54 protein-coding genes (2 of these 54 only partly in view) are annotated in these 56,076 nt (G+C 71.1%); 33 read left to right on the forward strand and 21 right to left on the reverse strand.

Features of this window, described 5'->3' with window-relative positions; genetic code table 11:
* From ACFVT1_RS06865 to ACFVT1_RS06885, 5 genes are all read left to right on the forward strand, one after another.
* Positions 1-1,293: the 3' portion of an aldehyde dehydrogenase family protein gene (locus ACFVT1_RS06865; RefSeq protein WP_389793199.1), read on the forward strand. It extends 165 nt beyond the left edge of the window; 1,293 of the gene's 1,458 nt are visible here — the last part of the coding sequence; its start codon lies beyond the left edge, outside the window; the stop codon is at positions 1,291-1,293.
* A 166-nt stretch (positions 1,294-1,459) separates the two neighbouring features.
* Positions 1,460-2,020, forward strand: coding sequence for a DinB family protein (locus ACFVT1_RS06870; protein WP_389793201.1), 561 nt, complete (start codon positions 1,460-1,462; stop codon positions 2,018-2,020).
* 18 nt (positions 2,021-2,038) lie between these two features.
* Positions 2,039-2,680 carry a PadR family transcriptional regulator gene (locus tag ACFVT1_RS06875; protein WP_389793203.1) on the forward strand — a complete coding sequence of 214 codons (642 nt, stop codon included), beginning with the start codon at positions 2,039-2,041 and terminating at the stop codon, positions 2,678-2,680.
* A gap of 78 nt (positions 2,681-2,758) precedes the next feature.
* Positions 2,759-3,706, forward strand: coding sequence for an ATP-binding cassette domain-containing protein (locus ACFVT1_RS06880; protein WP_389793369.1), 948 nt, complete (start codon positions 2,759-2,761; stop codon positions 3,704-3,706).
* A complete protein-coding gene (locus ACFVT1_RS06885; protein WP_389793205.1) occupies positions 3,703-4,488 on the forward strand; it encodes an ABC transporter permease in 786 nt (261 codons plus the stop codon). Before ACFVT1_RS06880 ends, ACFVT1_RS06885 begins: the two co-directional genes overlap by 4 nt.
* A gap of 16 nt (positions 4,489-4,504) precedes the next feature.
* Here the strand turns inward: ACFVT1_RS06885 and ACFVT1_RS06890 are convergent, their stop codons facing one another.
* From ACFVT1_RS06890 to ACFVT1_RS06900, 3 genes are all read right to left on the reverse strand, one after another.
* Positions 4,505-5,929 (reverse strand): glutamate decarboxylase, encoded by a 1,425-nt coding sequence (locus tag ACFVT1_RS06890; protein WP_389793207.1) that lies wholly within the window; start codon positions 5,927-5,929, stop codon positions 4,505-4,507.
* A 69-nt stretch (positions 5,930-5,998) separates the two neighbouring features.
* Positions 5,999-6,622, reverse strand: a complete 624-nt coding sequence (wrbA, locus tag ACFVT1_RS06895) for an NAD(P)H:quinone oxidoreductase (protein WP_389793209.1) — start codon at positions 6,620-6,622, stop codon at positions 5,999-6,001.
* 135 nt (positions 6,623-6,757) lie between these two features.
* Positions 6,758-7,066 carry a hypothetical protein gene (locus tag ACFVT1_RS06900; protein WP_389793211.1) on the reverse strand — a complete coding sequence of 103 codons (309 nt, stop codon included), beginning with the start codon at positions 7,064-7,066 and terminating at the stop codon, positions 6,758-6,760.
* 136 nt (positions 7,067-7,202) lie between these two features.
* On the opposite strand from ACFVT1_RS06900, the gene ACFVT1_RS06905 reads away from it, so the two are divergent.
* Positions 7,203-7,961 carry a MerR family transcriptional regulator gene (locus ACFVT1_RS06905; RefSeq protein WP_389793213.1) on the forward strand — a complete coding sequence of 253 codons (759 nt, stop codon included), beginning with the start codon at positions 7,203-7,205 and terminating at the stop codon, positions 7,959-7,961.
* Between the two features lie 48 nt (positions 7,962-8,009).
* Here ACFVT1_RS06905 and ACFVT1_RS06910 read toward each other — a convergent pair whose 3' ends face one another.
* The gene (locus ACFVT1_RS06910; protein WP_389793215.1) at positions 8,010-8,375 is read right to left on the reverse strand and encodes a YbjQ family protein; all 366 of its coding nucleotides are present in this window, start codon (positions 8,373-8,375) and stop codon (positions 8,010-8,012) included.
* 146 nt (positions 8,376-8,521) lie between these two features.
* On the opposite strand from ACFVT1_RS06910, the gene ACFVT1_RS06915 reads away from it, so the two are divergent.
* Positions 8,522-9,235, forward strand: a complete 714-nt coding sequence (locus ACFVT1_RS06915; RefSeq protein WP_389793217.1) for a DedA family protein — start codon at positions 8,522-8,524, stop codon at positions 9,233-9,235.
* Between the two features lie 154 nt (positions 9,236-9,389).
* Here ACFVT1_RS06915 and ACFVT1_RS06920 read toward each other — a convergent pair whose 3' ends face one another.
* Together ACFVT1_RS06920 and ACFVT1_RS06925 are read right to left on the reverse strand one after the other, a co-directional pair.
* Positions 9,390-11,105 carry a threonine/serine exporter ThrE family protein gene (locus ACFVT1_RS06920; protein ID WP_389793219.1) on the reverse strand — a complete coding sequence of 572 codons (1,716 nt, stop codon included), beginning with the start codon at positions 11,103-11,105 and terminating at the stop codon, positions 9,390-9,392.
* 357 nt (positions 11,106-11,462) lie between these two features.
* On the reverse strand, positions 11,463-11,957 hold the full coding sequence (locus ACFVT1_RS06925; protein WP_362193503.1) for an inorganic diphosphatase: 495 nt from the start codon (positions 11,955-11,957) through the stop codon (positions 11,463-11,465).
* 86 nt (positions 11,958-12,043) lie between these two features.
* On the opposite strand from ACFVT1_RS06925, the gene dacB reads away from it, so the two are divergent.
* From dacB to folE, 6 genes are all read left to right on the forward strand, one after another.
* Entirely contained in the window at positions 12,044-13,549 is a 1,506-nt protein-coding gene (gene dacB / locus ACFVT1_RS06930) for a D-alanyl-D-alanine carboxypeptidase/D-alanyl-D-alanine-endopeptidase (RefSeq protein WP_389793221.1), read from the forward strand.
* 49 nt (positions 13,550-13,598) lie between these two features.
* Positions 13,599-14,732: a zinc-dependent metalloprotease gene (locus tag ACFVT1_RS06935; RefSeq protein WP_389793223.1), complete on the forward strand. Its 1,134-nt coding sequence runs from the start codon at positions 13,599-13,601 to the stop codon at positions 14,730-14,732.
* A 200-nt stretch (positions 14,733-14,932) separates the two neighbouring features.
* Entirely contained in the window at positions 14,933-16,015 is a 1,083-nt protein-coding gene (gene tilS, locus ACFVT1_RS06940; RefSeq protein WP_389793225.1) for a tRNA lysidine(34) synthetase TilS, read from the forward strand.
* 100 nt (positions 16,016-16,115) lie between these two features.
* Positions 16,116-16,655 carry a hypoxanthine phosphoribosyltransferase gene (gene hpt / locus ACFVT1_RS06945; protein ID WP_072487175.1) on the forward strand — a complete coding sequence of 180 codons (540 nt, stop codon included), beginning with the start codon at positions 16,116-16,118 and terminating at the stop codon, positions 16,653-16,655.
* 222 nt (positions 16,656-16,877) lie between these two features.
* Positions 16,878-18,911: an ATP-dependent zinc metalloprotease FtsH gene (gene ftsH, locus ACFVT1_RS06950; RefSeq protein ID WP_389793227.1), complete on the forward strand. Its 2,034-nt coding sequence runs from the start codon at positions 16,878-16,880 to the stop codon at positions 18,909-18,911.
* Positions 18,912-19,066: 155 nt separating this feature from the next.
* Positions 19,067-19,672 carry a GTP cyclohydrolase I FolE gene (gene folE, locus ACFVT1_RS06955; protein WP_362193516.1) on the forward strand — a complete coding sequence of 202 codons (606 nt, stop codon included), beginning with the start codon at positions 19,067-19,069 and terminating at the stop codon, positions 19,670-19,672.
* Between the two features lie 40 nt (positions 19,673-19,712).
* Here the strand turns inward: folE and ACFVT1_RS06960 are convergent, their stop codons facing one another.
* The 6 genes from ACFVT1_RS06960 to ACFVT1_RS06985 all read right to left on the reverse strand — a co-directional run bounded on the left by ACFVT1_RS06960 (position 19,713) and on the right by ACFVT1_RS06985 (position 24,829).
* Entirely contained in the window at positions 19,713-20,195 is a 483-nt protein-coding gene (locus ACFVT1_RS06960) for a DUF3180 domain-containing protein (RefSeq protein WP_389793229.1), read from the reverse strand.
* 133 nt (positions 20,196-20,328) lie between these two features.
* Entirely contained in the window at positions 20,329-20,940 is a 612-nt protein-coding gene (folK, locus tag ACFVT1_RS06965; RefSeq protein WP_389793231.1) for a 2-amino-4-hydroxy-6-hydroxymethyldihydropteridine diphosphokinase, read from the reverse strand.
* A complete protein-coding gene (gene folB / locus ACFVT1_RS06970) occupies positions 20,937-21,296 on the reverse strand; it encodes a dihydroneopterin aldolase (protein ID WP_389793233.1) in 360 nt (119 codons plus the stop codon). The genes folK and folB overlap by 4 nt, the downstream gene beginning before the upstream one ends.
* Before the next feature lie 324 nt (positions 21,297-21,620).
* Positions 21,621-22,100, reverse strand: a complete 480-nt coding sequence (locus ACFVT1_RS06975) for a nuclear transport factor 2 family protein (RefSeq protein WP_389793235.1) — start codon at positions 22,098-22,100, stop codon at positions 21,621-21,623.
* Positions 22,097-22,894, reverse strand: coding sequence for a dihydropteroate synthase (folP, locus tag ACFVT1_RS06980; RefSeq protein ID WP_389793370.1), 798 nt, complete (start codon positions 22,892-22,894; stop codon positions 22,097-22,099). The genes ACFVT1_RS06975 and folP overlap by 4 nt, the downstream gene beginning before the upstream one ends.
* Before the next feature lie 93 nt (positions 22,895-22,987).
* Complete coding sequence (locus ACFVT1_RS06985) at positions 22,988-24,829, reverse strand: phosphatidylglycerol lysyltransferase domain-containing protein (protein WP_389793237.1); 1,842 nt, start codon at positions 24,827-24,829, stop codon at positions 22,988-22,990.
* A gap of 140 nt (positions 24,830-24,969) precedes the next feature.
* Between ACFVT1_RS06985 and ACFVT1_RS06990 the strand changes: the two genes are divergently transcribed.
* Entirely contained in the window at positions 24,970-26,091 is a 1,122-nt protein-coding gene (locus tag ACFVT1_RS06990; protein WP_389793238.1) for an alpha/beta hydrolase, read from the forward strand.
* A gap of 70 nt (positions 26,092-26,161) precedes the next feature.
* Here the strand turns inward: ACFVT1_RS06990 and ACFVT1_RS06995 are convergent, their stop codons facing one another.
* A complete protein-coding gene (locus ACFVT1_RS06995; RefSeq protein WP_389793241.1) occupies positions 26,162-27,355 on the reverse strand; it encodes an ABC transporter ATP-binding protein in 1,194 nt (397 codons plus the stop codon).
* Between the two features lie 129 nt (positions 27,356-27,484).
* On the opposite strand from ACFVT1_RS06995, the gene ACFVT1_RS07000 reads away from it, so the two are divergent.
* The 4 genes from ACFVT1_RS07000 to ACFVT1_RS07015 all read left to right on the forward strand — a co-directional run bounded on the left by ACFVT1_RS07000 (position 27,485) and on the right by ACFVT1_RS07015 (position 31,128).
* Complete coding sequence (locus ACFVT1_RS07000; RefSeq protein WP_389793243.1) at positions 27,485-28,219, forward strand: ABC transporter permease; 735 nt, start codon at positions 27,485-27,487, stop codon at positions 28,217-28,219.
* A gap of 3 nt (positions 28,220-28,222) precedes the next feature.
* Positions 28,223-28,897, forward strand: a complete 675-nt coding sequence (locus tag ACFVT1_RS07005) for an ABC transporter permease (RefSeq protein WP_389793245.1) — start codon at positions 28,223-28,225, stop codon at positions 28,895-28,897.
* 148 nt (positions 28,898-29,045) lie between these two features.
* Positions 29,046-30,023, forward strand: coding sequence for an ABC transporter substrate-binding protein (locus ACFVT1_RS07010; protein ID WP_389793247.1), 978 nt, complete (start codon positions 29,046-29,048; stop codon positions 30,021-30,023).
* A gap of 94 nt (positions 30,024-30,117) precedes the next feature.
* Positions 30,118-31,128 carry a hypothetical protein gene (locus ACFVT1_RS07015; protein ID WP_389793249.1) on the forward strand — a complete coding sequence of 337 codons (1,011 nt, stop codon included), beginning with the start codon at positions 30,118-30,120 and terminating at the stop codon, positions 31,126-31,128.
* A gap of 49 nt (positions 31,129-31,177) precedes the next feature.
* Here ACFVT1_RS07015 and ACFVT1_RS07020 read toward each other — a convergent pair whose 3' ends face one another.
* Together ACFVT1_RS07020 and ACFVT1_RS07025 are read right to left on the reverse strand one after the other, a co-directional pair.
* Positions 31,178-32,320, reverse strand: coding sequence for an NADH-quinone oxidoreductase subunit D (locus ACFVT1_RS07020; protein ID WP_389793251.1), 1,143 nt, complete (start codon positions 32,318-32,320; stop codon positions 31,178-31,180).
* Positions 32,321-32,393: 73 nt separating this feature from the next.
* Positions 32,394-33,362, reverse strand: coding sequence for an SAM-dependent methyltransferase (locus tag ACFVT1_RS07025; RefSeq protein WP_389793253.1), 969 nt, complete (start codon positions 33,360-33,362; stop codon positions 32,394-32,396).
* Positions 33,363-33,458: 96 nt separating this feature from the next.
* Between ACFVT1_RS07025 and ACFVT1_RS07030 the strand changes: the two genes are divergently transcribed.
* Together ACFVT1_RS07030 and ACFVT1_RS07035 are read left to right on the forward strand one after the other, a co-directional pair.
* Entirely contained in the window at positions 33,459-34,661 is a 1,203-nt protein-coding gene (locus ACFVT1_RS07030) for a sensor histidine kinase (protein WP_389793255.1), read from the forward strand.
* Positions 34,662-34,736: 75 nt separating this feature from the next.
* Positions 34,737-35,414 (forward strand): response regulator, encoded by a 678-nt coding sequence (locus ACFVT1_RS07035; protein WP_389793257.1) that lies wholly within the window; start codon positions 34,737-34,739, stop codon positions 35,412-35,414.
* Positions 35,415-35,637: 223 nt separating this feature from the next.
* Here the strand turns inward: ACFVT1_RS07035 and ACFVT1_RS07040 are convergent, their stop codons facing one another.
* Together ACFVT1_RS07040 and ACFVT1_RS07045 are read right to left on the reverse strand one after the other, a co-directional pair.
* Entirely contained in the window at positions 35,638-36,753 is a 1,116-nt protein-coding gene (locus ACFVT1_RS07040; RefSeq protein WP_389793371.1) for a DUF5937 family protein, read from the reverse strand.
* A gap of 268 nt (positions 36,754-37,021) precedes the next feature.
* On the reverse strand, positions 37,022-38,296 hold the full coding sequence (locus tag ACFVT1_RS07045; RefSeq protein ID WP_389793260.1) for a threonine aldolase family protein: 1,275 nt from the start codon (positions 38,294-38,296) through the stop codon (positions 37,022-37,024).
* Between the two features lie 190 nt (positions 38,297-38,486).
* Here ACFVT1_RS07045 and ACFVT1_RS07050 point away from each other — a divergent pair, with 190 nt between their 5' ends.
* From ACFVT1_RS07050 to ACFVT1_RS07095, 10 genes are all read left to right on the forward strand, one after another.
* Complete coding sequence (locus tag ACFVT1_RS07050) at positions 38,487-39,437, forward strand: Rossmann-like and DUF2520 domain-containing protein (protein WP_389793262.1); 951 nt, start codon at positions 38,487-38,489, stop codon at positions 39,435-39,437.
* Entirely contained in the window at positions 39,434-40,540 is a 1,107-nt protein-coding gene (gene panC, locus ACFVT1_RS07055; RefSeq protein ID WP_389793264.1) for a pantoate--beta-alanine ligase, read from the forward strand. The genes ACFVT1_RS07050 and panC overlap by 4 nt, the downstream gene beginning before the upstream one ends.
* Positions 40,537-42,282 (forward strand): L-aspartate oxidase, encoded by a 1,746-nt coding sequence (locus tag ACFVT1_RS07060; RefSeq protein WP_389793266.1) that lies wholly within the window; start codon positions 40,537-40,539, stop codon positions 42,280-42,282. The genes panC and ACFVT1_RS07060 overlap by 4 nt, the downstream gene beginning before the upstream one ends.
* A gap of 2 nt (positions 42,283-42,284) precedes the next feature.
* Positions 42,285-43,328 (forward strand): carboxylating nicotinate-nucleotide diphosphorylase, encoded by a 1,044-nt coding sequence (nadC, locus tag ACFVT1_RS07065; protein ID WP_389793268.1) that lies wholly within the window; start codon positions 42,285-42,287, stop codon positions 43,326-43,328.
* Positions 43,328-44,125: a type III pantothenate kinase gene (locus tag ACFVT1_RS07070; RefSeq protein ID WP_389793270.1), complete on the forward strand. Its 798-nt coding sequence runs from the start codon at positions 43,328-43,330 to the stop codon at positions 44,123-44,125. The genes nadC and ACFVT1_RS07070 overlap by 1 nt, the downstream gene beginning before the upstream one ends.
* 140 nt (positions 44,126-44,265) lie before the next feature.
* A complete protein-coding gene (locus ACFVT1_RS07075; protein WP_389793372.1) occupies positions 44,266-44,850 on the forward strand; it encodes a hypothetical protein in 585 nt (194 codons plus the stop codon).
* Between the two features lie 60 nt (positions 44,851-44,910).
* The gene (locus ACFVT1_RS07080; RefSeq protein ID WP_389793272.1) at positions 44,911-45,090 is read left to right on the forward strand and encodes a hypothetical protein; all 180 of its coding nucleotides are present in this window, start codon (positions 44,911-44,913) and stop codon (positions 45,088-45,090) included.
* A 110-nt stretch (positions 45,091-45,200) separates the two neighbouring features.
* Positions 45,201-45,701 carry a BlaI/MecI/CopY family transcriptional regulator gene (locus tag ACFVT1_RS07085; RefSeq protein WP_389793274.1) on the forward strand — a complete coding sequence of 167 codons (501 nt, stop codon included), beginning with the start codon at positions 45,201-45,203 and terminating at the stop codon, positions 45,699-45,701.
* A 9-nt stretch (positions 45,702-45,710) separates the two neighbouring features.
* A complete protein-coding gene (locus ACFVT1_RS07090; protein WP_389793276.1) occupies positions 45,711-46,268 on the forward strand; it encodes an amino-acid N-acetyltransferase in 558 nt (185 codons plus the stop codon).
* Between the two features lie 144 nt (positions 46,269-46,412).
* Entirely contained in the window at positions 46,413-46,748 is a 336-nt protein-coding gene (locus tag ACFVT1_RS07095) for an Lsr2 family protein (RefSeq protein ID WP_362193591.1), read from the forward strand.
* Here ACFVT1_RS07095 and ACFVT1_RS07100 read toward each other — a convergent pair.
* Positions 46,727-47,335, reverse strand: coding sequence for an SCO3374 family protein (locus ACFVT1_RS07100; protein WP_389793278.1), 609 nt, complete (start codon positions 47,333-47,335; stop codon positions 46,727-46,729). The two genes, ACFVT1_RS07095 and ACFVT1_RS07100, sit on opposite strands and share 22 nt — an antisense overlap.
* A gap of 428 nt (positions 47,336-47,763) precedes the next feature.
* Here ACFVT1_RS07100 and ACFVT1_RS07105 point away from each other — a divergent pair, with 428 nt between their 5' ends.
* A complete protein-coding gene (locus ACFVT1_RS07105) occupies positions 47,764-50,292 on the forward strand; it encodes an ATP-dependent Clp protease ATP-binding subunit (RefSeq protein ID WP_351787469.1) in 2,529 nt (842 codons plus the stop codon).
* 191 nt (positions 50,293-50,483) lie between these two features.
* Here ACFVT1_RS07105 and ACFVT1_RS07110 read toward each other — a convergent pair whose 3' ends face one another.
* Positions 50,484-53,750 carry an NACHT domain-containing protein gene (locus tag ACFVT1_RS07110; protein WP_389793280.1) on the reverse strand — a complete coding sequence of 1,089 codons (3,267 nt, stop codon included), beginning with the start codon at positions 53,748-53,750 and terminating at the stop codon, positions 50,484-50,486.
* Positions 53,747-54,109, reverse strand: a complete 363-nt coding sequence (locus ACFVT1_RS07115) for a trypco2 family protein (RefSeq protein ID WP_389793282.1) — start codon at positions 54,107-54,109, stop codon at positions 53,747-53,749. Before ACFVT1_RS07115 ends, ACFVT1_RS07110 begins: the two co-directional genes overlap by 4 nt.
* Positions 54,110-54,569: 460 nt before the next feature.
* Here ACFVT1_RS07115 and ACFVT1_RS07120 point away from each other — a divergent pair, with 460 nt between their 5' ends.
* On the forward strand, positions 54,570-55,259 hold the full coding sequence (locus ACFVT1_RS07120) for a M23 family metallopeptidase (protein ID WP_389793284.1): 690 nt from the start codon (positions 54,570-54,572) through the stop codon (positions 55,257-55,259).
* A 24-nt stretch (positions 55,260-55,283) separates the two neighbouring features.
* Here ACFVT1_RS07120 and ACFVT1_RS07125 read toward each other — a convergent pair whose 3' ends face one another.
* Complete coding sequence (locus ACFVT1_RS07125; RefSeq protein WP_389793286.1) at positions 55,284-55,868, reverse strand: TetR/AcrR family transcriptional regulator; 585 nt, start codon at positions 55,866-55,868, stop codon at positions 55,284-55,286.
* A gap of 123 nt (positions 55,869-55,991) precedes the next feature.
* On the opposite strand from ACFVT1_RS07125, the gene ACFVT1_RS07130 reads away from it, so the two are divergent.
* Positions 55,992-56,076, forward strand: the 5' end (the start) of a protein-coding gene (locus ACFVT1_RS07130) for an MDR family MFS transporter (protein WP_389793288.1). It continues 1,526 nt past the right edge of the window; the window shows 85 of its 1,611 coding nt (coding positions 1-85); its start codon is at positions 55,992-55,994; the stop codon falls past the right edge of the window.

Raw genomic sequence — 56,076 nt, forward strand, 5'->3', positions numbered from 1 at the left:
CGCGCCCAGCGGTCCTGGGCCACCACCGGCCCGTACGAGCGCCGCGGTGTTCTGGAGCGCGCCCTGCGCATCACCGAGGAACTGCACGACGACATCGTCGAGGCGATCGTCGACGAGCTGGGCGGCACCCGCCTCAAGGCGGAGTACGAGGTCCGTGTCGGCCAGGAGTTCCTGCGCGACGCGATCCATCAGGCGCTGCGCCCCGGGGCGCGCATCCTGCCCTCCTCGGTGGACGGCAAGGAGAACCGCCTCTACCGGCAGCCCGTCGGCGTCATAGGGGTGATCAGCCCCTTCAACTTCCCCTTCCTGGTGACGATGAAGTCCGTCGCCCCGGCCCTCGCGCTCGGCAACGCGGTCGTCGTCAAGCCCAATCAGAACGCCCCGGTCGTCGGCGGCGGGCTCGTCGCGAAGATCTTCGAGGACGCCGGACTGCCCGCCGGGCTGCTCAACGTCGTGATCACCGATGTCGCCGAGATAGGGGACGCGTTCATCGAGCACCCCGTACCGAAGGTGATCTCCTTCGCGGGCACGGACCGGGTCGGCCGCCACGTCGGCGCGACGGCGGCGGGGCACTTCAAGCGGACGGTCCTCGAACTCAGCGGCAACAGCGCCCTGGTGGTGCTGGAGGACGCCGACATCGACTACGCGGTCGACGCGGCCGTCTTCAGCCGCTTCGTGTACCAGGGGCAGGTCTGCATGGCCGCCAACCGCATCCTGGTGGACCGCGGCGTCGAGCGTGAGTTCACCGAGAAGTTCACCGCCAGGGTGGCCGCGCTGAGGACCGGGGACCCGCGTGACCCGGAGGTCCAGATCGGCCCGGTCATCAACACCTTCCAGGCCGACGCCCTGACCGCCCTGGTCGACCAGGCGCTCGCCGAGGGGGCCACCGCGCTCCTGCGGGGCCGGACCCGTGGCAACCTCGTGGAGCCGACCGTGCTCACCGGGCTCCCCGCGGGCTCCCCGCTGCTGTCCCAGGAGATATTCGGCCCGGTGGCGCTGCTGGTGCCGTTCGACGGCGAGGACGAAGCCGTACGGATCGCCAACGACACCCCGTACGGGCTGAGCGGCGCCGTGCACACCCGCAGCGCCGAACGCGGGGTGCGGTTCGCGCGGCGCGTCGTCAGCGGGATGTTCCACGTCAACGACTCCACCGTCCAGGACGATCCGCTGGTGGCCTTCGGCGGTGAGAAGTCCTCCGGGATCGGCCGGCTGAACGGTGAGGCGACCGTGGACGCCTTCACCACGCAGAAGTGGATCTCCATCCAGTACGGCCGGAGCGCGTTCCCCTTCTAGCCCGTTCCCCTTCCGGCGCGGTTGCCGACGTCTCTGCGGTTGCCGACGTCGCTGCCGACGTCTCCGCCGCCGGTCCGCCCGGAGTCGAGGACAGGAACTGACCGCAAGGGTCCGTAGTTTGGGCGGTGTCAGGAAGAAACCGGCACAGCCACCGAGGACGGACACCATGGTTACTCACGTTCCCGCGGAAGCCCACGGCGACGAGCGCGGCGCGCTCCTCTCCTTCGTCGAAGCGCAGCGCGGCGCGATCCGGCGCTCGCTGATCGGCCTGACGGAGGAGCAGGCGGCGAGCCGGCCCAGTGCCAGTGAACTCTCCCTCTCCGGGCTGCTCAAGCACGTGGCCCAGGCCGAGCAGCACTGGCTGCGGATGGCTCAGCAGCGTCAGCAGCGTACGGGCGACACCTCGCAGATCCAGGAGGCCTGGGCGGACACCTTCCGGCTCATCGGTGACGAGACCGTGGAACAGATGCTGGAGTTCTGGGACGGCGTCGCGGCCGAGGTCGAGAAGTTCATCCGCTCGGTGCCCAGCCTGGACGACACCTTCCCGCTGCCCGACGCGCCCTGGTTCCCGAAGGACGGGCGGGTCTCGATGCGCTGGATGCTGGTCCATCTCGTCGAGGAGCACGCCCGGCACGCCGGGCACGCCGACATCATCCGGGAGTCCCTGGACGGCCGTACCGCGTTCGAGCTGGTCGCCGAGGCCGGGGGCTACGCTGATCAAAGTTGAATAGAAAGGGTGCGTGACATGTCCGCGATTCGGCTGCTGGTCCTCTGCGCCGTGCGTCAGCACGGCCGGGCGCACGGCTATCAGGTCCGCAACGACCTGGAGTACTGGGGTGCCCACGAGTGGTCCAACGCCAAGCCGGGGTCGATCTACCACGCACTGAAGCAGATGGCGAAGCAGGGGCTGCTGGTCGCCCACGAGACGGCCCCGAGCACGGCGGGCGGCCCGCCCCGTACCGAGTACGAGATCACCGAGTCCGGCAACGAGGAGTACCTTGCGCTGCTGCGCGCGGCGCTCACCTCGTACGACCAGAAGCTGGACGTGCTGTCGGCGGGGCTCGGCGGGATGGTCGACCTGGAGCGGTCCGAGGTGATCGGGCTGCTCCAGGAGCGGGTCGCCGGTCTCGCGGCCTGGCGGGCCTCGGTCACCGGGTACTACACGCCGGAGGCCGGGCCCGAGTCCCTCGGGCACATCGGCGAGATCATGAACATGTGGGTCCACTCGGCGGACGCCGGGGCGGAGTGGACGCGCGAGCTGATCGCGCGCATCGAGGGTGGGGCGTACAGCTTCGCGGGGGAGGGTGAACCCTTCGTCGGCGTGCTCGCCGAGGGGCAGGAGAACCCTTATGCGACGGGTGTCCGCGATCCCGGCGACGACGAGTAATCAAGTTTGACGAATGAAGGTGCCGGGGTTACCTTCGATCCTGCTAGTCAAATTTGACTATGGGAGGGCGTGGCGATTTTGGCGGACGCGATCGTTGTCGAAGGTGTGCACAAGCGGTACGGGGAGAAGCGCGCGCTGGGCGGCCTGGACCTCACGGTCGCCCGCTCCACCGTCCATGCCGTGCTCGGCCCCAACGGGGCGGGCAAGACCACAGCGGTACGCATCCTGTCGACGCTGCTGCGGCACGACGAGGGGCGGGTCGAGGTGGCGGGGTTCGACGTACGGGACCGGGCGCGCGAGGTCCGGCGCCGCATCGGGCTGCTCGGGCAGTACGCGGCGGTCGACGAGGAGCTCGGGGGCCGGCAGAACCTGGAGATGTTCGGCCGCCTGTACCACCTGGGCGCGCGCCGGGCGGGTGTCCGGGCGGACGAACTGCTGGCCCGCTTCGGGCTCGCGGACACCGGCCGGAAACCGGTCAAGGAGTACAGCGGCGGCATGCGGCGGCGGCTCGATCTGGCCGCCTCGCTGATCACCGACCCGGAGGTGCTCTTCCTGGACGAGCCCACCACCGGGCTCGACCCGCGCGGCCGGGCCGAGGTGTGGGCGGCGGTGCGCTCACTGGTGGGTGGCGGTACGACCGTACTGCTGACCACGCAGTACCTGGAGGAGGCCGATCAGCTCGCCGACCGGATCTCGGTGATCGACGCGGGACGCGTGGCCGCCGAGGGGACGGCCGACGAGCTGAAGGCGATGGTGGCCGGGGACCGCATCGATGTCGTCGTCCGGGACGGGGCCCAACTGGCCGCCGCAGCCCGGCTGCTGGGCGGTGGAGCGGTGGTCGACCCGGACCGGCGGCTGATCGGGGCACCGGCGCCGGACCGGATGGCGACCCTGACCCGGACCGTGCGGGCGCTGGAGGAGGCGGGCATCGAGGCGGAGGACATCGCGGTGCGGCGCCCGACGCTGGACGAGGTCTTCCTCACGCTGACCGACCGGAGGCCGGAGACCGCGGAGGTGCCGGCATGAGCGCGATGAGCTGGGCGGTTTCCGACTCCTGGACGATGACGCGGCGCGAACTGGCGCACTGGGCGCGGCAGCCGGTGCGGATCGTCGTCGGCCTGGTCTTCCCCGTGATGCTGCTGCTGATGTTCACCTACCTGGTCGGCGGCGGGCAGGGCGTCGACGGCGACCACACCGAGTTCCTGGTGCCCGGCATGCTCGCGCTCACGATGGCCTTCGGCCTGGAGTCGACCATGCTCGCGGTCACCCAGGACCTGAACAAGGGGGTCGTCGACCGGTTCCGTGCCATGCCGATGGTCTCCGGTTCGGTGCTGGTCGGCCGGAGCGCCGCGGACATGCTCCAGTCGGCGGTCGCGCTCGCCGTGATGACCGGCGCCGGATACGCGGTCGGCTGGCGCTGGCACCACGGGCCGGCCGCGGCCCTGGGGGCGGTGGGGCTTCTGCTGCTGCTGCGGTTCGCGATGCTGTGGATCGGCATCCACCTGGCGCTGGTGGCCGGGAAGCCGGAGCTGGTGCAGGCGGTGCAGATCCTGGTCTGGCCGGTCGGCTTCCTCTCCAATGCCTTCGCCGCCCCGGAGTCGATGCCGGGATGGCTGGGCGCGGTCGTCGAATGGAACCCGATGTCGGCCACGGCCACGGCGGTGCGCCGGCTGTTCGGCAACCCGGGCGGGGCCGGCGGCTCCTGGGCGTCCGACCACGCCGAACTGCTCGCGGTGGCCTGCCCGTTGGCGCTGATCGCGGTGTTCTTCCCGTTGGCGGTACGGAGGTTCGCCCGGATCGACCGCTGAGCGTTCGCACCGGCCCTCAGTGGTGGAAGGACGTCGCCGCCTGCTTGTCCTGGCTCAGCGGGTGCGGCTGTCGGCGCAGGCCGGGGAGGACCAGCCGGAGGTCCTCCAGGAGCAGTTCGGCGAGGTCCGACGAGAAGCCGTTGCGGCACACCACGCGCAGCACCGACAGGTCCTGCCGGTTGGCGGGGAAGGTGTACGCGGGCACCCGCCAGCCCTGCTCACGCAGCCGCCTGGACACGTCGAAGACGTCGTACGCGTCCACATCCGGCGCGGTCGTCAGCGCGAACACGGGCAGCTGGTCGCCCCGGGTGAGGAGCCGGAAGTCCCCGAGCTCCTCGATCCGTCCGGCCAGCCCCCGGGCCACGTCCCGGGACGCCTGCTGGACGGCCCGGTAGCCGTCCCGGCCCAGCCGCAGGAAGGTGTAGTACTGCGCCACCACCTGTGCGCCGGGCCGGGAGAAGTTCAGCGCGAAGGTCGGCATGTCGCCGCCCAGGTAGTTGACCCGGAAGACCAGTTCCTCGGGCAGCTGGGCGGGCGAGCGCCACAGGGCCCAGCCGACGCCCGGGTAGACGAGGCCGTACTTGTGCCCGGAGGTGTTGATGGAGGAGACCCGGGGCAGCCGGAAGTCCCACACCAGGTCCTCGTCCAGGAACGGGGCCACCATCGCGCCCGACGCCCCGTCCACATGGACGGGGATGTCGAGGCCGGTGCGTTCCTGGAGGGCGTCCAGCGCCGCGCAGAGCTCCGCGATCGGCTCGTAGGAACCGTCGAAGGTGGAGCCGAGGATGCCGACGACGCCGATGGTGTTCTCGTCGCAGAGGTCGGCCGCGGCCTGCGGGTCGAGGTGGAAGCGGTCGCCCTCCATCGGGACCAGCCGCGGTTCGACCTCCCAGAAGGTGCAGAACTTGTCCCAGCAGACCTGCACATTGATGCCCATGACCAGGTTGGGCCGGGCGGCCGCCGGGTAGCGGTCGGCGTTCCTGGCCGCCCAACGCCGTTTCAGCGCCAGCCCCGAGAGCATGCACGCCTCGCTGGAGCCGGTCGTCGAACACCCCACGGTGGCCGCGGGATCGGGGGCGTTCCAGAGATCGGCGAGCATCGCCACACAGCGCCGCTCCAGCTCGGCGGTGCGCGGGTACTCGTCCTTGTCGATCATGTTCTTGTCGCGGCACTCGCCCATCAGCACCCCGGCCTGGGGCTCCATCCAGGTGGTGACGAAGGTGGCGAGGTTGAGCCGCGCATTGCCGTCGAGCATCAGCTCGTCATGGACCAGGCCGTACGCGGTCGAAGGCGGCATCGGCCCGTCGGGCAGCCGGTGCCGGGGCGGTGCCGATTCCATGCCGGCGGTCGGGTCGGCCTCCCCGAAGAACGGGTTGAGGGCGAGCCTGCGGCGTTTCTCGGACGGTTCCGTACCCTGGGGTGAACCCTGGTGGAGAGGCATCGGCGGACAGCCCTTCTCGGCTCTCGGCGGTCGTGGTGACCCGCGACGGTCCTGTCGGCGTGCGGTGGTTCAGTTCTCGGCGGCGAGGCCGTCCTTGACGGCCCGGGTGAACTTCACGACCCGTTCGGCCTGGACCCGGGCGGCGGTCAGGGTCTGCACACCGACCGGGATGTCGCCCTGACCCGCCACGTGCGAAGTGCCGTACGGATTGCCGTCGACGAACTTCGAGGGGTCCGTGTAGCCGGGCGCCACGAGGATGCCGCCGAAGTGGTGGACCGTGTGGTAGAGCGCGAGCAGGGTGGATTCCTGGCCGCCGTGCGCGGTGCTGGTGGAGGTGAAGCCGCTGTAGACCTTGTCGGCGAGACGGCCCGCCTGCCAGAGGCCGCCGAGGGTGTCGATGAACTGCTTGAGCTGGGCGGCGACATTGCCGAACCGGGTCGGCGTACCGAAGATCACGGCGTCCGCCCAGATCATGTCGTCCTTCGACGCCTCGGCGATGTCCACGGTCGCTTTCGCGTTGGCGGCCCAGGCCGGGGTGGAGTCGATGGCCGCCTGCGGGGCGAGCTCATGGGCCTTGCGCAGCCGTACCTCCGCACCGGCCTTCTCGGCGTCCTGCGCGATGGCCTTGGCCATCGCGGCGACGGTGCCGGTCGAGGAGTAGTAGATGACGGCGACGTTGACGGGCGTGGGCATGGCGGAAACCTCCGGCAGGGCCTGACTGAACGTCTCCGGATGCTTCCGGAGATACCCATATGGAGGGGACTTTACGGAAATACGGGGCATCCAGCGCGTCGAGCGGTCGCGCCGGGCAACGGGCCCGGACCGGAGTCACCTCAGCGGCGTACCGTCCTCGGGCAGCTGCATCTGCGGCCGCCCGGTCACCAGCAGCCCGGCCGCCGGCCCGCTCGCGGTGAGCATCACGATCATCCGGAGCGCGGAGTGGCGGCCGACGGAGAGCGCGTCGGGAAGCGCGCCCCGGAGCACGTCCTGCACCTTCTCCGCGAGGAGGCTGACACCCGGCAGGACGAGGGCCGAGGCGACCCCGACGGCCAGTGCGGGCACGATGACGGGCAGCAGCCGGTGCACGGGGGTGGATCCGGGAGCGGCCCCGGCGAGGGCGGAAGAATCTGTGGCCATCGGCTCACCCTATGGATGCAAAAGCCGCATAACCCTTCTCATGGCACTGGGGTGGCGGCGACTCGGGCTTGCACCTCACGTCACGTCAGGACGCAGGCTCAGTAGGTACCCAGAACGGAGAAGGGAGCGGGGAGTCGTGGACTACTCCGTGGGACAGGTCGCCGGATTCGCCGGGGTCACGGTGCGCACCCTGCACCACTACGACGGCATCGGACTGCTGTCGCCCGGCGGGCGCAGCCACGCGGGTCACCGTCGCTACGACGACGCCGACCTCGACCGGTTGCAGCAGATCCTGTTCTACCGGGAGCTCGGTTTCCCGCTCGACGAGATCGCGGTACTGCTCGACGACCCGGACGCGGACCCGCAGGAGCATCTGCGCCGCCAGCACCGGCTGCTGTCCGACCGGATCGCCGAACTGCGAAAGATGGCCGCCGCCGTCGAAACAGCCATGGAGGCACAGAAGATGGGCATCAACCTCACGCCCGAGGAGAAGTTCGAGGTCTTCGGGGGCAAGGACCCCGAGGAGCACGCGGAGGAGGCCGAACGCCGCTGGGGAGGCACCGCCGCCTACGCCGAGTCGCAGCGCCGGGCCGCCCGGTACACCAAGGACGACTGGAAGCGGTTGCAGGCGGAGGTCGCCGACTGGAGTGCCGCCTACGACGCGCTGATGGAGGCCGGCGAACCGGCCACCGGAGAACGGGCGATGGATCTGGCCGAGGCCCACCGGCTCCACATCTCCAAGTGGTTCTACGAGTGCACTCCCGAGTTCCACCGGTGCCTCGGCGGGATGTACGTGTCCGACGCGCGGTTCCGCGCGTACTACGACTCGATGCGGCCGGGCCTGGCCGAACACCTGCGGGCCGCGATCGACGCCAACGCCGAGCGCCGGGCATGATCCGGTACGGGGGCGGGGGCGCGCCCCCGCCCCCGTACCGGCCGTCGCTCAGATCTTGCTGATCACGGCCGCCGTACCGTACGCGCACACCTCGGTGCCCACGTCGGCCGCCTCGGTCACGTCGAAGCGCATCATCAGCACCGCGTTGGCGCCCCGGGCTCTGGCCTGTTCGACCAGCCGCTCCATCGCCTGGTTCCGGGTCTGGACGAGCGTCTTGGTCAGCCCCTTCAGCTCGCCGCCGATCATGGACTTCAGCCCGGCGCCGATCTGGCTGCCTATGTGGCGGGAACGCACGGTCAGGCCGAACACCTCACCGACCACCCGGGTCACCTCGTAGCCCGGGATGTCGTTCGTGGTGACGACCAGGACATCCGAGTGGTCCGTCTGCCCGCCGCCGAAATCCTCGATATTCATCGTGTGATACCTCCTGGAGAGAGTTTTGTCCCGGTTGGCCCGGTGCGCACTTTCGCGCGGGGCACTGGAACCCGGGAACATCATCCTGCGTTGATAGCTTTGGGCGGCCACGCAGCCGCCATCGACCTATCCAGGAGCCCGGACCCTTGAATACGCTTGCGCTCGGACCGAGCTGGCTGGACCCGGACTATTTGATCAACACGTTCGGACTCCCCGGTGTCCTCCTCATCGTCTTCGCCGAGTCCGGACTGCTGATCGGCTTCTTCCTCCCCGGCGACTCGCTGCTCTTCACCACAGGGCTGCTGGTGACCACGGACCAGCTGAAGACCCCGTTGTGGCTGGTCTGCCTCCTGGTCGGGCTCGCGGCGATCATCGGCGACCAGGTCGGATATCTCTTCGGCCGCAAGGTCGGCCCCTCGCTCTTCAAGCGCCCGGACTCCCGCCTCTTCAAGCAGGAGAACGTCGAGAAGGCTCACGAGTTCTTCGAGAAGTACGGACCGAAGTCGCTGATCCTGGCCCGCTTCGTGCCCATCGTGCGCACGTTCACGCCGATCATCGCCGGTGTGAGCCGGATGAACTACCGCTCGTTCATCACGTTCAACATCATCGGCGGCATCCTCTGGGGCGTTGGCGTCACGCTGCTCGGGGCCGCGCTCGGGAAGATCGACTTCGTCCACCAGAACATCGAGGCGATGCTCATCCTGATCGTGCTCATCTCGGTGGTGCCGATCGGGATCGAGTTCCTGCGGGCCCGCTCCAAGTCGAAGAAGGAAGCGGCGGCGGGCGGCGGCGAGGGCCCCGGCCCGTCCGCCGACGGCGGCCCGGCCCCGGTGCAGCGCGGCCGCCACGCCAAGCGCTGAGACCAAGCGCTGCCGGCTGAGCGCCGCCGACCGAGCGCTGAATCCGAGCGCTGAACGAAGCGCTCGGACCGGGCGTTGAGACCGAGCGCTCGGACCGAGCGCTCACCCGGCACTGCCGGCTGAGCGCCGACCCGGAGCCGTACCGGCGGCGGTCTCAGAAGCCGCGTGTCCGCTTGGCCGCGCGGCGGTTCGCCCCGCCGACCGCCCCCGGCACCCGCATGAACAGCCGGGAGATCTCGCTCCCCAGGTTCACCCCGATCGCGATGGCCAGCGCCGTCGCCACCGCGGTCGACAGCGAGGCGAGCCCGGCGTTCACATTGCCCTGTGCCACACCCAGCAGGCCGAAGTACGTGGCCGAACCGGGCAGCAGGGGACCGATCGCCGCCGTGATGAACGGCAGCGACGAGGTGTACCGGTAGCGCGAGAACAGCTGCCCGAACAGGCCCACCAGCCCGGCCGCCGTCGCCGTCGCGAGCACCGGCGAGATGTTGCCGGTCCTGGCCATCGCCCCGTAGATCACCCAGGCGACCCCGCCGTTGAGGGTCACCGCGAGCACCGTGGACCGGTCCTGCTGGAGCAGGATCGCGAAGGCGAGACAGAGCGCCATCGAGGCCAGGATCTGCACCACCGGCCGGTCATGGGCGACGAACCGGGCCTCGGGGTTCAGCTGGGCGCCCAGCTGAAGCCCCATGTAGAGCACGAGCAGCACACCGACGACGATGCCGATGAAGAGGTACATGACTTCGAGCAGGCGCGCCGCGGCGGTGATGTAGTAGCCGGTCAGCCCGTCCTGCACGCCCGCCACCAGGGCCCGCCCCGGCAGCAGCGCGAACAGCCCACCGGTGATCACCGCGGACGGCCGTACGTCCGACCAGTGGGTGAGGGTCAGCGCCACACCCATCGCGGCGGGCGGCATCGCCGCCACCACGAACTGGTAGAACTCCGGCAGCCCCCGCCCGGCGCAGAGCCAGGCGAGCCGGTCGCCGAGCATCGCGCCGATCGCGGCCACCACGAACACCAGCGCGCCGCCGCCGACCAGCACCGACGCCGCCCCCGCGAGCCCGCCGCCGGCCAGCGTCAGCACCCAGCCGGAGTACGGATGCCGGTTGCGCCGGATCTCCGCCAGGCGCCGGTAGGCATCCTCCAGCGAGACCTCGACATCCTCGGTGGTGATGTCGTCGATGAGCCGGAAGACGGCGGCCAGCCGGGTGTAGTCCGTGCCACGGCGGCGTACGGTGCGGCTCGCCGTCACCGGGTCGTCCACCAGCGAGGGCTGGTGCGAGATCGACAGCAGGGTGAAGGTGACCGTGGGCTCGCAGCGGTCCAGTCCGTAACTGCGGGTGACCGCGAACATCGCCGCCTCGACGTCCTCGGCCCCCTCGCCGCCGGCGAGCAGCAGCTCCCCGATGCGCAGGGTCAGGTCGAGCACACGCGGCACCGCGGGCCCCGCCTCGTCGTGCTTCTGCACCGGCTCGGGCGCGGGGCGCTCGGCGACCGGCATCCGCAGCATCGTGCGCATCCGGTCCTGCCAAGGGGCCTCCTTGGTCAGCCGGATCATCGGGCTGCCGTGCGCGGGAGTGAAGGCGGGCGGCGGGTGCTGGGCGCTGTAGGTGCTCGGCAGGGCGAAGGCGGAGCCGGTCGTGTCCGCGCCGGAGGCCGTACCGGAACCGGCTCCGGACCCCGAAGCGGAAGCCGGGCCCGGCCCCTGGGACTCGGTCGTCAGACCGGGCGGGATCGCGAATTCCGAGGTCGGCTGGTCGTCCTCGGACGCAGTCGTCCGCCGTTCCACCCCGGCCGGCGGGACGAAGGCGCTGCGCGCCTCGTCGGACTGGGGCTTCTGGTCCTCCGGACCGCCCTGTTCCGCCACCACTCGACCTCGCTCCTCATCGGCTGCGCGTCCTCGGTTGCGCTTCTGCCCAGTATGGCCACGGACAAGGGCGCGGATGCGAGGCGGGCAGGGCCACGGAACGGGCGGCCCTGCGAAGCGGGCAGGACCGCGGAACGGGCGGGGCCACGGAACGGGCGGCCCCGCGAGGCGGGCGGGACCACGGAACAGGCGGGACCACGGAACGGGCGGCCCCGCGAAGCGGGCGGGAGCACGGAACGGGCAGAGATGCGAAACGGGCGGCACCCCCCGCGTGGGGAGTGCCGCCCGGCTCCGGCACGGAACCCTAAACGGAACCGTGCGACGTACCTCGGCCGGAATCCGGCCGCGACCCGCGGGTGATCAGTGCGCGCCGCCCTGCGCCGCAAGGCGCTTGTAGGAGGCCTCGATCTCGGCCTCGGCCTCGGCGCGGCCGACCCAGTCGGCGCCCTCGACGGACTTGCCGGGCTCCAGGTCCTTGTAGACCTCGAAGAAGTGCTGGATCTCCAGGCGGTCGAACTCCGACACGTGGTGGATGTCGCGCAGGTGCTCCACCCGGGGGTCGGAGGCCGGGACGCACAGCAGCTTGTCGTCGCCGCCGGCCTCGTCCGTCATCCGGAACATGCCGATGGCACGGCACTTGATGAGGCAGCCGGGGAAGGTCGGCTCGTCCAGGATGACCAGCGCGTCCAGCGGGTCGCCGTCCTCGCCGAGGGTGTTCTCGACGAAGCCGTAGTCCGCCGGGTAGCTGGTCGAGGTGAAGAGTCGACGGTCCAGGCGGATCCGACCGGTCTCGTGGTCCACCTCGTACTTGTTCCGCGAACCCTTCGGGATCTCGATGGTGACGTCGAACTCCACGGGTGGCTCCTCCATGATCAACACATACGACTGGTGATTAAGTGTCCCCCACGCAGATGTGTGCTCGCGAAAGGGGCTGGTCAACGGTGGACGAGCCGGTGAAAAGACCGTCGGTCAACCCGCTGGACAAGCTGAGCAGGCTCACCCGGCCGGGCGGCGTGATCAGGTCGAGGGGGCTGAGCGACCGGCAGTTCGCGGCTGTCTCCGCAGGCCTGGGCCTGGTGCTCGCGGCCGGCGTCGTCCTTGCCGCCGGCCCCTGGGACTCGGGTCAGCGTAAGGCCGAGCAGGACTGGGCCGCCGCCCGCAACCGTACAGGTGGCGCAGATCACGGATCCGGCACGCCGTCCGGGCCGGAACCCGCGCCCAGCGCCCCGCCCGTCCTGGCCCCCCTCTCCGCCGCGGTCGACAACGCCGCCCCGGACGCCCGCGGCAACCCGGACGGCGCGGCGGCCGACCTCCGCACCACCCTCGGCCCGCTGCTGAAGGCCCCCGCCCTGGGCACCGTGCGGACCGCCGTCGTCATCGACGCCGCCACCGGTGAGCGGCTGTACGGCCAGGGTTCCGACACGCCCATGACGCCCGCCTCCACCGTCAAGATCGCCACCTCGGTCGCCGCCCTGAGCGCGCTCGGCCCCGGCCACCGCATCGCCACGACGGTCCAGGCGTCCCCCGACTCCCGCAGCGTCACCCTGGTCGGCGGCGGCGACCCCACCCTCGACAAGGCCGCCCTGCGCGCACTGGCCGCCGACACCGCCCGCGCCCTGAAGGGCCGGGGAGCGAAGAAGGTCCGCCTCGCGTACGACACCTCCCGCTACTCCGGCCCCGCACAGCACCCGATCGGCCCCAACGAGAACATCGCGCCCGTCAGCGCCCTGATGACCGACGAGGGCAGGCTCGACAGCACCGACAGCGGACCCGCCCCGCGCAGCGACGACCCGGCCGGCGACACCGCCCGGACCTTCGCCGCACTGCTCGACGACGCCGGGATCGCCACCGGGCCGGACCCGGTGCGCGGCCGGCCGGCCGGCGGGTCCCGGCCGGTCGCCAGGCACCTGTCCGTCCCGCTCTCCGCCCTGGTCGAGCGGGCCCTGACTAACAGCGACAACGACATCGCCGAGGCGCTCGCCCGCCAGACCGCCCTGGCCGCGGGCGAACCGGCCGACTTCGCGGGCGGCCGACGGGCCGTCACCGCACAGCTCAGGAAGCTCCACCTGCCACTGAAGGGCGCGGACTTCGCCGACGGCAGCGGGCTGAACCGCAAGGACAAGGTCACCGCCGGACTGCTGGCCGGCCTCCTCGCCCGCGCCGCCGACCCGGACCACCCCGAACTGCGCCCCGTCCTCACCGGCCTTCCGGTGGCCGGATTCAGCGGCACCCTCAGCGGCCGTTACACCGAGAAGTCCGCGGGCACCGGCCTGATCCGCGCCAAGACCGGCACCCTCACCGGGGTGAACTCCCTCGCCGGTACGGTCGTCGACCGGCAGGGCCGGCTGCTCGCCTTCGCCTTCCTGGCATCCGGCACGACCTCCCCGTCCGAGGCCCAGTCCTCCCTCGACGCCCTCGCCACCGGCCTCGCCGCCGGTGCCCGATGAGCCGGTCGACACCTCACCGCGGACGGACCCGAGCACGTACGGTTGACGCATGACGAGCATCGGTGGTGCCGAGATGGTCGACTGGAATCTCGCGGTGGCGACCGCGACCCGACTTGTGCGGCCGGGGCCCGAGATCAGCCGGGAGGAGGCCCGCGAAGTCGTCGCGGAGCTGCGCCGGCATGCCAAGGCCGCGGAGGAGCACGTCCGTTCCTTCACCCGGATGATCCCCGACGGGGCCGATCCGGAGGACACCCCGGTCCTGATCGTGGACCGGGCGGGCTGGATCAGGGCCAACGTCGCGGGCTTCCGCGAACTGCTGCGCCCCCTGCTGGGGAAGATGCAGGACCGGCGCGGGAACGGCCCCGGCGGCGCCGTGCTCGGCGCGGTCGGCGGCAAGGTGACCGGGGTCGAGGTGGGGATGCTGCTGTCGTTCCTCGCCTCCCGGGTCCTCGGCCAGTACGAGACGTTCGCCCCGGCCACCCGTGAACTCCCGGCCTCGGCCGACGGCGGCGGCAGGCTGCTGCTCGTGGCGCCGAACATCGTCCACGTCGAGCGCGAACTGGACGTCGACCCGCACGACTTCCGGCTCTGGGTCGCCCTGCACGAAGAGACCCACCGCACCCAGTTCACCGGAGTGCCCTGGCTCCGGGACCATCTTCAGGGCGAGATCCAGTCATTTCTGGAAGAGACCGACGTCGACCCGGTGACCGTGCTGGAGCGGCTCCGCGAGGCGGCGCAGTCCCTGGCCGGCGGCCGCCCCGAGGGCGAGGACGGCGAGGACGGCGGCCGAAGCCTGGTCGAACTCGTCCAGACCCCCGCCCAGCGCGAGATCCTCGGCCGGCTCACCGCCGTGATGTCCCTGCTCGAAGGGCACGCCGACTACGTGATGGACGGCGTCGGCCCGGAGGTCGTCTCCTCCGTCGGCGAGATCCGGGAGAAGTTCCAGCAGCGCAGGGCGCGCGGTGCGAGCCGCCTCGACCAGGCGCTGCGCAAGCTCCTCGGGCTCGATGCCAAACTGCGCCAGTACCGGGACGGCGAACGGTTCGTCCGCGCCGTGGTCGACGAGGTCGGCATGGACGGCTTCAACCGGGTCTGGACCTCGCCGAACACCCTCCCCACCAAGGCGGAGATCGCGAAGCCGGCGGACTGGATCGCGAGGGTGCACCGTAAGGCAGAGTCATGATCACGGCGGGCCGGACGGCGTACGACAGGACGAGAACGCGCCGGTAATCACCCATCCGAGGGACCGTAGGGGCATGGGAAGGCGTGCAATGCTCGATGGACGGCTTGCCTCTGTCACCATCGACGCACTCTGAGTGACGGCATTTTTTCCGTCCCGGCACTCCGAGGCACCTCCCCGAAACTTCACGAAGGGCACCGGACATGGGTCCCCATCCTGCGGTCGCGGCGATACGCCTGGCGGTCCGCCGCGTACTCCACGACGTACTCACCGAACACACCCGGAGCGCCGACCACACCCGGCGCACCCCGCACCCCCAGTTCGCCGAAGCCGGTGCGGGCAGGCAGCGCGCCGCGCTCCCCGAACGCCCCGATACCCCGCTGGTGCTGGTGGCATGCTCCGGCGGCGCCGATTCCATGGCACTCGCCTCCGCCCTCGCCTTCGAAGCCCGCAAACTCGACGTCCGGGCCGGCGGCATCACCGTCGACCACGGCCTCCAGGACGGCTCCGACACCCGGGCCGCCGAGGTCGTCGACCGCCTCACCGACATGCACCTCGACCCGGTCGAGTCCGTCGCCGTGCGGGTCGGCCAGGAGGGCGGCCCCGAGGCCGCGGCCCGCGACGCCCGCTACGCCGCCCTCGACGCGGCCGCCGAGCGGCACGGCGCCGCCGCCGTCCTGCTCGGCCACACCCGTGACGACCAGGCGGAAACGGTGCTGCTGGGCCTGGCCCGCGGCTCCGGCATCCGCTCGCTCTCCGGCATGGCCGCCGCGTCGGGGCCGGCCGGCCGCTACCGCAGGCCCTTCCTCCAGCTCGACCGGCAGACCGCCCGCAAGGCATGCCTCGTCCAGTCGCTGCCCGTCTGGGACGACCCGCACAACACCGACCCCGCCTACACCCGCTCCCGACTGCGCCACGAGGGCCTGCCCGCCCTGGAGAAGGCGCTGGGCAAGGGGGTCGTCGAGGCCCTGGCCCGCACGGCGCAGCTCTCCCGCGACGACGCCGACGCCCTGGACACCTGGGCCGCCGAGGCCGACCGCGCCGTACGGGACGACGCGGGCCGGCTGGAGTGCGCCAAGCTGTACGCGCTGCCGCCCGCCGTGCGCCGCCGGGTACTGCGCCGGGCCGCCATGGAGGCGGGCTCCCCGGCCGGTTCCCTCTTCGCCCGGCACATCGAGGAAGTCGACCGTCTGATCACCGGCTGGCGCGGCCAGCGGGCCATCAACCTGCCCGGCCGGGTCGAAGCCAGGCGGCAGGGTGGCAGACTGGTGATTCGGCAGAGCTGAAGCACGAGCGGCTGACAATGCAGGCGAGCGGCCGCGCAGGTACGGGGCACCACCCCGGACCGGGCAGGCAGAGAAAGAGACGCGGGTGAACGAGAAGGACATGGGCACCGACCTTCAGTCGGTGCTCCTCACCAAGGAAGAGATCGACGCGAAGCTCGTCGAGCTGGCCGCGAAGATCGACGCGGAGTACGCGGGCAAGGACCTGCTCATCGTCGGCGTCCTCAAGGGCGCGGTCATGGTGATGGCGGACCTGGCGCGCGCGCTGTCCACCCCCGTCACCATGGACTGGATGGCCGTCTCGTCGTACGGCGCGGGCACCCAGTCCTCCGGAGTCGTCCGGATCCTCAAGGACCTGGACACCGACATCAAGGGCAAGCACGTCCTGATCGTCGAGGACATCATCGACTCGGGCCTGACCCTGTCCTGGCTGATGTCGAACCTCGGCTCGCGCGAGCCCGCGTCCCTGGAGATCTGCACCCTGCTGCGCAAGCCGGACGCGGCGAAGGTCGCGCTCGACTGCAAGTGGGTCGGATTCGACATCCCCAACGAGTTCGTCGTCGGATACGGGCTGGACTACGCGGAGAAGTACCGCAACCTCCCCTTCGTCGGCACGCTCGCTCCGCACGTCTACGGCGGCTGACCGCCTCCGGCACCTCCGGAGCCCGGGGCGGCCGGCCCGACCGGGACGGGCGGCGGGGAACCTTTCACGGGATTCCCGCCGTTGAGCCTTCGAAGGCAGGTTTTGACAGACGTCCCCGGCGGTCGCGGGTGACAATGCTGGGGTACCGTCCGAAGAACAGTCTTTTCTCACAGCAGCATTTACCTACGGGCAGGAGGGACGGGGCGTCATCGCCCCGTATGGATGGACGTGAAGCGATACTTCCGTGGGCCGGTCATGTGGATCGTGCTGGCCGTCCTCGCCGTGGTCGTGTTGATGCAGGTCGTCGGCTCGTCGGGCGGCTACGAATCGGTGGACACCGGCAAGGTGATCCAGGCGATCAGCAAGGACCAGGTGGCGCAGGCCAAGCTGACCACCGGTGACGAACAGATCATCAAGATCGAGTTGAAGAAGGGCCAGAAGCTCTCGGGCGAGTCCGGCAGCAAGTTCCAGGCGAGCTACATCGGCGACCAGGGTGTCCAGCTGGCCGACACGCTGCAGCAGAAGTTCGAGAGCGGCAAGATCGACAAGGGCTACACCGTCTCGCCCTCGAAGCAGTCCCCGTTCATCTCGATCCTCCTTTCGCTGCTGCCCTTCGTCCTGATCGTGGTCGTCTTCCTGTTCCTGATGAACCAGATGCAGGGCGGCGGCTCCCGGGTCATGCAGTTCGGGAAGTCCAAGGCCAAGCTGATCACCAAGGACACCCCGAAGACGACGTTCGCCGATGTGGCGGGGTCGGACGAGGCCGTCGAGGAGCTCCAGGAGATCAAGGAGTTCCTCCAGGAGCCGGCGAAGTTCCAGGCCGTCGGCGCCAAGATCCCCAAGGGCGTCCTGCTGTACGGGCCTCCCGGTACGGGCAAGACGCTCCTCGCACGCGCCGTCGCGGGCGAGGCGGGCGTCCCGTTCTACTCGATCTCCGGCTCCGACTTCGTCGAGATGTTCGTCGGTGTCGGTGCCAGCCGTGTCCGCGACCTCTTCGAGCAGGCCAAGGCGAACGCCCCGGCGATCGTCTTCGTCGACGAGATCGACGCCGTCGGACGGCACCGCGGCGCCGGCATGGGCGGCGGTCACGACGAGCGCGAGCAGACGCTGAACCAGCTGCTCGTCGAGATGGACGGCTTCGACGTGAAGGGCGGCGTCATCCTGATCGCCGCCACGAACCGGCCGGACATCCTCGACCCGGCGCTGCTGCGTCCGGGCCGTTTCGACCGGCAGATCGCGGTCGACCGGCCGGACATGCAGGGCCGTCTCGAAATCCTCAAGGTGCACCAGAAGGGCAAGCCGGTCGAGAAGGACGTCGACCTCGGCGCCGTCGCCCGTCGTACGCCCGGCTTCACCGGTGCCGACCTGTCGAACGTGCTGAACGAAGCGGCGCTCCTCACGGCGCGCGGCAATCTGAAGCTGATCGACAACAAGATGCTCGACGAGGCCATCGACCGCGTCGTGGCGGGCCCGCAGAAGCGGACCCGGATCATGTCCGAGAAGGAGAAGAAGATCACCGCGTACCACGAGGGCGGACACGCCCTGGTCGCGGCGGCTTCCCCCCAGTCGGACCCGGTTCACAAGATCACGATCCTCTCCCGCGGTCGCGCCCTCGGTTACACGATGGTGCTCCCGGAGGAGGACAAGTACTCCACGACGCGCAACGAGATGCTCGACCAGCTGGCCTACATGCTGGGCGGGCGCGCGGCCGAGGAGCTGGTCTTCCACGACCCGACCACCGGTGCGGCGAACGACATCGAGAAGGCCACCGCAACGGCCCGCGCGATGGTCACGCAGTACGGCATGACGGAGCGGCTCGGCGCGATCAAGTTCGGCGGCGACAACACCGAGCCGTTCGTGGGCCGCGAGATGGGGCACCAGCGCGACTACTCGGAAGAGGTCGCGGCGCTCGTCGACGAAGAGGTCAAGAAGCTCATCGAGACCGCGCACAACGACGCGTGGGAGATCCTCGTCGAGAACCGCGACGTGCTGGACGCCCTCGTTCTCCAGCTCCTGGAGAAGGAGACGCTCGGCAAGGAGGAGATCGCGGAGATCTTCGCCCCGATCGTGAAGCGCCCGTCCCGTCCGGCATGGACCGGTTCCGCCCGACGCACCCCGTCGACGCGGCCGCCGGTGCTCTCGCCGAAGGAGCTCGCCCTCACCAACGGCGCCGCCGCCGCGGCGAACGGCTCGGCCGTTCCCACGGACACCGTCCCGGCCACCGAGGCGCTCCCGGAGGACCGTCCCGAGAGCTGAGTCTCGCGCCGCCCGGTGTGGCCCCTGTCACGGGAGTCGTACCGGGTCCGGAATGGATGCCGCGCCTCCGCAGGTTCTAGCCTGTGGGGGCGCGGCTTTTTCGTACGCCCGTGCGGAAGTGTGCGCGGGTGACAGCTCAAGGGAACGAGGCACAGATGACCGACCCGGTGACGTTGGACGGCCAGGGTTCGATCGGCGAGTTCGACGAGAAGCGGGCCGAGGCCGCCGTACGCGAACTCCTTCTCGCCGTGGGCGAGGACCCGGACCGCGAGGGACTGCGCGAGACGCCGGGGCGGGTGGCAAGGGCGTACAAGGAGATATTCGCGGGCCTCTACCAGGAGCCCGAGGACGTTCTGACGACCACGTTCGACCTCGGCCACGACGAGATGGTGCTGGTCAAGGACATCGAGGTGTTCAGCACCTGTGAGCACCACCTGGTGCCGTTCAGGGGCGTCGCGCATGTCGGGTACATCCCGGCGACCACGGGCAAGATCACCGGCCTGTCGAAGCTGGCCCGGCTCGTCGATGTCTTCGCCCGGCGCCCGCAGGTCCAGGAGCGGCTCACCACGCAGATCGCCGATTCCCTCATGGAGATCCTGGAGCCGCGCGGGGTCATCGTCGTCGTCGAGTGCGAGCACATGTGCATGTCGATGCGCGGGATCCGCAAGCCCGGGGCGAAGACGCTGACCTCAGCGGTGCGCGGGCAGCTGCGTGCCTCGGCGACGCGCGCCGAGGCCATGAGCATGATCATGGCGCGCTGAAGCTCCGCAGCAGCGGGGGGAGGAGGGCTCGGCGGCCGCGCTACGCGGCAGCCGAGCTCTTGTCGTTGTCCTCGTCGTCCGGGAGCTTGCAGATGCGTTCCAGCCAGAGGGCCGCGGCGACCACCGCGATGCCGGCGAGAACCGCGAAGCCCGCGTAGATCGCCTGGTCGCGGCGGGCCGGGATGTCGAGGGAGCCGAGCAGGAAGACACCGATGCCGCCGTACATGCCGGAGACCAGGGAGACGACCAGCGCGCTGGCCTGGCCGAAGACGACGGCTCGGGCGGCCATCAGGGGCTCGACGCCCTTGGCCCCCGGCCGGCGCTCGCGTTGGGCGCGCAGCCGGGAACGGATGGAGAGGGCCGTCGCGAGCAGGACGGCGGCGATCACCGCGAGCACGATCGGCGCGGCGAGGGGAACGCTCGGCAGGCTGCCCAGGGAGTCCCAGAGGCGGGCCGCGCCCCAGGAGAGCACCCCGGCCGCGGCGAAGAGGCCGATCAGTACCCCGAGCCGTAGTTGCTTCACCGAGTGATCCGCCCTTCGCCCGCCGGTGTGTCCGTGCAGTCAGTGGTCCGTGCCGTCAGTGGCCCGTGGTGCCACCCGTCCGTGGTGGCTTTCACCCGCGGTGCCACCGGTCCGTCGCCCTTGAGCCTAACGACTACTCGGGCAGCCGGAGTTCCAGATCGGCCCGGGGCAGCACGCCCTCCCGGCCGACGCCGGCCAGCAGGTCCGTGACGGAGCCGGCGCCGGGCAGCTGGGCCTCGGGGTCGACGTCGTGCCACGGGGCGAGGACGAAGGCCCGCTCGTGGGCCCGGGGGTGGGGGAGGGTGAGCACCGGGTCGTCGGAGACGACATCCGCGTACGTCACGATGTCGACGTCGATGGTGCGCGGGCCCCAGCGCTCGTCGCGGACCCGGTCGAAGGCCTCTTCGACGGCCTGGCCGCGCTCCAGGAGCGAGGACGGGGGGAGCGTCGTCTTCACCACGATCACCGCGTTGAAATACGAGGGCTGGGAGCCGGGGGCGACGCCCCAGGGCTCCGTCTCGTACACCGGGGAGACCGCTTTGACCCGCAGGCCGGGCGTGTCCTCCAGGGCGTCTATGGCGCCCTGGAGGGTCTCCAGGCGGTTGCCGAGATTGGAGCCCAGGGAGATCACGGCGCGTTTGGGGTTGGAGAGGGTGATGTCCGCGGCGTCCACCTGCTCGACCACGGAGGCGGGCACCGGCTGTACGGTCGGGTCGCTCTGCCCCTCACTGGAAAATGCACTCATACTCGGCTCCGGGTGATGGTGATGGTCACATCGTCGAAGGGGACCGTGATCGGCGCGTCCGGCTTGTGCAGCACGACCTCCACCTCCTCGACTCCTTCGTGCTTGAGGCACTTCTGGGCGATGCGCTCCGCGAGCGTTTCGATCAGATCGACCGGTTCCCCCTGCACCACCTCGACGACCTCCTCGGCGACGACGCCGTAGTGCACGGTCTTCGTCAGGTCGTCGGCGGCCGCCGCGGGGCGGGTGTCGAGGCCGAGCACCAGGTCCACGATGAACGTCTGCCCCTCTTCCCGTTCCCGGGGGAAGACGCCATGGTGTCCACGGGCCTTGAGGCCGCGCAGCGCGACACGATCCACGCGAATCACTCCTGCTGTCGTTGGGCGGAGAGACACGGGGCCGCGTGCGGACGGCCGGGTGCTCTCTCTCGAATCTACCTGCGAGCACCGACAGTGCCCGCCCGCGGGGGCTATGGACAGGGCCTCTCGGGACTGGTAGCCGCTTTTACCCGCGTAACCGGATCCCAATCCCCCTGACGGCCGGACGCTTCGGTCAGGGGGAGCCGGAGGGAGCGGGGAGAGAGCCGGGAGAGGGGCGGGGAGAAGCCGGGAGGGGGCCGGGGGAGAGCCCGAAGGGGGCTGGGTGAGAAGCGAGGAGGCGGCCGGGGGAGAACCAGGAGGGGGTCAGGAGGGGGTCTCTTCGTCGTCCTCGTCGTCGGTCTCGGTGAGGACGGGCGAGCCGTGGTGGGACCAGAGCTTCCAGCCGTCCGTGGTGCGCCGGAACACATTGGTGGCCACGACGAGTTGGCCGACCAGCGGCCCGAGTGCGTTGCCGTCCTCCGCGGGGCCGCCGCTGAGGATGTTCTCGGTGCAGGTCACCAGGGCGGTGTCGCCGGTCATCGCGACTCCGACATCGGTCAGGAAGAACTGGATGTACTCGGTGTTCGCCATGATCAGGGCGTAACTCCGCAGCACCTCGCCGCGCCCGGTCAGCACCGGCCAGCCGGGGTGGACGCAGGAGACGGTGAGGTCCTCGCCGGGCAGCCAGAGCCCGGAGAGCTCCTCGAAGTCGCCCCGCTCCATCGCCTCGTAGAAGGCGGTGTTGGCCTGTTCGACGGCCGCGATGTCGGCGGCCGCCTCCGCGTGCTCGTCGCGCCCGCTCACGCGGCTCCCTCGACGGCGCGCGCGACCCGCACGGCGTCGGCCGTGGCCCGGACCTCGTGGACCCGTACGGCCCAGGCGCCGGCGTGGGCGGAGAGCGCGGAGACCGCCGCGGTGGCGGCGTCGCGTTCGCGGGCGGGTGGGGGCGCGGCGCCCTCGCCGGCCAGCACATGGCCGAGGAAGCGCTTGCGGGAGGCGGCGACCAGCAGCGGGCGGCCCAGGACACGCAGCTCGTCGAGGTGGGCGACCAGGGCGAGGTCGTGGCCGGCGTCCTTGGCGAAGCCGAGACCGGGGTCGATCACGATCCGTTCCGGGGCGACACCGCCCGCGATCACGACGTCCATCCGCTCCCGGAGCTCCGCGACGACCTCGGCGACGACGTCCTGGTACACCGCCCGGCTGTTCATGGACTCGCTGAAGCCGCGCCAGTGCATCACCACGAACGGCGTGCCGGCCGCCGCGACGACGCGGACCATGTCCGGGTCGGCGAGGCCGCCGCTCACGTCGTTGACCAAGGCGGCTCCGGCCGCGACCGACTCCTCGGCGACCCGGGCCCGCATGGTGTCGACGGAGACCGCGACCCCTTCGGACGCCAGCCCCCTGACCACCGGGACCACGCGCCGCAGCTCCTCCGAGGCGTCCACCCGGCTGGCGCCGGGGCGGGTCGACTCGCCACCGACATCGATCAGGTCGGCGCCCTCGGCGACCAGGTCGAGGCCGTGTTTGACGGCGGCCGTGGTGTCGAACCAGCGGCCCCCGTCGGAGAAGGAGTCCGGGGTCACATTGACGACACCCATGACCGCGCAGCGGTCCCACTCCGGCAGGCCTTGGACCGTGCCTCGTCCACGCAACGTACTCATGCGACCAGCGTAGGCCCGTACGGCGTGCTGCTACGCCGCGCGGGCGTGGTGCTCCTGGCCCGGCGCCGGGGGGTGGGCGCAGGGACGGGGCCTGCGGCGCGGGAACCTGCGGGCGAGGGGACGGGGCAGCGCGAGGTTCACGAAGCCCTCCGCCTGCATGGCCGCGAGGGAGATGCGGGGCAGGTCGCGGGCGGCGCGGTAGACCACGAAGCGGGGCTCCCAGCGGGGCCGGAACTTGGCGTTGAACTTGTACAGCGACTCGATCTGGAACCAGCGCGACAGAAAGATCAGCAGGCCGCGCCAGGTCCGCAGCACCGGTCCCGCGCCGAGCTTCTCGCCGCGGGCGAGCGCCGAGCGGAACATCGCGAAGTTCAGCGACACGCGCTCGACGGAGAGCCGGGAGGACGCCTGGAGGGCGGCGACGATCAGCAGCTCGTTCATGCCGGGGTCGGCGGAGCGGTCGCGGCGCATCAGGTCCAGGGACATGCCGTCGCTGCCCCACGGGACGAAGTGGAGCACGGCCTTCACGTCGCCGTACGGGGAGTCGGCGCTGTGCTCGTCGGCCTTGTGGGCGGTGGCGACGACGCAGTCCCCGTCGGCCGGGTCGCCGATCCGGCCGAGTGCCATGGAGAAGCCGCGCTCGGTGTCGGTGCCGCGCCAGTCGTCGGCGGCGAGCCGGATGCGGTCCAGTTCGGCCTCGCCGATGTCGCGGACGCGCCGGACCCGGGTCTCGTAGCCAAGACGTTCAATGCGCTTCACCATCTGGCGTACGTTGCGCATCGCGCGCCCGGCGAGCGAGAAATCCGCGACATCCACCACCGCCTCGTCGCCCAGCTCCAGTGCGTCGAGTCCGGTCTCGCGGGTCCAGACCTCGCCGCCGGTCTCGCTGCACCCCATCACGGCGGGGGTCCAGGAGTGGGCCTTGGCCTCGTCCATGAAGCGCTCGATGGCGCCGGGCCAGGCCTCCACGTCCCCGATCGGGTCGCCGCTCGCCAGCATCACCCCCGACACGACGCGGTAGCAGACGGCGGCCTTGCCGCTGGGGGAGAAGACGACGGCCTTGTCGCGGCGGAGCGCGAAGTGGCCGAGCGAGTCGCGGCCGCCGTGCTTCTCCAGCAGGGTGCGCAGCCGGGCCTCGTCGTCCTCGGTGAGGCGGGCGGCCGGGTGCTCGGGGCGGAAGGCGAAGTAGATGGTGGTGACGGCGGTCAGCAGACCGAGGGCGCCGAGCGAGTACGCCACGGTCCAGGAGGTGACTCCGGCGTACTCGACGGGGCCCTCGAAGCCGAACAGCCCGTACAGCACGTGCTGGAGGCGGTCGACGATGCTGGGGTTCCCGACGACGCGGCCGGGGTGGACGCTGACGATGATCAGGCCCAGCCCCAGCGACCCCGCGCCGAGGAGCACGAAGTTGGCCAGGGCGCGCCAGCGGCTCCTGGGATCGGGGAGCGCGGCGAATTCACCGCGGTGGCGGACCAGCAGCAGGCAGAGCGCGAGCGAGACGAGCGTGCCGATGACCGAGTGCCGGTAGGCGAACTGCGCCAGCGCGCCGGCCGGCAGCAGGACCACGGCCGCCCGCCAGGCGCGCCGCTTGTGCCGCTTGAGGCCGTGGGCGAGGAGCAGCAGCAGGACGCCCGCGCTCAGGGAGAGGGCGGCGGCGAACGGTCCCAAGGCGCCGGGGAGCACCTCGGCGAGGGTGTGCATCCGGCTGTTCCGGAAGCGCGGGAAGACACCCGCGGCCACATCGATCAGACCGACGACCGTGCAGGCGGTACCGACCAGTGTCGGTACGGATTCGGCGCGGGGTCCGCGTACGAACTTGCGTACGGGACTCGGAACCGATCCCGATTTATCCCCATCTAGCGTGACAGACATCGCTTCCCGTGGTTCCGCGAGAGATTCCTGAGTCCTTCGGCCGGCGGCCTTTCGGACGATGTGCGACTTGTAGGACGAGGCTTCCGCGGCGGGGGTTCACCCGTCGGCCGGAAAATTCCAGACAAGAAAGCTCACCCCCCATGGGTCTTACCAGCAAGACGTTCTTGGCGCTGGCCATCGCACTGGCCGTGGCGTTCTTCGCCGCCACGGTCTGGCTCTGGCCGCGGCTGGCCCGGCGCAGCGCGTCCGCGGTGTTCGGCAGGGTCGGTCTGCTGCTGGCGACTCAGCTGACGGTCTTCGTGTCCGTCGGTCTGGTGGCCAACAACTCCTTCCTCTTCTACGGTTCCTGGGCCGACCTGTTCGGCCAGAAGCAGGAGCTGGGCGTGGTCACGGACCACGCGGCCGGGACGGCGGCCGCCAAGAACATCGTCCGGGTCGGGGTGCAGCGGCCCGAGGGGGTGCGCAGTTCGCAGCCGGCGAAGGGCGGCCGGATCGACAAGGTCGTGATCTCGGGGCGGCAGTCGAAGATAGAGAGCTCGGCGTACGTGTATCTGCCGCCGGAGTACTTCCAGCCGGCGTTCGCGCATCGGAAGTTCCCCGCGGTGGTCGTCCTCACCGGCTACCCGGGCGTCGCGGAGAATCTCCTGAAGGGCCTCCGGTACCCCCGGACGGCGTACGACCGGGTGAAGGCCGGCCGGTCGCAGCCGATGATCCTGGTGATGCTGCGGCCGACGGTGGCGCCGCCGCGGGACACCGAGTGCGTGGACGTGAAGGGCGGGCCGCAGACCGAGACGTTCTTCGCCGATGACCTGCCGCGGGCGGTCTCGGACATGTACCGGGTCGGCGCGCAGGCTCGCAACTGGGGCATCATGGGCAATTCGACCGGCGGCTACTGTGCGCTGAAGATCGGGCTCCACCACCCGGACCGGTTCATCGCGAGCGCCGGGCTCTCCGCGTACTACAAGGCGGCCGAGGATCCGACGACCGGCGACCTCTTCCACGGCGACCAGAGCGCGCGGGACCGCTCCAATCTGTTGTGGAGCCTGGACAATCTGCCGCGGCGCGATTCGTCCTTCCTGGTCACGACCTCCAAGCAGGGCGAGGGGAACTACCGCTCCACGATGCGGTTCATCGACAAGGTGAAGCCGCCCGCCCAGGTCTCGTCCATCGTGCTCGACAGCGGCGGGCACAACTTCAACACCTGGCGGCGGGAGATTCCTTCCGCACTGGACTGGATGAGCAGCCGCCTCAGCGAGAACTGAGCCGTGCCCGGTCGCGGTCCCGGTCCCGGTTCCCGGTCCTGCCGGGGCCGGGAACCGGGCCGTCTCCGGTTCACCGCGCGGCGGACTTGGCGACGCTGTCCACCGTCTCGACGGCCACCTCGGCCCGTGGGACGTCCTGGGCGTCCGCGTCGATGGAGCGGCGCAGCGCCTCATGGAGCCGGGCCGGGGTGAGTACGCCGAGGAAGCGGCCAGTGCTCTCCTTGTCGATGACGGCGATCCAGCCGGCGTCGTGCTGGAGCATGGTGGCGAACGCCTGCTTGAGCGGGGCGCCGACGGGCAGCCACGCCTCCATCCTGCGGGCGTGGGCGCGCACCGTGTCCCCGGCGCCGGTCCCGGCGGCGGCTCCGTCGGCCGGGATCCAGCCGTGCAGATTGTCCTCGCCGTCCAGGACGACGGCCCAGCGCGCCCCCTCGGCCCGCAGCCGCCCGGTCGCCCTCGCCAGGGAGTCGTCGAGGTGGACGACCGGGGGCTGGTCGAGGTCGCCCTCCTCGATGGGGGTCACGGAGAGCCGTTTGAGGCCGCGGTCGGCGCCCACGAAGTCCGCGACGTAGGGGGTGGCGGGCGCGCCGAGCACGGTCGCCGGAGAGTCGAACTGCTCGATCGAACCCTGCCCGTAGACGGCGATGCGGTCACCGAGCCGGACCGCTTCCTCGATGTCGTGCGTGACGAACAACACGGTTTTGCGGACCTGTTCCTGGAGTTTCAGGAATTCGTTCTGCAGCCGTTCCCGTACGACCGGGTCGACCGCGCCGAAAGGCTCGTCCATCAGCAGCACCGGCGGGTCGGCGGCCAGCGCCCTTGCCACGCCCACGCGTTGGCGCTGACCACCGGAGAGCTGTTCCGGATAGCGGTCGCCATAAACGGAAGGATCGAGTCCGACAAGGTCCAGGAGTTCTGCCGCGCGTTCCCGGCCCTTTCCCCGTTTCCAGCCGAGGAGATGGGGGACGGTCGCGGTGTTCTCCAGGATCGTACGGTGCGGGAAGAGGCCCACCTGCTGGATCACATAGCCGATGCGGCGGCGCAGTTGGACGGGGTCGATGGCGGATATGTCGTCCCCGTCGAGGAATATCCGGCCCTCGGTCGGTTCGATCAGCCGGTTCACCATCTTCATGGTGGTCGTCTTGCCGCAGCCCGACGGTCCGACGAGCGTGACCAGTTCACCCTCGGCGACTTCGAAGGAAAGATCGTCGACGGCGGTGGTGCCGTCCGCGTACCGCTTGGTGACGTGCTCGAAACGGATCATGGTTCCCCATTGTCGCGCGTGTTCTGTGAAGGACATGTTGCTGGAATACAACGGCCTCGGCGATTGTCAGTGGTCGGGGATAGGGTCGCCAGACATCGGTACGAGCGGTAATCGGGAGGTGGGGGACGGATGGCTGCCGCACAGAACTGCATGGTGACGAACGACTGGATCTGCGGGGAGTATCTCCGTTCCCGGAGTCAGGAGTTGACCGACGCGACGGTCCAGCACATCTGGATCACCGCGGTCTCGGTGCTGATCGGACTCGCCGTGGCCTTTCCGCTGGCGCTGCTCGCCCGCCGGGGCCGCCGCCTCGCCGGACCGGTGCTCGGGCTGACGACGGTGCTCTACACCGTGCCGTCCCTCGCGATGTTCTCGCTGCTGCTGCCGCTGTTCGGCCTCTCCGCGGCGCTGGTGGTCACCGGCCTGGTGCTGTATTCGCTGACCATCCTCGTGCGGAACGTCCTGGCGGGCCTCGAAGCCGTTCCGCAGGAGGCGAAGGAAGCCGCCAAGGGGATGGGGTACGGGCCGGCCCGGCTGCTCTGGGAGGTCGAACTCCCGCTGGCGATGCCCGCGTTGATGGCGGGTGTGCGGATCGCCACGGTCTCGACGATCGCGCTGACGACGGTCGGTTCGATCATCGGCCAGGGCGGTCTGGGCAACCTCATAGCGGACGCCCTGCCCAGCTTCTTCAAGGCCCAGGTGCTCACCGCCTCGGTCCTGTGCGTACTGCTCGCCGTCGTCGCCGATCTGCTGCTGCTGGGCCTCCAGCGGCTGCTGACCCCCTGGACCCGCATACGCACCACTGACACGGGCCAGGGCGCGGCCGCGGACGCCGCCCCGGGCACCACGGCGAAGGCGGTCTGAACCATGGGAGTTCTCGGCGAGGCCTGGGCCTGGCTCACCGACGGCGCCAACTGGACGGGGGAGGCGGGGGCGGCCCACCGGCTCGCCGAGCACCTCTACGTCAGCGGCGTCGCGCTCGCTCTGGCCTGCGCGGTAGCGCTGCCGGTCGCCCTGTACCTCGGGCACATCGGGAAGGGGGGTGCGCTGGCCGTCAACATCTCCAATGCGGGGCGGGCGGTCCCGGTCTTCGCGGTGCTCGCCCTCTTCATGGTCTCGCCGCTGCGCAACGCCGGATATGTGCCGACGATCACCGCGCTGGTGCTGTTCGCCGTGCCGCCGCTGCTCACCAACGCCTATGTCGGGATGACGGAGGTCGACCGGGCCGTGGCCGAGGCGGCGCGGGGCATGGGGATGTCCGGGGGCCAGCTCTTCGTACGGGTCGAGCTTCCGCTCGCCTACCCGATGATCATGACCGGGCTGCGCTCGGCCGCGGTCCAGGTGGTCGCCACGGCGACGATCGCCGCGATGGTCGGTCAGGGCGGCCTCGGCCGGATCATCACCGCCGGCTTCAACACGTACAACACTCCGCAGGTGGTCGCGGGGGCGTTGCTGGTCGCCGTACTCGCCCTGCTGGTGGAGGCGGTGCTGGTGGGCCTGGACCGGCTGCTGTCTCCGCTGCGCCGCCGCGGGACGGCATGACGGCCGCCACGACGGTCCGCCACGGCCGCACGGCCGCCCGTCGGGTGCACGTCCGCGCACGTCCCTCGCCCCCTCGGCCTCTCTCGGCCCCTCTCGACCCCTCGATCCCATTTCGAACAGCCCCTGTTGCTGTGGACGGAGACAACTCATGAGCAAGACCTCGCGCATAGCGGGCGCGGTCATCGGCATGGTCGCGCTGGCGGGCTCGCTCGCCGCCTGCGGCGGCGACAGCCTGGAGAAGGACAAGGGGGGCTCGGCGTCCTCCGGCGGCTCCGGGAAGAAGGGTTCGCTCGTCGTCGGCGCGGCGTCCTTCACCGAGTCCAAGGTGCTCGCGGAGCTGTACGCACAGGTCCTGGGCGACGCCGGATACAGCACCTCGGTCACCACGGTGGCCAACCGGGAACTGTACGAACCGTCCTTGGAGAAGGGCGAGATCGATGTCGTCCCCGAATATGCCGCGACGATCGCCGAATTCCTCAACGCCAAGGTGAACGGCGGGAAGCAGGCGGAGAAGAAGCCGGTTGCCTCCAGTGACGCCGCCGCCACGGTCGCCGCGCTGGAGAAGCTCGCCACGCCGCGCGGACTGAAGGTGCTCCCGGCCGGCGCGGCCGTCGACCAGAACGCCTTCGCGGTGTCCAAGGAATTCGCCGCCGAGAACAAGCTCAAGACGCTTTCGGATCTCGGCAGGTCGAAGGCCGGAGTGAAGATCGCGGCGGGTGACGAGTGCGAGGTGCGGCCGTTCTGTGCGCCGGGCCTGAAGAAGACGTACGGCATCAATGTCACCGGAATCGACCCCAAGGGAGTCGGTACGCCGCAGTCCAAGCAGGCCGTCAAGGACGGCAAGGACCAACTGGTCCTCACCACCACCACGGACGCGGTGCTGGACAGCTACGGCCTGGTGTTCCTGGAGGACGACAAGAAGCTCCAGAACGCGGACAACGTTCTGCCGGTCGTCAATGCCAAGGACGCGGGTTCCCAGGACATTGCCGACGCGCTCGGCAAGCTCACCAAGGCTCTCACCACCGAGGATCTGGCGGAACTGAACCGCAAGGTCGACGCCGAGCGCGCAAAGCCCGCCGATGCGGCCAAGGACTATCTGCAGTCGAAGGGCCTCATCAAGAAGTAGATATCGGGGGGATGGGGGACCGCCAGGTAACCGGCCGGGAACAGATTGGCGGGCGGCTCCCCAAGTGCCTCCTACACACGGTAAATTTCAGGCCATGCCACGTGGACGTCATCGCCATTCGCCACCTCTGCACAGAATCCTTCCGCCTTCGGCCGTCGCCGGAGTCTCGGTCCTCTGTGCCGGGGGCGCCTGGCTGCTCGCCGAGCCCCTGGTCCTGCGCGGTCTCGCGGCTGCCGCGGCGGCCGCCGCCGTGACCGGCGCGTATCTCATGCGCAGCTGGGACCGGGACGCGGGCCGTCGTATCGCGGAGCTGACGCGCGCCCGCGCCGGTGACGAATGGCGGGCCGAGGAGCGCACGGCCTCACTGGAGGCCGACCTGGAGGAGGCGCGGGAGCTGCGGGCCCGGCTGGAGACGAAGCTGCGCCGCAAGCGCGTGGAGCTCGCCAATCTGCGCGGGGAGCACGCCGCGCTGCTGCGGCGCTACGCCAACGCCGAGACCGAGCGGGCCAGCGCGCTGGAGGGCCGCAGGCAGCTCGCGCTCGAAGCCGCGACTCCGCGGGAACTGCCCGCCGCCCGCAGCACACCGACGCCGGCCGCCTATCTGCGTGCCGCCCAGGCGCTGGAGGACCTGTCGCGCAACGGGGCGCTCCAGGAGGCGCGCCGTACCGCCGAACAGGCCAGGAAGCGGGATCTCGCGGAGCGGGCCCGGGAGGCGGAGGAACGGCAGGGGAAGCACGCGGCGGCCGCGGACGCGGCCGGGGCGCAGCACCTGCGCCCGACGGCCGCCCTTCCGGCGTCCCGGCCGTCCGCGGCGCTGCCCGCGGCGCCCACCGTGCCGGCCGCCAGCCCGGTCGCTCCGTACGCGGCGTCCCGCCGCCATCCGGTGCCGCAGGGCAGCTTCGACTTCTTCGGTACGCAGAAGGCGCGCGCCGCGATCGAGTCCGTGCAGAACGAGGACCTCGCGGACGTGGTGGGCGAGGAGGCGCTGGCCGTGCACCGCACGGGCACGGCCGGGAACCGGGCCGTCGGCAAGGTCATCGACCTGACCGCGCACGACGAGACCGAGCAGCTGGACGTGGTGGAGCTGCGCAGCGCGATCTCGTAGCGGAGCGGGTGGCCGCTACTTGTCGATGTCGCCGACGACGAAGTGGCCGCTACTTGTCGATGTCGCCGACGACGAAGAAGAGCGATCCCAGGATCGCCACCATGTCGGCGACCAGCGTGCCGGGCAGCAGCTCGGTGAGCGCCTGGATGTTGTTGTACGACGCGGAGCGGAGCTTCAGTCGGTACGGGGTCTTCTCGCCCTTGGACACCAGGTAGTAGCCGTTGATGCCGAGCGGGTTCTCGGTCCAGGCGTAGGTGTGGCCCTCGGGCGCCTTCAGCACCTTGGGCAGCCGCTGGTTGATCGGACCGGGCGCCAGGCCGGCCATCCGGTCCAGGCAGGCGTCCGCCAGGTCCAGGGCGTTGTGCGTCTGCTCCAGCAGGCATTCGAAGCGGGCCAGGCAGTCGCCGTCGGTGCGGGTGACGACCTTGAGGGTGTCCTGGAGCTCTCCGTACGCGAGATACGGCTCGTCGCGCCGCAGATCGAAGTCCACCCCCGAGGCGCGGGCGATCGGTCCGGACACCCCGTACGCGTGCACGGTCTGCGCGGACAGCACGCCCACGCCGCGGGTACGGCCCCGGAAGATCTCGTTGCCGAGCACCAGGTCGTCGTACACGTCCATCCGGGACCGGACGGAGGCGACGGCGTCCCGGGCGCGGCCGAGCCAGCCCGCGGGGAGGTCCTCCTTGAGTCCGCCGACCCGGTTGAACATGTAGTGCATCCGGCCGCCCGAGACCTCCTCCATCACCGCCTGGAGCTCCTCGCGCTCCCGGAAGGCGTAGAACACCGGGGTGATCCCGCCGAGTTCGAGCGGGTACGAGCCGAGGAACATCAGATGGTTCAGGACCCGGTTCAGCTCGGCGAGCAGGGTGCGCGTCCAGACCGCGCGCTCCGGGACCTCCATGCCGAGCATGCGCTCCACGGCCATCACGACGCCCAGCTCGTTGGAGAACGCCGACAGCCAGTCGTGGCGGTTGGCGAGCATCACGATCTGCCGGTAGTCGCGGGCCTCGAACAGCTTCTCCGCGCCCCGGTGCATGTAGCCGATGACCGGTTCGGCGTGCTGGACGCGTTCGCCGTCGAGGACGATGCGCAGACGGAGCACGCCGTGGGTGGAGGGGTGCTGGGGGCCGATGTTGAGCACCATGTCGGTGCTCTCCGCCGCGCCGCCGATGCCGACTGTCGTCTCCGTCATACGGCCAGTATTCCCTGAGCGCCCGGGGCTCCGTCCCGGGCCCCGGACCCCGGGCGCCGGCGGGCCCGGGGTTTCAGGCCCTGCGGTGCATCAGCCAGCCGAAGTCGCCCAGGCCGCCCCGGGCCGTCAGTTCTGCCGCCTCGCCGGCCGCGGCGAGGGCCCGTACGTAGCCGGCCGGGTCGGTCGAGGCCAGGGACAGGGGCGGGCGCTCGCCGTCGACGCCGAGGGCGTGCAGGGCCTCGCGCTGGGTCAGCACCGTTCCGGCCCCGGCCGCGGCGGCGCACGCGTCCAGGGCCACGTGCGAGGTGAGGTCGCAGCTGCCGTCCGGCACCGGCCGCACCTCGCGTCCGGACCGGAAGCCGGTCAGCGTGCCGAAGAGGGGCCGCGCCTCCCGCGCATGGGCGTAGTCCACCGCCACCGCGAGCCCCCCGTCCAGCGTGGACACCGCTCGTGCCCAGGCATCGTCGCGCGGGCGGCCGATCTCCGCGCGGCTGCCCGGTCCGGCCGACGGCCACCACCGGCGCAGCCACTCGGCGTCGGCCCCGGCCACCGGCTCGCCCAGCCGTTCCGTACCGTCCGCCGCCCGCACGAGGACGTACCGGTCCACGCCGTCCGCGTCGGTCTCGGCGACCTCGGTCGGGACGTTGTCCAGCCACTCGTTGGCGAACAGCAGACCGCGCGTCCCCGGCGGCGGTTCGGCGCACCACTCGATCCGGGGATCCAGACCGTCCGGGCGGTCGGCGAGCTCCACGGCGCACGCCCGTACGGCGAGTCCGCCGGCGCCCACGGCCGGCAGCGCCGCCAGCACCCCCGTCAGCAGTTCGCCCCGCCCCGCCCCGAGGTCGACCAGGTCGACCGAGTCGGTGCCCAGCTCCCGCGCCGTTCCGGCCAGCAGCCGGGCGACGGCGGAGGCGAACAGCGGGGATGCGTGGACGGAGGTGCGGAAGTGGCCCGCCGGCCCTTCCGGGCTCCGGTAGAACCCCCCGTCTCCGTACAAAGCGGTCTCTGCCGCCTCCTGCCACCCATGCCACTCATCCGTCACGTTCCCAAGTCTCCACCTTGGGGAGTACGGTCCCCGGAGCTGGATCGGTCCTTCGGCTGACCCGGGCACCTCCCGCCTTTCCCTACGCTGGGTTACGTGCAGCGCCTCTACGACTTCATCCGCAGACACCCGACGGGCGTCGACAGTTTCTGGGCTGTCTTCCTCCTCGGGCTCTTCGGCCTGTCCATGGTGGCGAACGTGGACCGCGCCGGCGAACGGCTGGCCGCCGTGCCGATCGCGCTCGGCCTCTGCACCGCCGTCGCGCTGCGCCGACGCGCGCCGGAGAAGATGCTGCTGCTCACCGTCGTGATGGGGGTCGCGCAGCTGGTGTTCGGGGTCGTGCCCAGCGTCGCGGACTTCGCGATGCTGGTGATCGTTTTCACCGTGGCCGCCGTCGGGGAGCGCTGGGCGTCCCGGCTCGCACTGGTCTGCGCCCTGTGCGCGGCCGGGATCTCCCAGTTGCGCTGGCCGTCGAGCGTGCCGCAGAGCAGCGTGGCCGGGCAGATCTTCGTCGGTGTCGTGATGACCGTGCCGTTCGTGCTCGCCTGGGTGCTCGGCGACTCGATGCGGACCCGGCGCGCCTACTTCAGCCAGTTGGAGGAGCGCGCCGCCCGGCTGGAGCGGGAGCGCGAGGCGCAGTCGAAGGTCGCGGTGGCCGCCGAGCGCGCCCGTATCGCCCGCGAACTCCACGACGTCGTCGCGCACAACGTCTCGGTGATGGTGGTACAGGCCGACGGCGCGGCGTACGTCATGGACGCGGCCCCCGACCAGGCCCGGCAGGCCCTGGAGACCATCTCCGGCACCGGCAGGCAGGCCCTCGCCGAGATGCGGCGGCTGCTCGGGGTGCTGCGGACCGGCGATGCCCAGGAGAGCGGGGAGTACGTTCCGCAGCCCGACGTCGAGCAGATCGAGGACCTCGTCGAGCAGGTCAGGCAGACCGGGCTGGCCGTCGACTTCAAGGTCGAGGGCACACCCCGGCCGCTGCCCAGCGGGGTCGAGCTGACCGCCTACCGCATCGTGCAGGAGGCCCTGACCAACACCCGCAAGCACGGCGGCCCGGACGCCGGGGCCAGTGTGCGGCTGGTCTACTTCGACGACGGGCTCGGGCTGCTGGTCGAGGACGACGGGCGGGGCGCGGCGCACGAGCTGTACGAGGACGGTGGCGCCGACGGCGCGGGCCACGGAATGATCGGCATGCGTGAGCGGGTCGGCATGGTCGGCGGCACGCTGGACGCCGGGCCGCGGCCCGGCGGCGGGTTCCGGATCAGCGCGCTGCTGCCGCTCAAGCCGACCCACTAGAGACGTGTCGCAGGGACGCGGTGCGGTACAGAGACGCAGTACAGGCGTAGGAACAGACAGGAGACAGGACCCCTCATGGCGATCCGCGTGATGCTCGTCGACGACCAGGTGCTGCTGCGCACCGGCTTCCGGATGGTGCTCGCCGCCCAACCGGACATGGAGGTCGTCGCCGAGGCCGGCGACGGCGCGGAGGCGATCGGAATCCTGCGTGCCACCGCTGTCGACGTGGTGCTGATGGACGTCCGGATGCCGAGGCTGGACGGTGTCGAGGCGACCCGTCGCATCTGCGCGCAGCAGGGTGCGCCCAAGGTGCTCATCCTGACCACCTTCGACCTCGACGAGTACGCCTTCTCCGGGCTGAAGGCCGGGGCCAGCGGCTTCATGCTCAAGGACGTGCCGCCCGCGGAACTGCTCGCCGCCATCCGCTCCGTGCACAGCGGCGACGCCGTCGTCGCCCCGTCCACCACGCGCCGGCTGCTCGACCGCTTCTCGTCGCTGCTGCCGAGCGGCAACAGCGAACCGCAGCACAAGGGCATCGCCAAGCTCACCGAACGCGAACGCGAGGTGATGCTGCTGGTCGCGCAGGGCCTGTCGAACGGCGAGATCGCGGCACGTCTGGTGCTCTCCGAGGCGACCGTGAAGACGCATGTGGGCCGCATCCTCACCAAGCTGAGCCTGCGCGACCGGGTGCAGGTCGTCGTCCTCGCCTACGAGACGGGGCTGGTCAGGGCCGGTGGCGGCGGGGCGGGCTGACCCGTCGGACCGAGGTGCCCCGCAGGACGGCCGGCCCCGACCGCCCGGTCGTACGCGGGCGCGAGCGCGGGCACAGGCGCGGGCGTGGGCAGCGTGCCGCGGCACCGGGTGCGGTGTACGTGTTCCGGCATCAGGCACTTCGGCTGCGGCTGATCCGGCTGATCCGGCTGATCCGGCTGGGTCGGCTTGGTCGGTGGGCGGCCGGGGCGGCGGCGGCCGCGGCTCAGCGCAGGATGCCCTCCAGGAAGTCGCTGCCGAGCCGTGCCACCGCGGTCAGGTCCAGCTGGTGCTGCACGTACCGGCCGCGCCGCCGGGTGATGACCAGGCCCGCCTTCTTCAGCGCCGAGAGATGCCGGGAGACCTCGGGCGCCGTGATGCCGTACGTATCGGCGAGTTCGCCGGTCGTGTACGGCGACCGGGCGAGATGGCGGCACAGGCGCATCCGCATCGGGTGGGCCAGCGCCTCCATGCGCAGCTGGAGCAGTTCCACGGAGGCGGGGGAAGGCAGCTCGGGGCGGTGCACCGGGTAGTGGATCACCGGGCGCCAGCCGGGCGCGTGCAGCAGGTTCAGGTGCGGCCAGCCGAAGGCGGACGGGACGAGGGTGAGCCCGGGGCGGCCGACCGCCGGGACGGTGGCGTCGGCCCGGCCCTCGGTCAGCTTGTCGGCGCTGATCCGGGTCCCCGTCTCGTCGAGCGACAGCGCCGTGGACACCGCGCCCATCGCCTCGCCGAGCCCCTTGCGCCGCAGCAGATCGGTCTTGTGCCGGACGTCGGCGACCAGCTGGACCTGCACCCGGCGCCAGGTGTCGGCGAAGAACGCCCGGTCGCAGTCCTCGAACAGGCGGCGGATCCAGCGGCGTACGGGCGCGGGGTCGGCCAGCAGCTGCTGGGCGAATTCCGCCTGCTGGGGGCCGCGTGCCGCCGCCATCTCCAGGGCGCGGGCCCGCATCAGCGCGTCGCTGAGCGGGGAGGGCGCGCCGATCCCGTACAGGCTGGAGCAGGTGAACTCCAGGGCGGCGGCGACGAACCGCTCGTCGTCCAGCCGGTCGAGGATGTCCAGGTCCTCGGCGAGGTTCGCGCCCGTCCTGCCGTTGCCGCCACGGACCCCGGCGAACGGCATGAAGACGTCCGAGAACGTGTTGCGCCACAGGAACTCGGCCTCGTGCAGCCGGTCGGCGAGGTCGGGCTCCAGCGCGCTGGCGGTCGCCGTCGCCCAGCCGTGCAGTCCCGGATGGTGGCCGGGCTCGGAGAGGGCATGCAGGGCCAGCCCCAGCTCGGCGAGGGGGGAGGTCTCGAAGACGATGCTCTCGGGCGCGAGCCCGGCGATGTCGATGTGCACGCTCACCCCTCCATGGTGCGGGGTGCGCGCGGGGGCCGCGCCCCACTTGACGGTGCTCGTCAATCGGCGGGCCGCACGAGCGGGGACCGGCCCAAGCTGAGGCCATGAACGCCCTTCAGCAGCACATGCTCGACAGCTGGCGCGCAGCTCAGCGGGGGGAACGGCCGCCGCCACCGCCGGGCCGGCACGACCGGTCGGTGCTGCGGGCCGTCCGTGACCGCTTCCGGCGCCCCCGCCGCGGGAACGGATCCGTCCGGCCCGACGGACGTCAGTCCGACGACCGGACCTGAGCCACCACCCGGTCCATGAACTCCGCCACCGCCTGCCGGACGTCCTGCGCGGTCCACTCCAGCCCTTCCCGGCCCACCGTGACCTCGGTGAACGACACCCCGGGCGGCCCGGCGGCCGCGGGGTGCCAGTCCCTGAAGAGCGATACGCCCGTCTCCTCCGCCTGCCGCACCGCCGCCTCCGTCGGAACGTCCGCCGCGTACGGCAGCCACACCTGGAACTGGTGCGTGTGCGGCGGTTCCGGATGCACCCGGAACCACCCGGCGCCGGCCGCCCGGAAGCCTTCGGCCAGCGCCCCGGCCACCACCTTCGCGTGGGCCACGTACGAGGGCAGCGACGGCAGCTCCTGTTCCAGGCCGATCAGGGCGGCGAGTGCTGCCGGGAACTGCTGGAAGAGCTGGCCGCCGTACCGGTGGCGCCAGGTGCGGGCCTCCTCGATCAGGGACTCGGGACCGGCCAGTGCGGCCCCGGAGAGCCCGCCGAGGGTCTTGTAGAGCGAGACGTACACACTGTCCGCGAGCGCCGCGATCTCCGGCAGCCCCCGTCCGAAGTGGGGGGCGCATTCCCACAGCCGCGCGCCGTCGAGATGCACCACCGCATCGCGTTCCCGGGCGGCCGCCACCACGGCCTCCAGCTCCTCCCACGTCGGCAGGACGAAACCGGCGTCGCGCAACGGCAGCTCCAGCATCATCGTGCCGAACGGCTCGGCGAAGTCGCGGATCTCCTGGGCCGTGGGCAGCCGGGGCTCGGACGTCGGATGGACGGTACGCAGCCCGCTCACCGCCTCCAGCGCGCCGCGCTCGTGCATCTCGGGGTGGGCCAGCGGGTGGAGTGCCACGGTGGAATTGCCGGTCCGTCCGGCCCAGCACCGCAGCGCGACCTGCTGCGCCATCGTCCCGGTCGGGAAGAACGCGGCGGCCTCCATGCCCAGCAGGTCCGCGATCCGCCGCTCCAGCTCGGCGACGACGCCGTCGCCGTAGATGTCCGCGGGGCGGTCGAGGTCGGTGACCGCCCCGGCCCCTGCCGCCAGCGCGGCCAGCCGCTCACCGAGCGGGAGGTGCATGGGCGGCCTGGACAGGACCCGCTCGGCCGCCCGCCGGGCGTTCCACCTGCGCAGCCGCTGCGCGTCGTCCTGCGCCTGCGCGTTCTCCTGCGCGTTCTCCTGAGCATTCTCCTGCGACTGCGCATGCGACTTTTCCTGCGCGTCCTCCCCCGGGTGCCGTGCCTGCTGATCCGTGCCCGCCCTGTCTGTCATGGGACGATCATCACGCAGAGCGCAGCCGGGGCCCGCACGGTTTTCCGGCCCACCGGGACGCCGGGCCGTGCCCCGCGCGGACTTTTCCCACAGGCTGTGGACAGGCCGGGAGTCCGGACGAAACGCTGGCGTAGCATGCAGAGAAATCGTCCGGTACCCCCCGCGGACTGGAACGGAAGGCCATCGCCGCGTGAATGCAACAACCCCCAAGGAGCCCCTCGACGCGAGGGACCGCCCCGCCCGGCTCACCGTCGGCGTCGTGGGCGCGGGCCGCGTCGGCCCCGCTCTCGCCGCGTCCCTGCAGCTCGCCGGGCACCGGCCGGTCGCCGTGTCGGGTGTCTCCGACGCGTCGGTGCGCCGGGCGGCCGCCCTGCTCCCCGACGTACCGCTGGTGCCGCCCGCCGAAGTGTTCGCGCGGGCCGAGCTGGTGCTGCTGACCGTTCCGGACGACGCCCTGCCCGGCCTGGTGGAGGGCCTCGCCGAGACGGGTGCGGTGCGGCCGGGACAGCTGCTCGTCCACACGTCGGGGCGGTACGGGACGCGGGTGCTGGACCCGGCCATGCGGGCCGGCGCCCTGCCGCTCGCCCTGCACCCGGTGATGACGTTCACCGGCACCTCCGTCGACGTCCAGCGGCTGGCCGGCTGCTCCTTCGGCGTGACCGCTCCCGAGGAGCTGCGGCTCGCCGCCGAGGCGCTGGTCATCGAGATGGGCGGCGAGCCGGAATGGATCGCGGAGGAGTCCCGTCCGCTCTACCACGCGGCGCTCGCCCTCGGCGCGAACCACCTGGTCACCCTGGTCGCCCAGTCGATGGAGCTGCTGCGCACGGCCGGGGTCGCCGCCCCCGACCGGATGCTCGGCCCCCTTCTCGGAGCGGCACTCGACAACGCCCTGCGCTCGGGCGACGCCGCCCTGACCGGCCCCGTGGCCCGCGGTGACGCGGGCACGGTCGCCGCACACATAAGCGAGCTGCGTCGGCACGCACCGCAGGCCGTGGCCGGCTATCTCGCGATGGCCCGCGCCACCGCCGACCGGGCGCTCGCCCACGGCATGCTCAAGCCGGAGCTGGCCGAGGACCTGCTCGGCGTCCTGGCCGACAGCGCCGGCACCACGGGCGGCACCGGATCACAGGAGCCCCGATGACCGACCCGACCGGTGCGCCCGGCACACCGCACACCCCCGACACACCGCCCGCGCCCGGCGCCGCGTGCCCCGCCGCCCCGCCGCGCGCCCCCGGCGCCGCTCCTGCCGCCGCCCTGCTGCGTACGGCCGGCGAGCTCGCCGCGTTCGCCCCCCTCAAGGGACCGCGGGCCGTCGTCATGACCATGGGCGCCCTGCACGAGGGCCACGCCACCCTGATCCGTACCGCGCGGGCCGCCGCGGGCCCGGACGGCCAGGTCGTCGTGACCGTCTTCGTCAACCCGCTCCAGTTCGGCGAGGCCGCCGACCTGGAGCGCTACCCCCGCACCCTCGAAGCCGATCTCGCCGTGGCGGGCGCCGCCGGGGCGGACGCGGTCTTCGCGCCCTCCGTCGAGGAGGTCTACCCCGGTGGCGAACCGCAGGTCCGGATCTCGGCGGGCGCCATGGGCGAGCGGCTCGAAGGGGCGTCCCGCCCCGGGCACTTCGACGGGATGCTCACCGTCGTCGCCAAGCTCCTGCACCTCACCCGCCCCGACGCCGCGTTCTACGGGCAGAAGGACGCCCAGCAGCTGGCGCTGATCCGCCGCATGGTGCGCGATCTGAACTTCCCCGTCGAGATCGTCGGCGCGGAGACGGTCCGCGAACCGGACGGCCTCGCGCTCTCCAGCCGCAACCGCTTCCTGGACGCCGGGGAGCGGCGCACCGCCCTCGCCCTGTCCCGGGCCCTGTTCGCGGCGCGCGACAGGCTCGCCGCCCAGCAGGCGCTGCACGCCCGCGCGCAGGCCACCGCGGCGACCACCGGCCGGGCCGCCGCGCTCACCGCGCTCGGCGAGACCCGCGCAGCCGCCGACACCCAGGCGGTGGCCCTGGCCCGCCCCGTCGACGGGCCCGCGGCGGTGCGCGCCGCCGCCCGGCTGATCCTCGACGACGCGGCCCGCGAACAGCCGCCGCTCGCCCTGGACTACCTGGCGCTCGTGGACCCGGCCGACTTCACCGAGATCCCCGACGACCGCACCACCGGTGACGCGATCCTCGCCGTCGCCGCGAAGGTCGGCAGGACCCGCCTCATCGACAACATCCCGCTGACCTTCGGAGCCACCACGTGACCGGAATACGCCTGACCGCCCCCGCCCCCGGCTGGTCCATCGACGCCGACGTCGTGGTCGTCGGATCCGGCGTGGCCGGTCTCACCACCGCGCTGCGCTGCGCCGCCGCGGGTCTCGCCACCGTCGTCGTCACCAAGGCCCGCCTCGACGACGGCTCCACCCGCTGGGCGCAGGGCGGCATCGCCGCGGCCCTCGGCGAGGGCGACACCCCCGAGCAGCACCTGGACGACACCCTGGTCGCGGGCGTGGGCCTGTGCGACGAGGCAGCGGTACGGACCCTGGTCACCGAGGGCCCCGACGCCGTACGCCGGCTGATCGGGACCGGCGCCCACTTCGACACCACCGACAGCGGCGACATCGCGCTGACCCGCGAGGGCGGCCACCACCGCCGCCGCATCGCCCACGCGGGCGGGGACGCGACGGGCGCCGAGATCTCCCGCGCCCTGGTCGAGGCGGTCCGCGAGGCCGCCCTGCACACCGTCGAGAACGCCCTCGTCCTCGACCTCCTCACCGACGGGGAGGGCCGCACCACGGGCGTCACCCTGCACGTCATGGGCGAGGGCCAGCACGACGGCGTCGGCGCGGTCCGGGCCCCTGCGGTGGTCCTCGCGACCGGCGGCATGGGCCAGGTCTTCTCCGCCACCACCAACCCGGCGGTCTCCACCGGCGACGGCGTGGCCCTGGCCCTGCGGGCCGGTGCGGAGGTCTCCGACCTCGAATTCGTCCAGTTCCACCCGACGGTCCTCTTCCTCGGCGCCGACTCCGAGGGCCAGCAGCCCCTCGTGTCGGAAGCGGTACGGGGCGAGGGCGCCCATCTCGTCGACGCGTCGGGCACGCGCTTCATGGTGGGCCGGCACGAACTGGCGGAACTGGCCCCGCGCGACATCGTCGCCAAGGCCATCACCCGCCAGATGCAGCTGCACGGCGCCGAGCACATGTATCTCGACGCCCGCCACTTCGGCGCCGAGATGTGGGAGCAGCGCTTCCCCACGATCCTGGCGGCCTGCCGCGCGCACGGCATCGACCCGGTCACCGAGCCGATCCCGGTCGCCCCCGCCGCGCACTACGCCTCCGGCGGCATCCGCACCGACCTGCGCGGGCGCACGACCGTGCCCGGCCTGTACGCCTGCGGCGAGGTCGCCTGCACCGGCGTGCACGGTGCGAACCGGCTGGCGTCCAACTCCCTCCTGGAGGGCCTCGTCTTCGCCGAGCGCATCGCGGCGGACATCGTCGAGGACCGGCCCCGCGCGGACGCCGCGACGGACGGCCCGCTTCCCGCCCCCTCGCCGCTGCTCGCCCCCGAGGCCCGCGGCGCGATCCAGCGGATCATGACCAGGGGCGCCGGAGTCCTCCGCTCCGCCGAGAGCCTGGCCGCCGCCGCCGACGAGCTGGAGGCCCTGCACAACCGCGCCGCCGAGGCCGCCGGGGCGGCCGAGCCCAAGGTCGCGGTGCCCGGCGTCGAGGCGTGGGAGGCCACCAACCTGCTGCTCGTCTCGCGCGTCCTGGTCGCCGCCGCCCGCCGGCGCGAGGAGACCCGCGGCTGCCACTGGCGCGAGGACCGGCCCGAGCGCGACGACGAGAACTGGCGCCGCCACCTCGTCGTCCGGCTCACCCCGGAGCGCCAACCGGTCCTCCGTCGGACGGAGACCGAGGCATTCGGCCCCGTACGCCCGGCCCAGGCACCAGACTGCGCAGCAACAACACCCCCGATCCACCCCGCCGACGTCACCGAGGAGCCGTAACCGTGAGCACGCCCGAAGAGAATCCGCGCCCCACACCCGTGGACGTACCGCTGATCCAGATCGGCGCGCCCGCACCGTCCGAGGGCGGCTGCGGGGACGGCTGCGGCTGCGGCGCGGACGAGTTCTACGAGCTCGACCCCCTGGAGTGCGGCCTCGACCCCGACCTTGCCCAGCTGCTGGCCGACGCGGGCCTGGACCCGGTCCAGGTCGAGGACGTCGCCCACGTCGCCATCGAGGAGGACCTCGACGGCGGTGTCGACGTCACGACCGTCGCGACTGTCGCCGAGGACGCCGTGGCCACCGGCGACTTCACCGCCCGCGAGGCGGGCGTCGTGGCCGGTCTGCGCGTCGCCGAGGCCGTCCTGTCCATCGTCTGCACCGACGAGTTCGCGGTCGAGCGCCATGTCGAGGACGGCGACCGCGTCGCCCCCGGCCAGAAGCTGCTGACCGTCACCACCCGCACCCGCGACCTGCTCACCGGCGAGCGCAGCGCGCTCAACCTGCTCTGCCGGCTCTCCGGCATCGCGACCGCCACCCGCGCCTGGGCCGATGTCCTCGAAGGCACGAAGGCCAAGGTCCGCGACACCCGCAAGACCACCCCCGGCCTGCGCGCCATGGAGAAGTACGCGGTGCGCTGCGGCGGCGGCGTCAACCACCGCATGTCGCTGTCGGACGCGGCCCTGGTCAAGGACAACCACGTGGTCGCGGCCGGCGGCGTGGCCGAGGCCTTCAAGCGGGTGCGCGACGAGTTCCCGGACGTATCGATCGAGGTCGAGGTCGACACCCTGCAGCAGGTCCGCGAGGTCATCGACGCGGGCGCCGATCTGATCCTGCTGGACAACTTCACCCCGCTGCAGACCGCCGAGGCGGTCGCCCTGGTCGGCGGCCGCGCGGTCCTGGAGTCCTCCGGCCGGCTCTCCCTGGACACCGCACGCGCCTACGCGGAGGCGGGCGTCGACTACCTGGCCGTCGGCGCGCTCACCCACTCCTCGCCGATCCTCGACATCGGCCTGGACTTCCGCGACACCGACGGGGCCGGCGCCTGATGCTGCTCACCATCGACGTCGGCAACACCCACACCGTCCTCGGCCTGTTCGACGGCGAGGAGATCGTCGAGCACTGGCGGATCTCCACCGACCCCCGCCGCACCGCCGACGAGCTCGCCGTGCTGCTCCAGGGCCTGATGGGCATGCACCCGCTGCTGGGCATGGAGCTGGGCGACGGCATCGAGGGCATCGCGATCTGCTCCACGGTCCCGGCCGTCCTGCACGAGCTGCGCGAGGTGACCCGCCGCTACTACGGCGACGTCCCCGCGGTCCTCGTCGAGCCGGGCATCAAGACCGGGGTGCCGATCCTGATGGACAACCCGAAGGAGGTCGGCACGGACCGCATCATCAACGCGGCCGCCGCCGTCGACCTGTACGGCGGTCCGGCGATCGTCGTCGACTTCGGTACGGCCACCACCTTCGACGCGGTCTCCGCCCGGGGCGAGTACACCGGTGGTGTCATCGCCCCGGGCATCGAGATCTCGGTCGAGGCGCTCGGCGTCAAGGGCGCCCAGCTCCGCAAGATCGAGCTGGCCCGGCCGCGCAGCGTGATCGGCAAGAACACGGTCGAGGCGATGCAGTCGGGCATCATCTACGGCTTCGCCGGCCAGGTCGACGGTGTCGTCGCGCGGATGAAGAAGGAGCTGGCGGCCGACCCCGACGACGTCACCGTCATCGCGACGGGCGGCCTTGCGCCGATGGTGTTGGGCGAGTCCTCCGTGATCGACGAGCACGAACCCTGGCTCACCCTCATCGGCCTTCGCCTGGTGTACGAGCGGAACATCTCCCGGATGTAGCGGACAGGGGGCGTACCTGCGGAAACGGCGCGGCGGCGGACCGACGGCCGCCGCCGCGCCGAGACGACCCGTTAAGCGGATTTTGTCCATTTAGCACGTATGGTCGCGTCATGCCCACGCCTTACGGATCACGCGGCGGTATGGCGTTCAGCGCGGACGAGCTGCGTGTGCTCCGACGCGCCCTCGCCATCGCCCTTCACCCCACGCCCCTGCCCGACGAGGACGTCCAGGACTGCTTGCGACTGGCGGGTACCGTGGACGAGGCGGTCGGCGAGGCGGGACGGCTGCGCACGTTCCTCCTCGCCGACCTCGTCCGCTACCGCAACGCCCTGCCCGGCTCCGTCAGCGGCTACCTGGAGTTGCTCCAGGACGCCCTGGCGGGCGGATACGACCCCCGTCCCGACGACCTCGCCGCGCTGCGCGCCCTGCGCCACAGGCCGGTGGCCGCGGCCCTCCTGGAGCGCTGCCAGGTGCTCGCGGAGCGGTCGGTGCGGGCCCGCCTCGCCGGACGTGCCGTGCCGGCGGCGGCCCCCGCGCCCCGCAGCAGGCTTCTGGCCCTGCCCGGCGGCCGGTCGGCCGACGAGGCCGAACCCGAACGGCCGAAGACGCCGGCGGCCCCGCCCCGGCCGACCCCGCCGCCCGGACGCCCGGCGCCCAAGCCCTCCGAGGTCTTCCCGCCCCGCCGCCGCCCGGCCCCACCGCCGCAGCAGCGCGCCGCGGGATAGCCCGCCGCAACGTGGAGGGGGTGCGTGGAAGTCCGTACCGGCCTCGCTACTCTGGACGCCATGGACTACGTATCCGCGCTCGTGCCCCCCGTGGTGATGGCCGCCTTCTTCATCGGCCTCGTCGTGACGATCGTCAAGAGCCAGGGCGGTCCCAACAAGGCCAAGGAGGACGCGGCCGTGGACACGGCGTTCGGCCGCGCCGAGTCGGTCCAGCAGACCCCGCGGACCGGCGGCGTCTGACCCTCCGCATCCCGCAGCACGCAAAGGGCGCACGACCCCCCCGGGAGTCGTGCGCCCTTTCGCTGCGTAAATAACCGAGCATTCCCGGCATCTGGCACTAAAGTGACATTGTGCCCCGCCAATTGGGAGATCTGGAAGACGCCGTGATGACACGGGTCTGGCAATGGAACCGTCCGGTCACCGTGCGCGAAGTCCTTGAGGACCTCCAGCGGGAACGCTCCATCGCCTACACCACCGTCATGACGGTAATGGACAATCTCCATCAGAAGGGCTGGGTCCGCAGGGAAGTCGACGGCCGCGCATATCGATATACGGCGGTCTCCACCCGCGCCGCCTACTCGGCCGCACTGATGAACGAGGCATGGTCGCGCAGTGACAACCCCGCCGCGGCTCTTGTCGCGTTCTTCGGCATGATGTCCCCCGAGCAGCGCGAGGCCCTCCGGGACGCCATGCGGATCGTCCGGCCCGATCTGCCCGGAGCCGCCGGGCCCCCGGCGCGGGAAGCGGTCGGTGAAGGCGCGGACGGGCCGGGTGATGAAGGCACGGACGGGCCGGCCGGTGAACAGGCCGGAGATCCGGTCGATGGAGCGGGCCCGGAGACCGGGCGATAGCGTCTGGGTATGTCCTCAGAGCTTCCGCATACCGATTTCCGTACCGAACCGTCGGTTATAAACGTGGCCATCACTGTCCGCCGTGCCAGGACCAGCGATGTGCCCTCGGTCCGCCGTCTCCTCGACGGGTACGTACGTGAAGGCATCCTGCTCGACAAAGCGACGGTGACGCTTTACGAGGACATCCAGGAGTTCTGGATCGCGGAACGCGACGAGGACGGCCGGGTCGTCGGCTGCGGCGCACTGCATGTGATGTGGGAAGACCTGGCCGAAGTGCGCACTCTCGCGGTCGACCACAGCATCAGGGGGGCCGGAGTCGGACATCAAGTACTGGACAAGTTGTTGCAGACCGCCCGCTGGCTGGGCGTACGGCGGGTTTTCTGTCTCACCTTCGAAGTCGACTTCTTCGCGAAGCACGGCTTCGTGGAGATCGGAGAGACGCCGGTCGACGGAGATGTCTACAGCGAGCTGCTGCGTTCCTATGACGAGGGTGTAGCGGAGTTCCTGGGTCTCGAACGGGTGAAGCCGAACACCTTGGGCAACAGTCGGATGCTTCTGCACCTGTGACCGACACAAGAAGCCGTAGCTCTATGTCCGAATCGCGCATGTTTCCCGTCTTCTCGCGATCCTGAACCTCTCCCGAGGGTTTGTGTTTTTCGAAGAAAAGCGGTTTCCTTTCCGCGTACTGCATTTTCGATGAAAGGAAATCCGGTGGCACAGAAGGTTCAGGTCCTTCTTGTCGATGACCTCGACGGTGGCGAGGCGGACGAGACCGTCACGTTCGCTCTGGATGGCAAGACGTACGAGATCGACCTCACCACGAGCAACGCCGACAAGCTCCGTGGTCTTCTTGAGCCGTACACCAAGGGTGGCCGGCGTACGGGTGGCCGTGCAGCGGCCGGCCGTGGCAAGGGCCGCGCCGTTGCCGGTGGCAACAAGGACACCGCGGAGATCCGTAAGTGGGCGCGCGAGAACGGCCACAATGTGAATGACCGCGGCCGTGTTCCCGCGGAGATCCGCGAGGCTTACGAGAAGGCCAACGGCTGAGCTGTCGACCCATCGGTCGACCGCCCCGTCCGGGCGCGCATCAACCGGACCCGGTGGCATTCCGTCGCCACCGCGTCCACGAGCCGTACAAGATCGGGAGCACCCCCACCCCTGCTCCCGAGGCCGACGAGGGCCGGGAGTTCCGGCTCTCCCTCGTGCCGCGGCCCGGGGGGTCGCAGCCATACGGCGGCCCCCGACCGGCTCGGCACCCCGCCGGGCGGCACCGGCGCGGTGATCCGGCCGTCCGTACCGACGGCGGTCAGTGAGAGGGCGACCCCGCCCCACTCCAGCCAGTCGAGCAGTCCGGGCAGTTCGTCGGCGCTTCCCGCCGCCACCAGCAGGCTCATCCGCGCGCCCGCCAGCGCCACCGGCCCGCTGCGACCCACCCGCCGCAGCGCCGCACGACCGGCCGCCGCGGGCACCTCCAGGACGTCGAACCGCAGCCCGGTCAGCAACCGCACCGGTGCGGTGCCCTCCGTGGCCCAGCCGAGCTCGCGCTCGTACCACCGCGCCCACCGCGCACATTCGTCGCGGTCCTTCCGGTCGTCGGCGAACGACGGCGGGGTGGGCGGGACGGTGAGGGCCATGCCGGGAGAACGGCCGAGCCGCCCCAGGGGTTACGTAGAGTCCGCGACCGGGTGCGCAGTGTGTCAGGGATGGGGGCGTAGAGGCGCATTCGGGAGCGCAGATATGTTCGCCCGTAGCGGAGGGAACCGGCGTGCGCCGCATGGACTGTCTGTAATTGCGGGTAAGACATCCCTAGTGGGGAGGGGCGACACGCAGGGCCGGGCATCTCACGTTCGCCATCGGCGTACTGGCGAAAGGCGTATCTGCCTGGCCTGCGGGAACATCGTCTCGCACCATCGGGTTGGAGCAGATGTCGGCGTTCGGGGCAGGAGGCCAAGGACGGTGTCGGCAGTTGGAATGAGCGGTCCCCGCTTGCGGGACTAAGCTGCGGAAGGACAGGGAGGGGACCGACCCCTTACTGCCTGACCGCTCTGAGGAGCGATTAACGATGTTCGAGAGGTTCACCGACCGCGCGCGGCGGGTTGTCGTCCTGGCTCAGGAAGAAGCCCGGATGCTCAACCACAACTACATCGGCACCGAGCACATCCTCCTGGGCCTTATCCACGAGGGTGAGGGTGTCGCCGCTAAGGCCCTGGAGAGCCTCGGGATTTCGCTCGAGGCGGTCCGCCAGCAGGTTGAGGAGATCATCGGTCAGGGCCAGCAGGCTCCGTCCGGGCACATCCCCTTCACACCCCGGGCCAAGAAGGTCCTGGAGCTGTCGCTCCGCGAGGCCCTCCAGCTCGGCCACAACTACATCGGCACCGAGCACATCCTGCTCGGCCTGATCCGCGAGGGCGAGGGTGTCGCCGCCCAGGTCCTCGTGAAGCTGGGTGCCGACCTGAACCGGGTGCGGCAGCAGGTCATCCAGCTGCTCTCCGGGTACTCGGGCGGCAAGGAGGCGGCGACCGCGGGCGGCCCCGCGGAAGGCACGCCCTCCACATCCCTGGTGCTCGACCAGTTCGGCCGGAATCTCACCCAGGCCGCTCGCGAATCCAAGCTCGACCCGGTCATCGGGCGCGAGAAGGAGATCGAGCGGGTCATGCAGGTGCTGTCCCGCCGTACCAAGAACAACCCGGTTCTCATCGGCGAGCCCGGCGTCGGCAAGACGGCGGTCGTCGAGGGCCTGGCGCAGGCCATCGTCAAGGGCGAGGTGCCCGAGACCCTCAAGGACAAGCACCTCTACACCCTCGACCTCGGCGCGCTGGTCGCCGGCTCCCGCTACCGCGGTGACTTCGAGGAGCGCCTGAAGAAGGTCCTCAAGGAGATCCGCACCCGCGGCGACATCATCCTGTTCATCGACGAGCTCCACACCCTGGTGGGTGCGGGCGCCGCCGAGGGCGCGATCGACGCCGCCAGCATCCTCAAGCCGATGCTGGCCCGCGGCGAGCTGCAGACCATCGGTGCGACGACGCTCGACGAGTACCGCAAGCACCTGGAGAAGGACGCCGCGCTGGAGCGCCGCTTCCAGCCCATCCAGGTCGCGGAGCCGTCGCTGCCGCACACCATCGAGATCCTCAAGGGTCTGCGCGACCGCTACGAGGCCCACCACCGCGTCTCCATCACGGACGAGGCGCTGGTCCAGGCCGCGACGCTGGCGGACCGGTACATCTCGGACCGCTTCCTGCCGGACAAGGCGATCGACCTGATCGACGAGGCCGGTTCCCGGATGCGCATCCGCCGGATGACCGCGCCGCCGGACCTCCGCGAGTTCGACGAGAAGATCGCGGGCGTCCGCCGCGACAAGGAGTCTGCGATCGACTCGCAGGACTTCGAGAAGGCCGCGTCCCTGCGCGACAAGGAGAAGCAGCTCCTCGCCGCGAAGACCAAGCGCGAGAAGGAGTGGAAGGCCGGCGACATGGACGTCGTGGCCGAGGTCGACGGCGAGCTGATCGCCGAGGTCCTGGCCACCGCGACCGGCATCCCGGTCTTCAAGCTGACGGAGGAGGAGTCCTCCCGGCTGCTGCGCATGGAGGACGAGCTCCACAAGCGCGTCATCGGCCAGAAGGACGCCATCAAGGCCCTCTCGCAGGCGATCCGCCGTACGCGAGCCGGTCTGAAGGACCCGAAGCGCCCCGGTGGTTCGTTCATCTTCGCCGGCCCGTCCGGTGTCGGTAAGACGGAGCTGTCCAAGACGCTCGCCGAATTCCTCTTCGGCGACGAGGACGCGCTGATCGCGCTCGACATGTCGGAGTTCAGCGAGAAGCACACGGTTTCCCGCCTCTTCGGTTCTCCCCCCGGTTACGTGGGTTACGAAGAGGGCGGCCAGCTCACCGAGAAGGTGCGCCGCAAGCCGTTCTCCGTCGTTCTCTTCGACGAGGTCGAGAAGGCCCACCCCGATATCTTCAATTCCCTGCTCCAGATTCTGGAAGACGGTCGTCTGACCGACTCCCAGGGCCGGGTCGTGGACTTCAAGAACACGGTCATCATCATGACGACCAACCTCGGGACCCGGGACATCTCCAAGGGCTTCAACCTGGGCTTCGCCGCCCAGGGCGACGTCAAGACCGGCTACGAGCGGATGAAGAACAAGGTCAACGAAGAGCTCAAGCAGCACTTCCGCCCCGAGTTCCTCAACCGTGTCGACGACACGGTCGTCTTCCACCAGCTCACCGAGGAAGACATCATCCAGATCGTCGACCTCATGCTCGCCAAGGTGGACGAGCGTCTGAAGGACCGCGACATGGGCATCGAGCTGAGCTCGGAAGCCAAGTCGCTCCTGGCGAAGAAGGGCTACGACCCCGTGATGGGCGCCCGGCCGCTGCGCCGGACGATCCAGCGCGAGATCGAGGACATCCTCTCCGAGAAGATCCTCTTCGGTGAGCTGCGCCCCGGTCACATCGTCGTCGTCGGCACCGAGGGCGAGGGTGAGGAGAAGGCGTTCACCTTCCGCGGCGAGGAGAAGTCGGCTCTGCCCGACGTCCCCCCGATCGAGCAGGCGGCGGGCGGCGCGGGACCGAACATGTCGAAGGACGTGTGAGGACGCGTCCGAGGGCCGAGAGGTCCTAGCGTCTGAGCATCCGCAGGGGCTGCCCCGGAACCGTGGAAACGGTCCGGGGCAGCCCCTTTTTGCGGGGTCTGCCGGGTCTGCTGGGTCTGCCGGGTCCGGCGAGTTCGCCGGGTCCGTTGGGTCCGTCGGGTCTGCCGGTCCGCCGGGCCGCTGTGCTGTCGTCAGCGGCGTACGTCGAGGCCTTCGCCGCCGACGACCTGATGGCTGCCGGTGATGGCTACGCGGAGGCCGGGCAGGACTTCGAGCGGGGTCAGATCGATGTGCCCCCCGTACGTGGGAGGGGTGAACAGGAACGACTTCAGCGAGGGGAAGACCTGGGGGACCCACTCGAACCCGCCGACCGGTTCCGTGTCGCAGCGGAGCACCAGTTCCCTGACGGACGGGACGGCCGCCTCGCTGTCGAATTCCGTCAGGGACACCACGCGCACGGTGACGTCGGTGACCCTCGGGGTCCGCCGCAGGGTCGCGAGCAGGGGCCGCACCGGTGTGAGGGATTCCAGCCGGAGGCTGTCCAGGAGTGGCCAGCCGTCGAGCGAGTCGATCTCTAGCGGGACCGCGCCGCGGATGCTCAGCGAGCGTACCCGGGGCAGCGGGGGCAGCCGGGGCAGCTGCTCGGCCGTCACGTTCCTGAGGTCCAGGTAGCTCAGCCGGCCCGAAGCGGAAGCCAGCACGGAGAGCGCGGCGTCCGGCAGATGGCTCATGTCCAGCTGGAGCGACCTGAGCGCACGGAGCCCGGCGAGCGGGCCGAGGTCCCGTACGGCCGGACAGTTGTGGAGGAAGAGGTCCATGAGCCGTTCCCCGCAGCCCGTCAGGAACGACAGGTCCGTCACACAGGGGTTCTCCCCGATGGCGAGATCGGTCCACTGCCTGCCGCGCAGCGCCGCCTGGAGTTCGGACGAGGTGAACCCGCCGGTGATCCGCAGATTACGGGCCTCCGGCAGATGGCGCAGGGCGGCCAGCTGCTCCCTGGAGGTGATCTTCAGGAGGTGGTACTCCAGGTCGAAGGTGGCGAGGACCTGTTCGGCGTACGCGGCCACCGGGTATCTGTGCCAGTTCTCCCGGAAGGCATAGCTGAGGTGCTGATGGGCCAGGGCCCATCGGCGCGCGTACGGCACGGCCTTCGCGCCGCCGATCTCGTTGATCAGTTCCGCGACCGTGCGGGCGTCCTCCGGGGTGACGGCGGCGGACGCCGGGTCGGGGAGGTGGTTCAGGGCGGCCGGCCCCAGGCGGGAGAGCAGCCGTACGTCCCGGTCGGACCTCGGCGGGAACAGCCCGTCCACGGCGGTGCGGACCCTGGCGCGTGTCGTCTCGTCCAGCCAGGTCGCGTGCTGGGCGCAGAGCGCGGCCAGCACCGTGATCTCCTCCCGGTAGACGGTGTCGGTCGGTCCCGGCTCCACGTCCAGCAACCCGTTGACCAGAGCGGGGTGTTCGCGGCGGCCGCAGTGGCCGGCCGCCAGCAGGATGACGTCGTGCCACTGCTGCGCGCCCGCCCGGCCGAGCAGTTCGTTCAACTGGTCGCCCTCGACGAACTCCTTGGCGGCGAGGAAGTCCTGGAAGGTGCGGTGGGCGAACTGGTAGACGCCGTCGGCGCGTTCCTGGAGGACCCCGCTGCGGTTGAGGAGATGCGTCAGGACGTCCTCGGCCGAACCCTGCTGCCGTACCTGCTCCATGCCCGGCAGGGCCCGTTCCAGCTGGCGCAGCGCCTGGGGGCGCTGGAGCTCCGACTGGCCGCCCCGCACCAGCCAGATCGCGATGCGCTGGAGGAGCTGGGCCTGCTCCTCCACGTTCATCGTGATGCCTTCGGGGGCCTCGATCCTGCGCTGTCTGTCGCGGTCGCCCAGGAGCATGGTGAGCGCCGAGTCGTACAGGCTCCAGCGGGTCTCCGGCAGGATGCCCTGGCGGCGTCGGTGCAGGGCGCAGATCACCGCGCAGAGCAGCGGGGTACGGGCCAGATTGCGCAGCGCGGTGTTCTGGGCGAACTGCTGGGTCAGATCCCGTTCGAGGCGGTCGAGGGTCTCGTGGTCGTCGTCGTCCAGCCGGGCGGCCCGGTGCCAGGCGGCGACGAAGGCCTCGATGTCCTCGTTCCGCATGGGCAGCAGCCGCAGCTCCTCGAAGCCCTGCGACATCAGCCAGTCCGGTTCGACGGCGAGCGGGCGCACCGTCGCCAGGCAGCGGATGTCCGGGTACCGGTCGAGGAGACGGGACAGCCAGTCGTGCGCCTGCTCGCGGTCGTCCTGCGGGACCTCGTCCAGTCCGTCGACCAGCAGCAGTGCCCGGCCGGACTCCAGGACCCGGCCGACCCAGCCCTCCGGGGCCTCGTCGATCACCAGCCGGGCCGCCGCGGGCAGCTGCGCGGGGGCGGGGAAGGTGCCGCCCTGGGCGCGCAGTGTGCGCAGCGGGACGACGAACGGCACCAGGCCGTTGAGCGCGGCCAGCCGCGGGCCCAGCGTGCGCGCCGAGGCGTGTGCGGCCAGCCACCACAGCAGCGTGGTCTTCCCGGCGCCCGCGTCGCCCCGCAGCAGTACCCGGGGGCGGTCGGAGAGCAGCGCGTCGATTCGCTGGGGCGACCGGAGGGTCTGCGGAGCCGGGCCGGTGGGGTTCTGCTGGGCCTCCAGGCTCAGATACGCGGTGTCCAGATCCCACTCGGAATCGCGCCGGCCCAGCTCGTCCAGCCCGAAGATCTTCGTACGCCGGTACGCGGCACCGACCGCGGTCGCGTACTCCTCCTCGTACCGCACGTCTCTGGGGAAGTGGCCGTGGACCCGCTCGTGGCGCAGCGCCGTGCCGGACTGCCGGTAGACGAGCTCGAAGGGCGGCGCGGCGAGGAGCGGGGCGAGCGGTACGCACTCCACGCGCCGGCCGCCGCGCTGCCGGGGGATCTGCCGGGCGATGCCGAGCAGGACGTTCCCGGCGAAGACAGGGCCGCCGGACATGCCCCGCAGGGCCGGGGGCTCGTGGTCCGTCCGGGCGGCGGGCGGGCCGTCCAGCTCGCAGACGAGCAGACCGCGCAGGTGGCCGGCCATGGGCAGGGCGGTGGCCGTGTACTGGTCGGCCTCCAGACGCTGCTCGGGGCCGTACCGCTGGATGTCGGGGAAGCCGATGATCTCGCAGCCGGGGAGTGCCTGGTCGCTGTGGAGGACGCCGAGCCGTACGGGGGTGACCGGGAGCACCGGGACCGCGGTCAGCAGGAGCGCGGCGTCGAGGTCGTGGTCGATCCAGGCGACCGTGGCCGGTGTGCGGTCCGGAAGGCGGGGGTGGGCGACGGCGGCCCGGCTGCCGCCCTTCACCACGTGGGCGCAGGTCAGCACGAGCCGGTCGGTGAGCAGGGCTCCGCTGCCCTGAGCGGCTCCGGCCCCGGCCCCGGTGCCGAGGACCACGACTGTGCGTGCCGCGGGCGGCACGGCGGTCGTGGGCGGTGCGGTGCTCACGGCCGCGTCGTCCCGCGGCCGAAGTGCGCTGTGCTGCCCTCGTCCTCGTGGCCGATCCGCCAGGGCTCGCCGGTCGTGGCGTCGCGCGGTTTCAGGGTGAAGGCGACCTTGTGCGTGCGGCCGGTCGCGCGGGAGGCGTCGGCGCCCGCTTCGACCACCCAGGCCTTCACCCTGGTGCCGCCCTTGACCTCCTTGCGGAGTTCGAGGGTGAACTCCATCTGGATGTCGCCGACCTCGAAGGCCACGGGGCGGCCGGTCGCGCGGCCTGCGGCGTCGATGAGCTGGTTGCGGATCGACTCGACGGCGTCGGCGAGTTCGATGCCGTCCATGTCGCTGGTGCCTGCGGTGTCACTGGCCATGGCCTGTCCCCCCGGGAGCTGAGCTGGTCGCCGTGTCAGCGTAGCCAGGTCGCGGGCCGAAGGTCCCGAATCGGACGGCCTTTCGTCCCGGCGGCGGTGACAAGGCACACAGCCCTTCTGGGGCCTACTAGGGGTGATAGGGGAGGGCGCCGTGGTCGTGTCAGGGGCCCCGGCCCCGGCGTGGGACGTGGCTTTCGAGGGCGTGGAGAGAGGAGCCCGAATTACTGGGTTCAGTCCGGTTGGACCGGTTTGCAACTGGGGTGAAACCTGTCTGAAAAAAAGAGTTTCGACGCGTCGGGACGTCGAGTGGGTGAAGCCGTCGGCAGTGAATTCCCGAAGTGCTTGATACGGCTTTTGATCGTAGATGGGGTGTTTGAGCACGACGGGGGGTGCGGGTTACCAAGGGATGGCCAGCCCGGCCGGAGCGCCGGGTCCAGTCATCTCCGGAGGATTTCCGCTTATGTCGAAGCGCGTTTCGTTCCAGCACTCCCGCCGCCCGTCGCTGTCCCGTGTCCGTGGCGCCGTGGTGGCAGCCGGCCTGGGGACGTCGATGGTTCTCGGCGCGGGTGCTGCGTTCGCGGCCGGCACGACGGGCGTCTCCGGCACCGCGAGCCTGATCGACAACCTCGCGGCCCGATCGGTCGCCGAGCAGGCGGCCGTGCAGGGCAAGGCGGCCAAGGCGGCCAAGGCGGAACGTGCCGCGGCCGAGAAGGCGGCCGCGAAGAAGGCCGCCGGCTGGGCGACCCCGGTGAACCGCTACGAGCTGAGCGCGAGCTTCGGCAACGACGGCAGCCGCTGGGCCCACAAGCACTCCGGCCAGGACTTCGCCGTGCCGATCGGCACCAGGGTCGATGCCGCGCACAGCGGCACCGTCGTGAAGGCCGGGCCGAACGGCGGCGGCGACGGTCCCGCGTACGGCAACGCCGTCGTGATCAAGCACGCCAACGGCATGTACTCGCAGTACGCCCACCTGTCGCGGATCGACGTACGCATCGGCGAGACCGTGAAGACGGGCGAGAAGATCGCCCTCTCCGGCAACACCGGCAACTCCAGCGGTCCGCACCTGCACTTCGAGATCCGCCACACCGCCGACTACGGTTCCGCGGTCAACCCGGTCTCGTTCCTGCACAGGGAGGGCGTCCGGGTCTGACCCGGCCGGGCGGACGGACCCCCGCTACTCCCCGGAACCCGGGCTGTGTGCCCGGGTGACCAGCTCGCAGGCGACTTCGAGGACGGCCTTGCGCTTGTCCTCGGGGTCGCCTTCGAGGTCCTTGAGGGCGAACATGCCCGCGTGCATCGTGAAGAGCGCGGTGACGCAGCGCACCTGGTCGGTCAGGGGCGCCTCGGGTTCCTTGATCAGGTCGATCAGGGCGAGGAGGCGGTCCTTGATGGTGCTCCCGATGCTGAGGTCCCGTACGGTCGCCTGGTTCTCCTGCATGAACCGGAAGAGCGGGGCGGTCGCTGTCAGGGCCTCGCTGTAGCGGTGCAGGAGCTCCTGCTTCGTCTCCAGGGTGCGGGGCTGCTCCCTGCCCCATGCGATCAGTTCCTCGATCGGCCGGTTCAGGTCGTCGAAGATGCTGACCAGGATGTCTTCCTTGGTCTTGAAGTGGTAATACAGCGCGGCCTTGGTGACATCCAGCCGCTCGGAGATCTCGCGCAGGGAGGTCTTCTCGTAGCCCTGTTCGGCGAAGAGCTCCAGGGCGACGTCCTGGATCCGCTGGCGCGTGTTGCCCCGGCGTGGCTGCGGCGTGCTGCCCATGACGCTCTCCTCGAAGCTTACTTGACGACCGGCTAGTTACCCGTCTACTTTGCCCAGTGTAGTCAACTAGCCGGGCGGCAAGTAAGTCCCCGGTGCGCACCGGGGATCAGGGGAGTGGGACCAATGTCCGATGTGAAGAAGACACCGGGTGGGGAGGCGGGCGACCTGCCCGCCGGAATACCCGGGAAGCAGCAGCGCAGCGTACGGG

Origin of the sequence: Streptomyces sp. NPDC057963, assembly GCF_042887155.1 — a bacterium.
Classification (GTDB): Bacteria; Actinomycetota; Actinomycetes; order Streptomycetales; family Streptomycetaceae; genus Streptomyces.

What these genes read in the sequence shown, in the direction of transcription:
- ACFVT1_RS06870 (WP_389793201.1), top strand. Translation starts at nt 1,460, where the DNA reads ATGGTTACTCACGTTCCCGCGGAAGCCCACGGCGACGAGCGCGGCGCG.
- ACFVT1_RS06875 (WP_389793203.1), top strand. Translation starts at nt 2,039, where the DNA reads ATGTCCGCGATTCGGCTGCTGGTCCTCTGCGCCGTGCGTCAGCACGGC.
- ACFVT1_RS06885 (WP_389793205.1), top strand. Translation starts at nt 3,703, where the DNA reads ATGAGCGCGATGAGCTGGGCGGTTTCCGACTCCTGGACGATGACGCGG.
- ACFVT1_RS06890 (WP_389793207.1), bottom strand. Translation starts at nt 5,929, where the DNA reads ATGCCTCTCCACCAGGGTTCACCCCAGGGTACGGAACCGTCCGAGAAA.
- wrbA (WP_389793209.1), bottom strand. Translation starts at nt 6,622, where the DNA reads ATGCCCACGCCCGTCAACGTCGCCGTCATCTACTACTCCTCGACCGGC.
- ACFVT1_RS06900 (WP_389793211.1), bottom strand. Translation starts at nt 7,066, where the DNA reads ATGGCCACAGATTCTTCCGCCCTCGCCGGGGCCGCTCCCGGATCCACC.
- ACFVT1_RS06910 (WP_389793215.1), bottom strand. Translation starts at nt 8,375, where the DNA reads ATGAATATCGAGGATTTCGGCGGCGGGCAGACGGACCACTCGGATGTC.
- ACFVT1_RS06935 (WP_389793223.1), top strand. Translation starts at nt 13,599, where the DNA reads ATGACGAGCATCGGTGGTGCCGAGATGGTCGACTGGAATCTCGCGGTG.
- tilS (WP_389793225.1), top strand. Translation starts at nt 14,933, where the DNA reads ATGGGTCCCCATCCTGCGGTCGCGGCGATACGCCTGGCGGTCCGCCGC.
- hpt (WP_072487175.1), top strand. Translation starts at nt 16,116, where the DNA reads ATGGGCACCGACCTTCAGTCGGTGCTCCTCACCAAGGAAGAGATCGAC.
- ftsH (WP_389793227.1), top strand. Translation starts at nt 16,878, where the DNA reads ATGGACGTGAAGCGATACTTCCGTGGGCCGGTCATGTGGATCGTGCTG.
- folE (WP_362193516.1), top strand. Translation starts at nt 19,067, where the DNA reads ATGACCGACCCGGTGACGTTGGACGGCCAGGGTTCGATCGGCGAGTTC.
- folK (WP_389793231.1), bottom strand. Translation starts at nt 20,940, where the DNA reads ATGAGTGCATTTTCCAGTGAGGGGCAGAGCGACCCGACCGTACAGCCG.
- folP (WP_389793370.1), bottom strand. Translation starts at nt 22,894, where the DNA reads ATGGGTGTCGTCAATGTGACCCCGGACTCCTTCTCCGACGGGGGCCGC.
- ACFVT1_RS06985 (WP_389793237.1), bottom strand. Translation starts at nt 24,829, where the DNA reads ATGTCTGTCACGCTAGATGGGGATAAATCGGGATCGGTTCCGAGTCCC.
- ACFVT1_RS06990 (WP_389793238.1), top strand. Translation starts at nt 24,970, where the DNA reads ATGGGTCTTACCAGCAAGACGTTCTTGGCGCTGGCCATCGCACTGGCC.
- ACFVT1_RS06995 (WP_389793241.1), bottom strand. Translation starts at nt 27,355, where the DNA reads ATGATCCGTTTCGAGCACGTCACCAAGCGGTACGCGGACGGCACCACC.
- ACFVT1_RS07000 (WP_389793243.1), top strand. Translation starts at nt 27,485, where the DNA reads ATGGCTGCCGCACAGAACTGCATGGTGACGAACGACTGGATCTGCGGG.
- ACFVT1_RS07005 (WP_389793245.1), top strand. Translation starts at nt 28,223, where the DNA reads ATGGGAGTTCTCGGCGAGGCCTGGGCCTGGCTCACCGACGGCGCCAAC.
- ACFVT1_RS07010 (WP_389793247.1), top strand. Translation starts at nt 29,046, where the DNA reads ATGAGCAAGACCTCGCGCATAGCGGGCGCGGTCATCGGCATGGTCGCG.
- ACFVT1_RS07015 (WP_389793249.1), top strand. Translation starts at nt 30,118, where the DNA reads ATGCCACGTGGACGTCATCGCCATTCGCCACCTCTGCACAGAATCCTT.
- ACFVT1_RS07020 (WP_389793251.1), bottom strand. Translation starts at nt 32,320, where the DNA reads ATGACGGAGACGACAGTCGGCATCGGCGGCGCGGCGGAGAGCACCGAC.
- ACFVT1_RS07035 (WP_389793257.1), top strand. Translation starts at nt 34,737, where the DNA reads ATGGCGATCCGCGTGATGCTCGTCGACGACCAGGTGCTGCTGCGCACC.
- ACFVT1_RS07045 (WP_389793260.1), bottom strand. Translation starts at nt 38,296, where the DNA reads ATGACAGACAGGGCGGGCACGGATCAGCAGGCACGGCACCCGGGGGAG.
- panC (WP_389793264.1), top strand. Translation starts at nt 39,434, where the DNA reads ATGACCGACCCGACCGGTGCGCCCGGCACACCGCACACCCCCGACACA.
- ACFVT1_RS07070 (WP_389793270.1), top strand. Translation starts at nt 43,328, where the DNA reads ATGCTGCTCACCATCGACGTCGGCAACACCCACACCGTCCTCGGCCTG.
- ACFVT1_RS07075 (WP_389793372.1), top strand. Translation starts at nt 44,266, where the DNA reads ATGGCGTTCAGCGCGGACGAGCTGCGTGTGCTCCGACGCGCCCTCGCC.
- ACFVT1_RS07080 (WP_389793272.1), top strand. Translation starts at nt 44,911, where the DNA reads ATGGACTACGTATCCGCGCTCGTGCCCCCCGTGGTGATGGCCGCCTTC.
- ACFVT1_RS07090 (WP_389793276.1), top strand. Translation starts at nt 45,711, where the DNA reads ATGTCCTCAGAGCTTCCGCATACCGATTTCCGTACCGAACCGTCGGTT.
- ACFVT1_RS07100 (WP_389793278.1), bottom strand. Translation starts at nt 47,335, where the DNA reads ATGGCCCTCACCGTCCCGCCCACCCCGCCGTCGTTCGCCGACGACCGG.
- ACFVT1_RS07105 (WP_351787469.1), top strand. Translation starts at nt 47,764, where the DNA reads ATGTTCGAGAGGTTCACCGACCGCGCGCGGCGGGTTGTCGTCCTGGCT.
- ACFVT1_RS07115 (WP_389793282.1), bottom strand. Translation starts at nt 54,109, where the DNA reads ATGGCCAGTGACACCGCAGGCACCAGCGACATGGACGGCATCGAACTC.
- ACFVT1_RS07120 (WP_389793284.1), top strand. Translation starts at nt 54,570, where the DNA reads ATGTCGAAGCGCGTTTCGTTCCAGCACTCCCGCCGCCCGTCGCTGTCC.
- ACFVT1_RS07125 (WP_389793286.1), bottom strand. Translation starts at nt 55,868, where the DNA reads ATGGGCAGCACGCCGCAGCCACGCCGGGGCAACACGCGCCAGCGGATC.